The organism is Microbacterium sp. AC026, assembly GCF_979258475.1.
Window position 1 is genome coordinate 1,826,566 of sequence record NZ_OZ409857.1, and the last position, 54,872, is coordinate 1,881,437.

General features: G+C 69.0%; 57 protein-coding genes and 2 pseudogenes (2 of these 59 only partly in view). 27 read left to right on the plus strand and 32 right to left on the minus strand.

The annotated features are described in order from the left end of the window. Nucleotides 1-1,114: the 5' portion of an ABC transporter substrate-binding protein gene (locus ACZZ93_RS09035; protein WP_053098588.1), read on the minus strand. The gene continues 194 nt to the left of window position 1, outside the view; the window shows 1,114 of its 1,308 coding nt (coding positions 1-1,114); the start codon lies at nt 1,112-1,114; its stop codon lies beyond the left edge, outside the window. 181 nt (nt 1,115-1,295) lie between these two features. On the opposite strand from ACZZ93_RS09035, the gene ACZZ93_RS09040 reads away from it, so the two are divergent. The 3 genes from ACZZ93_RS09040 (at nt 1,296) to purQ (ending at nt 2,859) form a co-directional block, all read left to right on the plus strand. Continuing rightward, nucleotides 1,296-1,826, plus strand: coding sequence for an adenine phosphoribosyltransferase (locus tag ACZZ93_RS09040; protein WP_053098587.1), 531 nt, complete (start codon nt 1,296-1,298; stop codon nt 1,824-1,826). Between the two features lie 80 nt (nt 1,827-1,906). Next, nucleotides 1,907-2,155, plus strand: a complete 249-nt coding sequence (purS, locus tag ACZZ93_RS09045; protein ID WP_053098586.1) for a phosphoribosylformylglycinamidine synthase subunit PurS — start codon at nt 1,907-1,909, stop codon at nt 2,153-2,155. Next, complete coding sequence (gene purQ, locus ACZZ93_RS09050; RefSeq protein WP_463510911.1) at nt 2,152-2,859, plus strand: phosphoribosylformylglycinamidine synthase subunit PurQ; 708 nt, start codon at nt 2,152-2,154, stop codon at nt 2,857-2,859. The genes purS and purQ overlap by 4 nt, the downstream gene beginning before the upstream one ends. 232 nt (nt 2,860-3,091) lie before the next feature. Here the strand turns inward: purQ and ACZZ93_RS09055 are convergent, their stop codons facing one another. Continuing rightward, the gene (locus tag ACZZ93_RS09055; protein WP_463510912.1) at nt 3,092-3,850 is read right to left on the minus strand and encodes a hypothetical protein; all 759 of its coding nucleotides are present in this window, start codon (nt 3,848-3,850) and stop codon (nt 3,092-3,094) included. Between the two features lie 652 nt (nt 3,851-4,502). Here ACZZ93_RS09055 and ACZZ93_RS09060 point away from each other — a divergent pair. Continuing rightward, on the plus strand, nt 4,503-4,952 hold the full coding sequence (locus tag ACZZ93_RS09060; protein WP_463510913.1) for a VOC family protein: 450 nt from the start codon (nt 4,503-4,505) through the stop codon (nt 4,950-4,952). On the opposite strand, the gene ACZZ93_RS09065 is transcribed toward ACZZ93_RS09060, so the two are convergent. Next, a complete protein-coding gene (locus tag ACZZ93_RS09065) occupies nt 4,949-5,377 on the minus strand; it encodes a DUF1761 domain-containing protein (RefSeq protein ID WP_053098583.1) in 429 nt (142 codons plus the stop codon). The two genes, ACZZ93_RS09060 and ACZZ93_RS09065, sit on opposite strands and share 4 nt — an antisense overlap. Nucleotides 5,378-5,516: 139 nt before the next feature. Here ACZZ93_RS09065 and ACZZ93_RS09070 point away from each other — a divergent pair, with 139 nt between their 5' ends. From ACZZ93_RS09070 to ACZZ93_RS09090, 5 genes are all read left to right on the plus strand, one after another. After that, nucleotides 5,517-7,178 carry a glycoside hydrolase family 13 protein gene (locus ACZZ93_RS09070; RefSeq protein WP_053098582.1) on the plus strand — a complete coding sequence of 554 codons (1,662 nt, stop codon included), beginning with the start codon at nt 5,517-5,519 and terminating at the stop codon, nt 7,176-7,178. Between the two features lie 90 nt (nt 7,179-7,268). Further along, the gene (locus tag ACZZ93_RS09075) at nt 7,269-8,276 is read left to right on the plus strand and encodes a LacI family DNA-binding transcriptional regulator (protein WP_187248936.1); all 1,008 of its coding nucleotides are present in this window, start codon (nt 7,269-7,271) and stop codon (nt 8,274-8,276) included. Nucleotides 8,277-8,322: 46 nt separating this feature from the next. After that, on the plus strand, nt 8,323-9,795 hold the full coding sequence (locus ACZZ93_RS09080) for an alanine/glycine:cation symporter family protein (protein WP_187248937.1): 1,473 nt from the start codon (nt 8,323-8,325) through the stop codon (nt 9,793-9,795). 76 nt (nt 9,796-9,871) lie between these two features. Then, nucleotides 9,872-10,927 carry a formylglycine-generating enzyme family protein gene (locus ACZZ93_RS09085; RefSeq protein WP_463510914.1) on the plus strand — a complete coding sequence of 352 codons (1,056 nt, stop codon included), beginning with the start codon at nt 9,872-9,874 and terminating at the stop codon, nt 10,925-10,927. Continuing rightward, nucleotides 10,867-12,366, plus strand: a complete 1,500-nt coding sequence (locus ACZZ93_RS09090; RefSeq protein WP_463510915.1) for an arylsulfatase — start codon at nt 10,867-10,869, stop codon at nt 12,364-12,366. Before ACZZ93_RS09085 ends, ACZZ93_RS09090 begins: the two co-directional genes overlap by 61 nt. A 9-nt stretch (nt 12,367-12,375) precedes the next feature. Here the strand turns inward: ACZZ93_RS09090 and nhaA are convergent, their stop codons facing one another. The 3 genes from nhaA to ACZZ93_RS09105 form a co-directional block, all read right to left on the minus strand. Then, nucleotides 12,376-13,656, minus strand: a complete 1,281-nt coding sequence (nhaA, locus tag ACZZ93_RS09095; protein WP_463510916.1) for a Na+/H+ antiporter NhaA — start codon at nt 13,654-13,656, stop codon at nt 12,376-12,378. Between the two features lie 64 nt (nt 13,657-13,720). Further along, complete coding sequence (locus tag ACZZ93_RS09100) at nt 13,721-13,894, minus strand: hypothetical protein (protein ID WP_171821976.1); 174 nt, start codon at nt 13,892-13,894, stop codon at nt 13,721-13,723. Nucleotides 13,895-13,945: 51 nt separating this feature from the next. Beyond that, nucleotides 13,946-14,287: an ArsR/SmtB family transcription factor gene (locus tag ACZZ93_RS09105; protein ID WP_053098578.1), complete on the minus strand. Its 342-nt coding sequence runs from the start codon at nt 14,285-14,287 to the stop codon at nt 13,946-13,948. A gap of 83 nt (nt 14,288-14,370) precedes the next feature. Here ACZZ93_RS09105 and ACZZ93_RS09110 point away from each other — a divergent pair, with 83 nt between their 5' ends. Both ACZZ93_RS09110 and ACZZ93_RS09115 read left to right on the plus strand, forming a co-directional pair. Then, nucleotides 14,371-15,705 carry an NAD(P)-binding domain-containing protein gene (locus tag ACZZ93_RS09110; RefSeq protein ID WP_463510917.1) on the plus strand — a complete coding sequence of 445 codons (1,335 nt, stop codon included), beginning with the start codon at nt 14,371-14,373 and terminating at the stop codon, nt 15,703-15,705. Beyond that, the gene (locus ACZZ93_RS09115; protein WP_053098576.1) at nt 15,702-16,106 is read left to right on the plus strand and encodes an arsenate reductase ArsC; all 405 of its coding nucleotides are present in this window, start codon (nt 15,702-15,704) and stop codon (nt 16,104-16,106) included. Before ACZZ93_RS09110 ends, ACZZ93_RS09115 begins: the two co-directional genes overlap by 4 nt. 173 nt (nt 16,107-16,279) lie before the next feature. Here ACZZ93_RS09115 and ACZZ93_RS09120 read toward each other — a convergent pair whose 3' ends face one another. Genes ACZZ93_RS09120 through fdxA form a run of 3 tightly spaced genes read right to left on the minus strand, consistent with a single transcriptional unit; the run spans nt 16,280 to nt 17,767 of the window. After that, the gene (locus ACZZ93_RS09120; RefSeq protein WP_053098575.1) at nt 16,280-16,909 is read right to left on the minus strand and encodes a superoxide dismutase; all 630 of its coding nucleotides are present in this window, start codon (nt 16,907-16,909) and stop codon (nt 16,280-16,282) included. A 10-nt stretch (nt 16,910-16,919) separates the two neighbouring features. Next, a complete protein-coding gene (locus tag ACZZ93_RS09125; RefSeq protein ID WP_053098574.1) occupies nt 16,920-17,444 on the minus strand; it encodes a flavin reductase family protein in 525 nt (174 codons plus the stop codon). Beyond that, complete coding sequence (gene fdxA / locus ACZZ93_RS09130) at nt 17,441-17,767, minus strand: ferredoxin (RefSeq protein WP_053098573.1); 327 nt, start codon at nt 17,765-17,767, stop codon at nt 17,441-17,443. The genes ACZZ93_RS09125 and fdxA overlap by 4 nt, the downstream gene beginning before the upstream one ends. Nucleotides 17,768-17,846: 79 nt before the next feature. Here fdxA and soxR point away from each other — a divergent pair, with 79 nt between their 5' ends. Continuing rightward, the gene (gene soxR, locus ACZZ93_RS09135; RefSeq protein WP_053098572.1) at nt 17,847-18,323 is read left to right on the plus strand and encodes a redox-sensitive transcriptional activator SoxR; all 477 of its coding nucleotides are present in this window, start codon (nt 17,847-17,849) and stop codon (nt 18,321-18,323) included. 17 nt (nt 18,324-18,340) lie between these two features. On the opposite strand, the gene ACZZ93_RS09140 is transcribed toward soxR, so the two are convergent. The 6 genes from ACZZ93_RS09140 to ACZZ93_RS09165 all read right to left on the minus strand — a co-directional run bounded on the left by ACZZ93_RS09140 (nt 18,341) and on the right by ACZZ93_RS09165 (nt 25,843). Further along, complete coding sequence (locus ACZZ93_RS09140) at nt 18,341-20,587, minus strand: exo-beta-d-1,3/1,6-glucosidase (RefSeq protein WP_463510918.1); 2,247 nt, start codon at nt 20,585-20,587, stop codon at nt 18,341-18,343. Then, nucleotides 20,587-21,711 carry an ABC transporter permease gene (locus ACZZ93_RS09145; RefSeq protein ID WP_463510919.1) on the minus strand — a complete coding sequence of 375 codons (1,125 nt, stop codon included), beginning with the start codon at nt 21,709-21,711 and terminating at the stop codon, nt 20,587-20,589. Before ACZZ93_RS09145 ends, ACZZ93_RS09140 begins: the two co-directional genes overlap by 1 nt. Nucleotide 21,712: 1 nt before the next feature. Continuing rightward, nucleotides 21,713-22,801: an ABC transporter permease gene (locus ACZZ93_RS09150; RefSeq protein WP_053098570.1), complete on the minus strand. Its 1,089-nt coding sequence runs from the start codon at nt 22,799-22,801 to the stop codon at nt 21,713-21,715. After that, nucleotides 22,798-23,604 (minus strand): ABC transporter ATP-binding protein, encoded by an 807-nt coding sequence (locus ACZZ93_RS09155; RefSeq protein WP_463510920.1) that lies wholly within the window; start codon nt 23,602-23,604, stop codon nt 22,798-22,800. Before ACZZ93_RS09155 ends, ACZZ93_RS09150 begins: the two co-directional genes overlap by 4 nt. Continuing rightward, the gene (locus ACZZ93_RS09160; RefSeq protein WP_053098568.1) at nt 23,601-24,425 is read right to left on the minus strand and encodes an ABC transporter ATP-binding protein; all 825 of its coding nucleotides are present in this window, start codon (nt 24,423-24,425) and stop codon (nt 23,601-23,603) included. The genes ACZZ93_RS09155 and ACZZ93_RS09160 overlap by 4 nt, the downstream gene beginning before the upstream one ends. Before the next feature lie 71 nt (nt 24,426-24,496). After that, nucleotides 24,497-25,843, minus strand: coding sequence for an ABC transporter substrate-binding protein (locus ACZZ93_RS09165; RefSeq protein WP_463510921.1), 1,347 nt, complete (start codon nt 25,841-25,843; stop codon nt 24,497-24,499). 486 nt (nt 25,844-26,329) lie between these two features. On the opposite strand from ACZZ93_RS09165, the gene ACZZ93_RS09170 reads away from it, so the two are divergent. Both ACZZ93_RS09170 and ACZZ93_RS09175 read left to right on the plus strand, forming a co-directional pair. Then, entirely contained in the window at nt 26,330-26,977 is a 648-nt protein-coding gene (locus ACZZ93_RS09170) for a TetR/AcrR family transcriptional regulator (RefSeq protein WP_056276425.1), read from the plus strand. 9 nt (nt 26,978-26,986) lie between these two features. Further along, nucleotides 26,987-28,201, plus strand: a complete 1,215-nt coding sequence (locus ACZZ93_RS09175; protein WP_053098565.1) for an amidohydrolase — start codon at nt 26,987-26,989, stop codon at nt 28,199-28,201. Between the two features lie 116 nt (nt 28,202-28,317). On the opposite strand, the gene moaA is transcribed toward ACZZ93_RS09175, so the two are convergent. From moaA to ACZZ93_RS09200, 5 genes are all read right to left on the minus strand, one after another. Further along, on the minus strand, nt 28,318-29,403 hold the full coding sequence (moaA, locus tag ACZZ93_RS09180; protein WP_463510922.1) for a GTP 3',8-cyclase MoaA: 1,086 nt from the start codon (nt 29,401-29,403) through the stop codon (nt 28,318-28,320). Between the two features lie 338 nt (nt 29,404-29,741). Continuing rightward, entirely contained in the window at nt 29,742-30,650 is a 909-nt protein-coding gene (locus tag ACZZ93_RS09185; protein WP_463510923.1) for an ATP-binding cassette domain-containing protein, read from the minus strand. After that, nucleotides 30,647-31,435, minus strand: coding sequence for an ABC transporter permease (locus ACZZ93_RS09190; protein ID WP_463510924.1), 789 nt, complete (start codon nt 31,433-31,435; stop codon nt 30,647-30,649). Before ACZZ93_RS09190 ends, ACZZ93_RS09185 begins: the two co-directional genes overlap by 4 nt. Next, a complete protein-coding gene (gene modA, locus ACZZ93_RS09195) occupies nt 31,432-32,211 on the minus strand; it encodes a molybdate ABC transporter substrate-binding protein (RefSeq protein WP_463510925.1) in 780 nt (259 codons plus the stop codon). Before modA ends, ACZZ93_RS09190 begins: the two co-directional genes overlap by 4 nt. 1 nt (nt 32,212) lies before the next feature. Then, nucleotides 32,213-32,605, minus strand: a complete 393-nt coding sequence (locus tag ACZZ93_RS09200) for a TOBE domain-containing protein (protein ID WP_056276411.1) — start codon at nt 32,603-32,605, stop codon at nt 32,213-32,215. Between the two features lie 150 nt (nt 32,606-32,755). On the opposite strand from ACZZ93_RS09200, the pseudogene ACZZ93_RS09205 reads away from it, so the two are divergent. From ACZZ93_RS09205 to ACZZ93_RS09220, 4 genes and pseudogenes are all read left to right on the plus strand, one after another. Next, nucleotides 32,756-33,525, plus strand: a pseudogene (locus ACZZ93_RS09205) (HesA/MoeB/ThiF family protein). Then, nucleotides 33,522-34,769 (plus strand): molybdopterin molybdotransferase MoeA, encoded by a 1,248-nt coding sequence (locus tag ACZZ93_RS09210; RefSeq protein WP_463510926.1) that lies wholly within the window; start codon nt 33,522-33,524, stop codon nt 34,767-34,769. The pseudogene ACZZ93_RS09205 and the gene ACZZ93_RS09210 overlap by 4 nt, the downstream one beginning before the upstream one ends. Further along, a complete protein-coding gene (moaC, locus tag ACZZ93_RS09215) occupies nt 34,766-35,245 on the plus strand; it encodes a cyclic pyranopterin monophosphate synthase MoaC (RefSeq protein WP_053098558.1) in 480 nt (159 codons plus the stop codon). Before ACZZ93_RS09210 ends, moaC begins: the two co-directional genes overlap by 4 nt. Further along, nucleotides 35,242-35,679, plus strand: a complete 438-nt coding sequence (locus ACZZ93_RS09220; protein ID WP_463510927.1) for a MoaD/ThiS family protein — start codon at nt 35,242-35,244, stop codon at nt 35,677-35,679. The genes moaC and ACZZ93_RS09220 overlap by 4 nt, the downstream gene beginning before the upstream one ends. On the opposite strand, the gene ACZZ93_RS09225 is transcribed toward ACZZ93_RS09220, so the two are convergent. The 5 genes from ACZZ93_RS09225 to ACZZ93_RS09245 all read right to left on the minus strand — a co-directional run bounded on the left by ACZZ93_RS09225 (nt 35,603) and on the right by ACZZ93_RS09245 (nt 39,463). Next, nucleotides 35,603-36,043 (minus strand): molybdenum cofactor biosynthesis protein MoaE, encoded by a 441-nt coding sequence (locus ACZZ93_RS09225; protein ID WP_295100622.1) that lies wholly within the window; start codon nt 36,041-36,043, stop codon nt 35,603-35,605. The two genes, ACZZ93_RS09220 and ACZZ93_RS09225, sit on opposite strands and share 77 nt — an antisense overlap. Continuing rightward, nucleotides 36,040-36,528, minus strand: coding sequence for a MogA/MoaB family molybdenum cofactor biosynthesis protein (locus tag ACZZ93_RS09230; RefSeq protein WP_285363782.1), 489 nt, complete (start codon nt 36,526-36,528; stop codon nt 36,040-36,042). The genes ACZZ93_RS09225 and ACZZ93_RS09230 overlap by 4 nt, the downstream gene beginning before the upstream one ends. Before the next feature lie 41 nt (nt 36,529-36,569). Continuing rightward, nucleotides 36,570-38,210, minus strand: a complete 1,641-nt coding sequence (locus ACZZ93_RS09235; RefSeq protein ID WP_295100626.1) for a molybdopterin-dependent oxidoreductase — start codon at nt 38,208-38,210, stop codon at nt 36,570-36,572. A gap of 84 nt (nt 38,211-38,294) precedes the next feature. Further along, the gene (locus ACZZ93_RS09240; RefSeq protein WP_053098553.1) at nt 38,295-38,564 is read right to left on the minus strand and encodes a hypothetical protein; all 270 of its coding nucleotides are present in this window, start codon (nt 38,562-38,564) and stop codon (nt 38,295-38,297) included. A gap of 200 nt (nt 38,565-38,764) precedes the next feature. After that, on the minus strand, nt 38,765-39,463 hold the full coding sequence (locus tag ACZZ93_RS09245) for a GTP pyrophosphokinase (protein ID WP_053098552.1): 699 nt from the start codon (nt 39,461-39,463) through the stop codon (nt 38,765-38,767). A gap of 108 nt (nt 39,464-39,571) precedes the next feature. On the opposite strand from ACZZ93_RS09245, the gene ACZZ93_RS09250 reads away from it, so the two are divergent. Together ACZZ93_RS09250 and ACZZ93_RS09255 are read left to right on the plus strand one after the other, a co-directional pair. Then, the gene (locus tag ACZZ93_RS09250; protein ID WP_056276387.1) at nt 39,572-39,931 is read left to right on the plus strand and encodes a nuclear transport factor 2 family protein; all 360 of its coding nucleotides are present in this window, start codon (nt 39,572-39,574) and stop codon (nt 39,929-39,931) included. Nucleotides 39,932-40,022: 91 nt separating this feature from the next. Further along, on the plus strand, nt 40,023-42,110 hold the full coding sequence (locus ACZZ93_RS09255; protein WP_463508087.1) for an APC family permease: 2,088 nt from the start codon (nt 40,023-40,025) through the stop codon (nt 42,108-42,110). 6 nt (nt 42,111-42,116) lie between these two features. On the opposite strand, the gene ACZZ93_RS09260 is transcribed toward ACZZ93_RS09255, so the two are convergent. Continuing rightward, nucleotides 42,117-43,523, minus strand: a complete 1,407-nt coding sequence (locus ACZZ93_RS09260) for an aminotransferase-like domain-containing protein (protein ID WP_463507064.1) — start codon at nt 43,521-43,523, stop codon at nt 42,117-42,119. Between ACZZ93_RS09260 and ACZZ93_RS09265 the strand changes: the two genes are divergently transcribed. The 3 genes from ACZZ93_RS09265 to ACZZ93_RS09275 are packed head-to-tail and all read left to right on the plus strand — an operon-like array spanning nt 43,522 to nt 45,716. Beyond that, the gene (locus tag ACZZ93_RS09265) at nt 43,522-44,472 is read left to right on the plus strand and encodes a DMT family transporter (protein ID WP_463510928.1); all 951 of its coding nucleotides are present in this window, start codon (nt 43,522-43,524) and stop codon (nt 44,470-44,472) included. The genes ACZZ93_RS09260 and ACZZ93_RS09265 overlap by 2 nt on opposite strands. Further along, nucleotides 44,472-45,083, plus strand: a complete 612-nt coding sequence (locus ACZZ93_RS09270; protein WP_463510929.1) for an FMN-binding negative transcriptional regulator — start codon at nt 44,472-44,474, stop codon at nt 45,081-45,083. The genes ACZZ93_RS09265 and ACZZ93_RS09270 overlap by 1 nt, the downstream gene beginning before the upstream one ends. A gap of 9 nt (nt 45,084-45,092) precedes the next feature. Then, complete coding sequence (locus tag ACZZ93_RS09275; RefSeq protein ID WP_463498097.1) at nt 45,093-45,716, plus strand: GNAT family N-acetyltransferase; 624 nt, start codon at nt 45,093-45,095, stop codon at nt 45,714-45,716. Here ACZZ93_RS09275 and ACZZ93_RS09280 read toward each other — a convergent pair. From ACZZ93_RS09280 to ACZZ93_RS09305, 6 genes and pseudogenes are all read right to left on the minus strand, one after another. After that, entirely contained in the window at nt 45,680-46,381 is a 702-nt protein-coding gene (locus ACZZ93_RS09280) for a GntR family transcriptional regulator (protein ID WP_053098545.1), read from the minus strand. The two genes, ACZZ93_RS09275 and ACZZ93_RS09280, sit on opposite strands and share 37 nt — an antisense overlap. A 1-nt stretch (nt 46,382) precedes the next feature. After that, nucleotides 46,383-47,123, minus strand: a complete 741-nt coding sequence (locus tag ACZZ93_RS09285; protein WP_053098544.1) for a GntR family transcriptional regulator — start codon at nt 47,121-47,123, stop codon at nt 46,383-46,385. Between the two features lie 212 nt (nt 47,124-47,335). Beyond that, nucleotides 47,336-48,513, minus strand: a pseudogene (locus ACZZ93_RS09290) (SLC13 family permease). Between the two features lie 33 nt (nt 48,514-48,546). Next, a complete protein-coding gene (locus tag ACZZ93_RS09295; RefSeq protein WP_053098543.1) occupies nt 48,547-48,903 on the minus strand; it encodes a YciI family protein in 357 nt (118 codons plus the stop codon). Continuing rightward, on the minus strand, nt 48,900-50,273 hold the full coding sequence (locus tag ACZZ93_RS09300) for an RNA polymerase sigma factor (RefSeq protein WP_463510930.1): 1,374 nt from the start codon (nt 50,271-50,273) through the stop codon (nt 48,900-48,902). Before ACZZ93_RS09300 ends, ACZZ93_RS09295 begins: the two co-directional genes overlap by 4 nt. Further along, the gene (locus tag ACZZ93_RS09305; RefSeq protein WP_150115145.1) at nt 50,270-50,461 is read right to left on the minus strand and encodes a hypothetical protein; all 192 of its coding nucleotides are present in this window, start codon (nt 50,459-50,461) and stop codon (nt 50,270-50,272) included. Before ACZZ93_RS09305 ends, ACZZ93_RS09300 begins: the two co-directional genes overlap by 4 nt. A 283-nt stretch (nt 50,462-50,744) precedes the next feature. On the opposite strand from ACZZ93_RS09305, the gene ACZZ93_RS09310 reads away from it, so the two are divergent. The 4 genes in view from ACZZ93_RS09310 to kdpC are tightly spaced (at most 41 nt apart) and all read left to right on the plus strand, a layout consistent with a single transcriptional unit that may run on beyond the window. After that, nucleotides 50,745-50,834, plus strand: coding sequence for a potassium-transporting ATPase subunit F (locus tag ACZZ93_RS09310; protein ID WP_056276367.1), 90 nt, complete (start codon nt 50,745-50,747; stop codon nt 50,832-50,834). Further along, the gene (gene kdpA, locus ACZZ93_RS09315; protein ID WP_463510931.1) at nt 50,834-52,519 is read left to right on the plus strand and encodes a potassium-transporting ATPase subunit KdpA; all 1,686 of its coding nucleotides are present in this window, start codon (nt 50,834-50,836) and stop codon (nt 52,517-52,519) included. The genes ACZZ93_RS09310 and kdpA overlap by 1 nt, the downstream gene beginning before the upstream one ends. 1 nt (nt 52,520) lies before the next feature. Beyond that, nucleotides 52,521-54,659, plus strand: coding sequence for a potassium-transporting ATPase subunit KdpB (gene kdpB, locus ACZZ93_RS09320; RefSeq protein ID WP_463510932.1), 2,139 nt, complete (start codon nt 52,521-52,523; stop codon nt 54,657-54,659). A 41-nt stretch (nt 54,660-54,700) separates the two neighbouring features. Further along, nucleotides 54,701-54,872: the beginning of a potassium-transporting ATPase subunit KdpC gene (gene kdpC, locus ACZZ93_RS09325; protein WP_463510933.1), read on the plus strand. Its footprint extends 428 nt past the window's final position; only the first 172 of its 600 coding nucleotides appear in the window; its start codon is at nt 54,701-54,703; the stop codon falls past the right edge of the window.

The following is a 54,872-nucleotide window of genomic DNA, read 5'->3' on the forward strand; positions in this document are numbered from 1 at the left end:
AGAACGCGTTCGGAGTCGCCTCGGACGAGAGCGTCTCCTGCGCCTTGATCGTCGACGGGAAGTTGCCCGCGGCGGCGGACTGCTTGACCTGCTGCTCGGGCTGCGTCAGCCAGTTTGCGAGGTCGGCCGCGGCCTCCTTGTGCTGCGAGCTCTCGGGGATCGACAGGAACGCGCCGCCCCAGTTGGCTGCGCCGCCGGGGAAGACGTCGGCGAAGTCCCAGCCGGTGGAGGCGTCGCCGCCGCCGGCCTCGACCTGGCCCTGCACGACGCCGAGCATCCAGCCCGGGCAGACGAACGTGGCGAAGGTGCCGTCGACGAACGACTTGCCGCCGTTCCAGTCCCACGCGGTCTGCGCAGCGGACTGACCGCCTTCGGTCGCGGCTCCGAGCAGCTCGAAGCGCTCCTTCAGCTCGGCGTTGTCCTCGACGTTCAGCTCGCCGTCAGAGGTGTAGTACCCCTCGTCGAGCTGGTTGACCATGGCGTTCCAGACGAAACCGGAGTGGTCGTACCAGGCCTTGCCGGTCTTGGCCGTGTACTCGGCGCCGACCGCGAAGTAGTTCTCCCAGTCGCCGTTCAGCAGCTCGGCGACGGACTCGCGGTCGCTGGGCAGGCCGGCCGCCTCGAAGGCGGCGCCGTTGTAGCAGATGCCGCTCGGGCCGATGTCGGTGCCGTAGCCGATCACGCGGCCCTCGGCGTCGGTCGCCTGTCCGTACTTCCAGTCGACCCAGTCGGACTTGCGGTCTTCGATGCCGTAGTCGCGCAGGTCGACGAAGGTGTCGGAGACGTCCATGATCGCGCCGAGCCACCCCTCCTCGATCGCGACGACGTCGCTGAGACCCGAGCCGGCTGCGATCTTCGTGAACGCGTCGGTGCGGGCGTTGCCGCCGGTGTCGATGTTGGTCGCCTCGATCGTGACGTTCGGGTTCGCCTTCTCGTACTCGTCGTAGAGGTCGTCGTATCCGAAGGTGCCGAAGGTGGTGACGGTCAGTGTGACCTTCTCGTCACCGGAAGCGCTGTCGCCGGCATCGGCGGAGGCGCAGCCGGCGAGGGCCAGGGCGGAGACGGATGCGACGGCTGCTGTCGTCAGGATCCGCTTACGGGCACGTGTGTTCACAGTTCACTCCTTTGTGGTGGGTCGTGCAGTGGTGGTGCGGGTGGTGCTCGGGGTCGTGCGGGGGCTTTCCGTGATGGCTTCCCGTGAGGAATCCTGTGGGAGCGCTCCCACGCACTGTCCAGTGACTCTATGGGAGCGCTCCCACGGTGTCAAGCCCGAGCCTTTCGCGTAGCCTTGACCGGTGCCCGACACCGATCTCTCCCCCGCCCTCGTCCGCGCCGAATCCCTGATCCGCAGCATCCCCGACTATCCCGAGGCGGGGATCATCTTCCGTGACATCACCCCGCTGCTCGCCGACGCCGAGGCTCTGCAGGCGACCACCGATGCGATCATCGCGCCGTTCGCCGGACAGTTCGACGTCGTGGCGGGCATCGAGGCGCGCGGCTTCATCCTCGCCGGAGCGGCCGCGATCGCCGCAGGCGTCGGCCTCATCCCGATCCGCAAGGCCGGCAAGCTGCCCCGCCCCGCGGCATCCGTCGACTACGCCCTCGAATACGGCACCGCGACGATCGAGATGCACGACGATCTGCCCGCCGGATCCCGCGTGCTGCTCATCGACGACGTGCTCGCCACCGGGGGCACGCTCGCCGCCGGACGCGAACTGGTCGAGCGCCTGGGCAGCCACGTCGTCGGCATCTCCGTGCTGTTCGAGATCGACGGCCTCGGCGGCCGCGAGGCGATCGGCGACCTGCACACCGTCTTCCACGCCTGAGCCCCGTCACCCGGGAATCGGGCGAGTCCCGAGCCGGTAGACTGGACACGCCCGTCCGCCCGCGACTTCCGGAGCCGTTCATGCCCACCATCGTCGTCGACGTCATGCCCAAGCCCGAACTGCTCGACCCGCAGGGGAAAGCCGTGTCCGGCGCATTCTCCCGTCTGGGCGTCGAGGGCTTCTCCGATGTCCGCATCGGCAAGCGCTTCGAGCTCACCGTCGAAGGCGAGGTCACCGACGAGATCCTCGCCGAGGCCCGCCGCATCGCCGATGAGGTGCTCTCCAACTCCGTGATCGAGGACGTCGTCGGCATCGAGGTCGCCGAGTGACCACGCGCATCGGCGTCATCACCTTCCCGGGCTCTCTCGACGACCGCGACGCCCAGCGCGCCGTGCGCATCGCCGGCGCCGAGCCGGTCGCCCTCTGGCACGGTTCGCACGATCTCGAGGGCGTCGACGCCCTGGTGCTGCCCGGCGGCTTCAGCTACGGCGACTACCTGCGCGCCGGTGCGATCGCCGCGCTCTCGCCGATCATGGCGGAGGTCAAGGACGCCGCGGCCAAGGGCATGCCGATCCTCGGCATCTGCAACGGCTTCCAGATGCTGGTCGAGGCGCACCTGCTGCCCGGCGGGCTGATCCGCAACGACCACCAGCACTTCGTGCGGCGCGATCAGAAGCTGATCGTCGAGAACTCCGACACCGCGTGGACCAACCACTTCCGCACGGGCCAGGAGATCACGATCCCGCTGAAGAACGCCGACGGCGGGTACATCGCCGACGAGGAGACGCTCGACCGTCTCGAGGGCGAGAACCTCGTGGCATTCCGCTATGCGGGCGTGAACCCGAACGGCTCGCTGCGCGACATCGCCGGACTCACCAACGAGGCGGGCAACGTCGTGGGGCTCATGCCGCACCCCGAGCACGCGACCGAGGCCGGCTTCGGTCCCGACACCTCGGCCGCCATGCGCTCGGGCATCGACGGCGTCGACTTCTTCACCAGCGCGATCGCCGCCGTCGCCCGCGTCGCCGCGTAAGCGGTAAGCGCGCGCAGCCGCGGCCAGTTCCGCACCCGCTCGCGCAGCCGGGGCCAGTTCCGCACCCGCTCGCACAGCCGGGGCCAGTTCCGCACCGCGCGCACTGCCGGGGCCAGTTCCGCATCTGAAACTGGCGATTCGGGTGCAATAGTGACCCCGCACCGCGCCGCCGGTGCAAAAGTGACCCCGCACCGCGCCCGACGCCGCGGCAGTGGTGACCGCGCGCGACGGGTCAGTCGACGGGCAGCGCGAACGGGTTGTCGCCCGCGGCGGCGAGCAGGTACCAGGCCGTCGCACCGGTGTGCAGACTGGCGTAGTAGAGGTCGCCGAAGCCCGAGTCGAGGCCGTCGGTCGACGTCGCCACGATCCCCTTGCCGTCGCCGTTGGGCGCATCGCGCTGACCGAGGCGGATGCTGCTCAGCAGCGACTCCACGCGCTCGGCGTCACCGGGCGCATCGCGCAGCGTGAGAGCGAGCGCCAGGTGGCCGGATCCCTCGAACCACACCTTCGACACGTCGGCGTCGCTGATCGACGCGCCCTGATACTGCCCGTCCGTCGCGATCAGGTGGGTCAGCGTCCAGTCCAGCGAGGTGTCGTAGCGGGGGTCGCGCGTGGCGAGCGAGCTCCAGGTCTGCGCGTCGAGGGGAATGGGGCGGGTGTTGACCGTCGACCCGTCCAGCAGGGTGCCCGTGTCGACATGGCCGTCGGCGCTCTGCATCGCGGCCACGAAGGCCGACGCGACGCCCGCCCGATCGGCCCAGACGGAGTCGCCGGTGAGCTGTGCGAGCTGCGTGAAGAAGCCGGCGATATCGCTGTTGTGCTCCGTGGACTTCCATTCCAGCGACGAGCCGTTCTCGAGCTGGCCGCCGGTGTATCCGAAGGGCGCGCGCACCATGTCGGCGGTGTTGGCCTGGATCCATTCGGCGATCTGCACCGCCCCGTCGAGGTACTTCGAGTCGCCGGTCGCGTGGAAGAGACGCGCGAGCGCCATACCGGTCCAGGCCTGGTTGCCGGTGAACGTGCCGGGGCCGGTGATCTCGACCCTCCCTGACGGATGCCGTGCGGCTCGTACGAGGTGCGCACTCGGCCGTCGCCGATCGGGTCGTTCGCCTGCACGAAGAGCAGGGTGTCGCCGATGGTCCGCGCCCGACGGATGTCGTCGGGGAGCCCGCGTGCCGTGTATGCGATCACGACGAGGGCGTCGTCGTAGACGAACGACGGGGTGAAGTCCCAGGTCGGCAGGTCGGTGAAGAAGCCTCCCTGATAGCTGCGGGGAAGGCAGTGCCCCGCGCCGTCGCAGAACTCGTCGACGCGCGCATCGAGGAACTCGTAGGCGAGGGCGACCGACAGAGTCGGATCCGGTGCGGCGGTCGGGTCGTCGGCGGGGGCATCACCGGAGGCCGCGGTGGTCACGCCCGCGACCATCGCGGCGGCGATGAGTGCGGCGGCGATCATCCATGGCGCTGAACGGCGCGATGAACCCGACATGAAGACCCCCTCGGTCTGAACCGCAGTCGGCGACCGCAGGCGACCAGGAGGTCACGTGCAAAATGCTGGCATACCAGGAAGTATCGGCGGAAGTGGCGAAGGTCTAGTCTTTCGAGGCGCCCGGCGTGTCGCGCCCCGCGAGTAGCATGCGAGCCATGCCCATCACACTGGAGAACGTCGGCATCGCCGTGCGCGACCTCGAGGCGACGATCGCCTTCTTCACCGATCTCGGCCTCACCGTGCTCGGTCGGGACGAGGTCAGCGGCGAATGGGCCGACACCGCCGTCGGCCTCGACGGCAACCACGCGAAGATCGCCGTGCTGCAGACACCCGACGGCCACGGTCAGCTCGATCTGTTCGAATACATCCATCCCGACGCGATCGAGACCGAGCCGACCCTGCCGAACGAGATCGGGATGCACCGGGTGGCGTTCTCCGTCGACGACATCGACGAGTCCCTGGCCATCGCTGCCCGGCACGGATATCACCCGCTGCGAGGAGTCGCGAACTACCAGGGCGTCTACCGGCTCACCTATCTGCGCGGCCCGAGCGGGATCCTCGTCATGTTCGCGCAGGACCTCACGACGGATGCCGCGGCGAGCTAGCCGAGAGCCGGCGGCCAGACGCCGATGATCACGGCCATGACCACGATCGTGACGATCTCGTGTGCGATGTTCATGGTGGTCAACGCCGTCGGGCGGCCCTCGAAGGCGTCGTGCGTGATGAACCGCGCGGCCGTGAACCCGGCCCACAGCAGCACGCCGGTGACGACGGCGGCCCAGAAGAACGATCCGTCGTAGAAGTGCCAGGCGATCGCGGATGCTCCGGCGAGCACCCACGCCGTCGCGAAGCTCACGATCACGGTGGTGATGATCGCCATCGTCGCGCTCGCCCCCGGACGGTCCATGTCGACGTTCGCGAGCTTCGACCAGCGGGTGCCGAACACCTTCGGCGCGTACCAGATCGAGCCGACGATCATGCTCGAGGCGGTCGCGAGCAGAACGGCCCAGTAGTTGATCTCGGGAACCATGACAGCCTCCTGTGGTCGGATGCCCGAAGCATACTCCCGGGCCTGCAAGCGGCTGCGGACCGGCGCAGAATATCGGCTCCCCGAATCGATTCGATGCTCGCTCTGGCAATCATGTAAGCGTTTGCACTAATCTGTTGCCATGGCACAGCTTGAGCAGATCGCAGCCCCCGGTTCCGAGTGGTGGCGCAGCGCGGTCATCTACCAGATCTACCCCCGTTCGTTCGCCGACGCCTCGGGTGACGGCATCGGCGACCTGCCCGGCATCACCAGCCGGCTCGACTCGCTGAAGGAGCTCGGCGTCGACGCGATCTGGCTGAGCCCGTTCATGACGAGCCCGCAGCGGGACGCCGGCTACGACGTCGCCGACTACCGCGACGTCGACCCGCTGTTCGGCACCCTCGACGACTTCGACACGATGCTGAACGAGGCGCATGCCCGCGGCATCCGCGTCGTCGTCGACCTGGTCCCCAACCACTCGTCGGCGCAGCACGCCTGGTTCCAGGAGGCCCTCAAGGCTGCTCCCGGCAGCCCCGAGCGCGCGCGGTACATCTTCCGCGACGGCAAGGGCAAGAACGGCGAGCTGCCCCCGAACAACTGGGAGTCCGTCTTCGGCGGCGGCATGTGGGAGCGCGTGACCGAGGCCGACGGCACGCCGGGCCAGTGGTACCTGCACATCTTCGACCCGACGCAGCCCGACTTCGACTGGAACAACGAAGAGGTGCGCGAGGAGTTCCGCTCGATCCTGCGCTTCTGGCTCGACCGCGGCGTCGACGGCTTCCGGGTCGACGTGGCCCACGGCATGATCAAGGCCGACGGCCTGCCTGACTACACGCCCCCGGCAGACGCCGACTCGATGGGCGGCGGCGAGGCGAACGTGCCGTACTGGGGCCAGGACGGCGTGCACGACATCTACCGCGACTGGCACAAGGTGCTGGCCGAGTACGACGGCGACCGCGCGCTGTGCGGTGAGGCCTGGATGCCGACGCTCAAGCAGACCGCCCTGTGGGTGCGCCCCGACGAGATGCACCAGACCTTCAACTTCCCCTACCTCATGACCGAGTGGGACGCGAAGGCTCTGGGGTCTGTCATCCGCGAATCCCTCGACGCGTTCGGCGAGGTCGGCGCACCCAGCACCTGGGTGCTGTCGAACCACGACGTCGTGCGCCACGCGTCGCGACTCGCGCTCACGGCCGAGAACCCGCAGGGCGAGGGCATCGGCCCGAACACCCCGCACAAGCCCGACACCGCCATCGGACTCGCCCGCGCTCGCGCGGCGACGACCGTGATGCTCGCGCTTCCGGGTTCGGCATACCTCTACCAGGGCGAGGAGCTGGGCCTGCCCGAGGCGATGGAGATCCCCGACGCCTTCCGTCAGGACCCGACGTGGTTCCGCACCAACGGCGAGCGCTACGGTCGCGACGGATGCCGTGTGCCGCTGCCGTGGGAGGCGGATGCTCCGGCGTTCGGCTTCAACGAGACCGGTGCGTCGTGGCTGCCGCAGCCCGCCGACTGGGCGTCGTACTCGCGCGAGGTCGAGGAGAAGGACGAGACCTCGACCCTGTCGCTGTACAAGCAGCTGCTCGCCGGTCGCCGCGAGCACGGCTTCGGAAGCGGCTCCCTCGTGTGGGAGGATGCCGGAAAGCACGCGGTCGCGTTCCGTCGCGGTGCGGTGCACGTGGTCGCGAACCTCGGCAAGAAGCCTCTCGCGCTCCCGGCCGACGCGACGATCGTCGTCAGCAGCCAGCCGTTCGAGGGCACCGATCTGCCCGTCGACACGGCGGTCTGGTACACCACGGCGTAAGCCGCACGACGTTCAGGTCGCAGTTCGCGCCGCCCACGGCACCGCCCGACGGCACGAACTGCGACCGGAACGGCTCAGAGAGGATCCCCCATGGCGAGCATCGATGAGGTCGCCCGGCTCGCCGGAGTCTCGACCGCGACGGTCTCGCGCGCGCTGAGCGGCCGAGGCCATGTGTCGGAGTCGGCCCGCCTGCGCGTGCAGGAGGCGGCATCGGCGCTCGGCTACGTCGTGTCCTCCCGCGCGTCGAGCCTGGCATCGGGCCGCACCCGCAACATCGGGGTCGTGGTGCCCTTCCTCGACCGATGGTTCTTCAGCACCGTGCTGTCGGGGGTATCGTCCGCGCTGATGCGCGAGGGCTACGACATCACCCTCTACAACATCACCGCCGACAAGGACGTGCGCCGCCACGTGTTCGACACCTTCCTGCGACGGCAGCGAGTGGATGCCGTGATCGCGGTGTCGATCGAGCTCGACGACGACGAGACGCAGTACCTGCTCGACCTCGGCCTGCCGGTGATCGCGATCGGCGGGCCGAACCCCAAGCTCGACACCCTCACCGTCGACGACGTCGCCGTGGCCCAGCTGGCGACCGAGCACCTGATCGGTCTCGGACACCGCGACATCGCCCACATCGGCGCCAACCCCGAGTTCGACATCGACTTCCACATCCCGACGAATCGTCGCCTGGGCTTCGAGAAGGCACTGGCGAAGGCCGGCATCCCTCTGAATCCGGCCTTCCTCGAGCCCGCCGACTTCACGGTCGAGGGCGGATACCGCGCGGCGAAGCAGCTGCTCGGACGCCCCGGCCCGCGACCCACCGCCGTGTTCGCGGCATCCGACGAGATGGCGATCGGGGCGATCCTCGCCGCCCGCGACCTCGGATTCGCCGTGCCGGACGACCTCTCGATCGTCGGCATCGACGGTCACGAGCTCGGCGAGTTCTTCCGACTCAGCACCGTCGACCAGTTCCCCCTCGGGCAGGGCGAGCGTGCGGCGGATGCCGTGCTCGCGAAGCTCGCCGACGGCGAAGCCGCGGGAATACCGGCCGAGCTCCCCTACGAGCTGAACGTCCGAGGCACGACCGCGCGCTTGGTCTAGAAGCGGAATATCACCGCGGGCGCCAGCATGCCGCCATACTGATGCGATGGACGCGCTCAACGATTTCGTGCTCTCTGCCGGCGATGGGCTCTGGACGTGGGTGGTGCTGCCGATCCTCGTGGTCCTCGGCCTGTACTTCACCGCGCGATCGGGCGTGGTGCAGTTCCGGCTGATACCGGAGATGTTCCGCACCCTCACCGACCGGACACCCCGGAAGGAGAACGGCGAGCCGCAATCGGTCTCGGCGTTCCAGGCGTTCACGATCTCAGCGGCCTCCCGCGTCGGCGTCGGGAACATCGCGGGCGTCGGCACAGCGATCGCCATCGGCGGCCCCGGCGCGATCTTCTGGATGTGGACGATGGCGTTCATCGGCGGTGCGTCGAGCTTCATCGAGTCGACCCTCGGCCAGGCGTTCAAGGTCCGCGACAAGGACGGCTTCCGCGGCGGTCCCGCGTACTACATGCAGCACGGACTCAAGGCGCGCTGGATGGGCATCCTCTTCGCCGTCATCCTGATCGTCTGCTTCCCCTTCGCCTTCAGCTCCCTGCAGGCGAACACGATCAGCGCCACCGTCTCCTCGAGCTTCGGCGGCGAAGTGGGCTGGATCCCCTGGGTCGTCGGCATCATCCTGGCCGTCCTGACCGCCCTCGTCGTCTTCGGCGGCATCCGTCGCATCGCCAGCGTCACGCAGGCGGTCGTACCGGCGATGGCGCTGGGATACCTGCTGCTCGGCCTCGTGATCGTCGGTATGAACTTCGAGCGCCTCCCCGAGGTGTTCGCCTCGATCTACACCCAGGCGTTCGGGTTCAACGAGGTCGTCGGGGCCGCACTCGGAACCATCATCATGACCGGCGTCAAGCGCGGCATGTTCTCGAACGAGGCGGGTCTCGGCTCTGCGCCGAACGCGGGCGCCACCGCGGCGGTGACCCACCCGGTGAAGCAGGGACTCGTCCAGACCCTCGGGGTCTACTTCGACACGTTCCTCGTCTGCTCGATCACGGCGTTCATCATCCTGGTGTCCACGCCCGACCTCGCGAACGCGACCCGGGGCATCGGGCTCACGCAGAATGCGATCGTGAGCAACCTCGGCGAATGGTCGAACATCCTCCTGAGCATCATCATCTTCCTGCTGGCGTTCAGCTCGATTCTCGGCAATTACTACTACGGCGAATCCAACATCGAGTTCATCAGCAGCCGACCCGCCGTCCTCACCGCCTACCGCGTGCTCGTCGTCGCGATCATCTTCCTCGGATCGATCGCCTCGGCGGACATCATCTGGAACACGGCCGACGGCATCATGGGGCTCATGGCGATCGTGAACCTCGTGGCGATCGCGCTCCTGTCGGGCATCGCGTTCAAGCTGCTGCGCGACTACTCCGATCAGCGGCGTGCGGGGCTCGACCCTGTCTTCACCCGTGCGCGGATGCCCGAGGTCACGGGCATCCAGTGCTGGGAGGACGAGCTGAGCGTCACCGGTCCGATCCCCGTCCAGGGCGAGCAGCGCACCCGCCGGGGCTAGCGCGCGGCCGGTCGGCTAACCCGGCGCGGGCGACCGTAGCCGCTCCCGCTCCGGCGCGGACGCTACGCTGACGCGGGTGACGAACATTCGCGACATGGTGCTGATCCCCGGCGGAACCTTCCGGATGGGGTCCGAGGACTTCTACCCCGACGAGCGCCCGGTGCACGAGCGCGAGGTCGCCTCGTTCGAGATCGACCGCTACGAGGTGACCAACGCGCAGTACGCGGAATTCGTCTATGCCACGGGATATATCACCGTGGCCGAGCGGCCTCTCGACCCGGCTGCCTTTCCGGATGCGGATCCGAAAGACCTCGTGCCCGGTTCCATGGTCTTCACGCCGACCGCCGGCCCGACCGACCTGCGCAACTGGCGCAACTGGTGGCGCTGGCAGGCGGGCGCCTCCTGGCGGCATCCGTTCGGCCCCGACTCGTCGATCGACGATCGGCTGCAGCATCCGGTCGTGCACATCGCGTTCGAGGACGCGGTCGCCTACGCCGACTGGGTCGGGATGCGGCTGCCCACCGAGGCCGAGCACGAGTACGCCGCCCGAGGCGGGGTCGACGGTGCGCCGTTCGCCTGGGGCGACGAGATCTACCCCGGCGGCGAGGCGCAGGCGAACTCCTGGCTGGGTCGCTTCCCGTATGACAACCAGGGCGTCGGCGGCACGGCCCCGGTCGGGTCGTACGCCCCCAACGGCTACGGGCTCTACGACATGATCGCGAACGTCTGGGAGTGGACGAGCGACTTCTACACGCCGCGGCATCTGAAGCTGTCGGACAAGCCGGTGGATCCCGGCAAGCGCGCGAACCTGTTGGCAGCGGCGAGCGCGCAGGAGGGCTTCCCGAGCATCCCGCGCCGGGTGCTGAAGGGCGGATCACACCTGTGCTCCCCGACTACTGCCTGCGCTTCCGCCCGGCCGCCCGCTCGCCCCAGGCGGAGGACACCGGCATGTCGCACATCGGATTCCGCCTCACCCGCTCCGTGTGAGGCCCCCTGGGCATCGGCCCGAGCCCCTGGTTGGCTGAGCCGCACGGGCGCCTGCCCGGCCTCACCGCCGACCGAGGAGCGACAATGTCCGACAAGCCCAACATCCTCATCATCTGGGGCGATGACATCGGCATCGCCAATCTGAGCACCTATACCGACGGCCTGATGGGCTATCGGACTCCGAACATCGACCGGATCGCCGATGAGGGCGCGAAATTCACCGATTACTACGGCGAGCAGAGCTGCACCGCCGGGCGTGCGGCGTTCATCACCGGACAGAACCCCTATCGCACGGGTCTCACGAAGGTGGGGATGCCGGGGGCGAAGCTGGGGCTCCAGCCCGAGGATCCGACGATCGCGGATGCGCTCAAGCACCACGGCTATGCGACCGGCCAGTTCGGCAAGAACCATCTCGGCGACCGCGATGAGCACCTGCCGACGGCGCACGGCTTCGACGAGTTCTTCGGCAACCTCTATCACCTGAACGCCGAGGAGGAGCCGGAGCACCCGGACTACCCGACCGACGAGGAGTACCCCGGGTTCAGCGAGCGGTTCCGCCCGCGCGGCGTGATCCACTCGTGGGCGAACGACGACGGCACGCAGCGCATCGAAGACACCGGTCCGCTGACGAAGAAGCGCATGGAGACCGTCGACGAAGAGTTCCGCGATGCTGCGGCGGACTTCATCCGCGCTCAGGCCGACGACGACACCCCGTTCTTCGTGTGGTTCAACTCGACGCACATGCACTTCCGCACCCACACCAAGGAGGAGAGCAAGGGGCGGGCCGGACGCTGGCAGTCGGAGTATCACGACACGATGCTCGATCATGACGACGTGGTGGGCAGTCTGCTCGATCTGCTCGACGAGCTCGGCCTCGCCGAGAACACGATCGTCATGTACTCCACCGACAACGGCCCGCACATGAACAGCTGGCCGGATGCCGGCATGACGCCGTTCCGCAACGAGAAGAACTCGAACTGGGAGGGCGCCTACAGGGTCCCGGCGATGGTGCGCTGGCCCGGGCACGTCCCTGCCGGCACGACGCTCAACGGCATCGTGAGCCACAACGACTGGTTCGTGACGCTGCTCGCGGCGGCCGGCGACACCGACATCGCCGCGCGTCTGAAGGCGGGCACGGATCTGCACGGCACCGACTTCAGGGTCCATCTCGACGGCAACAACCAGCTCGACTACATCACGGGAGTCGCCGAGCACAGTCCGCGACGACACTTCTTCTACGTCTCGGACGACGGCGACCTCACGGCGCTGCGCTTCGAGAACTGGAAGTTCGTCTTCCTGGAGCAGCGCGCGGTCGGAACCCTGCAGGTGTGGCAGGAGCCCTACATCGAGCTGCGGTTCCCGAAGCTCTTCAATCTGCGCACCGATCCGTTCGAGCGCGCCGACATCACCTCGAACACCTACTGGGACTGGGTGCTCGACCACATCTTCCTGTTCATCCCGGCCCAGGCGTATGTGGCGAACATGCTGCACACCCTTGCCGAGTTCCCTGCTCGCCAGGAATCGGCATCGTTCACGATCACCCAGGTGATGGCGAAGCTGCAGTCGACGGTCGGCAGCTCCTGACCATCGCCCTCAGGCGTCGAGCGGCGATCGGCGGGCGAGCGCGTTGCGCCTCGCGAGCATCAGCCCGCCGATCACCGCGGCGATCAGGGAGCCGAGGAGCACGCCGATCTTGACGTGCTCGTCGGCGACCGAACTCGACCCGTAGGCGAGCTCGCCGACGAGCAGGGAGACGGTGAATCCGATTCCGGCGAGGAACGCCATGCCGGTGAGGTCGGGCCAGCGCAGCGATTCGTCGAGGCGCAGAGCGGGCACCCGGCTGAGCAGGAACGTGGTCGCGAGGATCCCGATCGGCTTGCCCAGGACGAGGCCGACGATGATGCCGATCGCGATCGGATCGGTCAGCGCCGACGCGAGCCCCGCGAGTCCGCCGATCGTGACGCCCGCCGCGAAGAAGGCGAACATGGGCACGGCGAACAGCGTCGCCACGACACCCCACCGGTCGGCGAAGTGCGGGGCGAGGCCGTCGTAGAGAGGCTCGCCGTCGGCATCCGTCCCTCGCGGCACCCGAGCGCGCTCGGTCGGGATGACAGGAACGACGAAACCGAGGAGGACTCCGGCGACGGTCGCGTGGATGCCGGCAGCATGGATGCAGACCCACACGGCGATCGCGAGAGGCATCAGGATCCACCACGCCCGCACGCCCTTCTGCACGAGCAGCGCGAATCCTGCGAGGGGCAGCAGCGCGAGAGTCAGCCAGGGGAAGCTGATCGAATCGGTGTAGAAGGTCGCGATGATCGTGATGGCGATCAGGTCGTCGATGATCGCGAGTGTGAGCAGGAAGACACGGAGAGCCGGTGGGAGGAACTTCCCGACCACGGCGATCACGGCGACCGCGAACGCGATGTCCGTGGCGGTCGGGATGGCCCAGCCGCGCAGGGCGTCGCCGTCGCCCGCGTTGATCAGGGCGAAGATGATCGCCGGCACGATCACCCCGCCGACGGCTGCGGCGATCGGCAGGGCCGCCTGACGCGGATCACGCAGTCGGCCGGTGACGAACTCCTCCTTCAGCTCGAGACCCACGACGAAGAAGAAGATCGCGAGCAGGCCGTCCGCGGCCCAGGCCCCGATGCTCAGATCGAGATGCAGCTCGGGGATGCCGAACGTGAAGTCGCGCACCGACTCGTACCACGACACGGCGGGGGTGTTGGCGAGGATCAGCGCGGCGACGGTGGCGGCGAGCAGCAACGAACCACCGAGCACCTCGCTGCGGGCGTTGTTGCGGATGCCTCGCCACAGCTCATGGGGAGCCAGGCGGAGACGGGGACGGGTGCGGACAGGAGAAGCGGACATGACGAGACCTCACGCGAGAGAAGGGGTGAACGACGCGGAAGACCGCACCCCACAGAGGCGCGGTCTAGTCGCGTGGCGGCGGGCAGCCCGCGATCTCGCCGTGCGAGAGAGTGCCCCAGACGCTGGTCCACCCGTTCGTGCCCGGGTGGAGCACGACGCGCATCCATTCCTTCATCGGAGTCGCCGAGCGCAGCTCATGCGGAGCGCGCGCCGAACCGGCGATCGAGAGGAGGGCCATGGAATCAGCCTATCGGGATGACCGCCCTCCGACCTGAGGAGCGCAGCAGGATCAGACGGCTCGCAGCGCGTCGCCGGCGGCGTCGAGAGCGCCCTCGGCGAGGGAGAAGTACGCCCACTTGCCGCGCTGCTCACGCGTGACGAGTCCGGCGTCCGCCAGCAGCTTCATGTGATGCGAGACCGTGCCCTGCGACAGACCGACCGGGTCGGTGAGGTCGCAGATGCAGGCTTCGCCACCCGCGGCCGACGAGATCAGCGAGAGCAGGCGGATGCGCGTCGGGTCGCCGAGCGCCTTGAACAGGCGGGCGATCCGTTCGGCCTCGGCGAGCGGAAGAGCGGATGCCGCGCGCGGCGTGCAGCAGCCCGTCTGCTCGATCGTCACCGGAAGCGTCATGCGCTCATCCTCTCACGTATTGACAATCTTCGATACGTGGGCGACGCTTCTCGTATTGAAGTCTTTCGATCTGAGGAGATGTCGTGTCCGAGCTTCCCATCGTCGTCATCGGCGCGGGGCCGCAGGGTCTCGCCGCGGCGGCGCATCTCGTCGAACGCCGCGAAGACGTCGTCGTCCTCGAACGCGGGCGCGGCCCTGCCGCCGCGGTCTCCGAATGGGGCCACGTGCGCCTGTTCTCGGCGTGGCCCGAGCTGACGGATGCCGCCGCGCGTCGCCTGCTCGAGCCGACCGGGTGGACCGCACTGACCGCGGGCTGTCCGACCGGGGCGCAATGGGTGAGCGACTACCTGGCGCCTCTCGCGGGGGCACTCGGTGAGCGGATCCGGTACGGCACCGCCGTCACGGGCGTCGCTCGCCAGGGTCGCGACAAGGTCGTCGAGTCCGGACGCAGGAACCAGCCGTTCGTCGTGCACACCCTCGACACGGACGGCTCCGAGTCGCGGATCCGCGCCCGGGCGGTCATCGACGCAAGCGGCACCTGGGACCTCCCCCACCCTGCGGGCGCAGACGGCTTCCCCGCCGTGGGCGAGGCCGCGGCATCCGATCTGATCTCCTATCGCATCCCCGACGACGTGTCCGAGCTCGCGGGTTCGCATGTGGTCGTCGTCGGAGCGGGACACTCCGCCACGCACGCCGTGCTGCGCCTGAGCGAACTGGCCCGCCGGTCGCCGGGGACCCGCGTCACCTGGCTGCTCCGCCGAGGGAGCGCCGCGAACGTTCTCGGGGGCGGCGCCGGAGACGAGCTGCCCGAACGCGCAGCGCTCGGCTCTCGGGTGTCGAAGGTGATCCATGACGGTGTCGTCGAGGTGGTGACAGGATTCCGAGTCGCCGAGTTCCGGCGGGACGGGAGGGGCCTGGTGATCGTCGCCGAAGACGGACGCGAGATGGCGGAGATCGCGCACGTGTTCGCGCTCACCGGATTCCGGCCGGACACCGGCATCCTGCGCGAACTCCGAATCGATCTCGACCCCGCTCTCGATGCGGTCGCCGGCATCGCCTCCGAGATCGACCCCAACATCCACTCCTGCGGCTCGGTGGGCGCGACCGGTGCCCGACAGCTCATGCAGCCGGAGGAGGGCCTCTTCATCGTCGGCGCGAAGTCCTACGGTCGAGCTCCGACCTTCCTCGCCCTCACCGGATACGAGCAGGTGCGCAGCGTCGCGGCCCACCTCGCCGGCGATCACGAGGGCGCGGCCCGCAACGAACTCACCCTGCCCGCGACCGGCGTATGCGGGGGATCAGGAGACTTCGACGACGGCGCGGGCAGCTGCTGCGCCGCGCCGGCCGTGCTGCAGATCGGCAGGACGCCGTTGACGGCCCTCGACCCCGCACGCTCGCTTACCCTGGAGACATCATGACCACCACCAAGCCCTCCGTCCTCTTCGTGTGCGTGCACAACGCCGGACGGTCGCAGATGGCCGCAGGCTTTCTGCGCGAGGTCGCCGGCGACCGCATCGAGGTGCGCTCCGCCGGATCCATGCCCGCCGACCAGATCAACCCGATCGCGGTCGAGGCGATGAGCGAGCTCGGCATCGACATCACCGCCGAGCAGCCCAAGGTGCTCACGACCGAGGCCGTGCAGGCTTCCGATGTCGTGATCACGATGGGATGCGGCGACGCCTGCCCGTTCTTCCCCGGCAAGCGCTACGAGGACTGGGAGCTCGACGACCCGGCCGGGCAGGGCATCGACTCCGTGCGCCCGATCCGCGACGACATCCGCCGTCGCATCGAGGCGCTCGCGGGCGAACTGCTCGCCTGACTCTCACTCAATCGGGAGGAGATCTGCGATCCGGAGGGCGGATGCCGCGGCATCCTCCTCCGGATCGCGGATCTCCTCCCGATGCGGCGGGCTGGCTGCAACGCGGCGGGCTGGCGGCAATGCGGCGCAGATCTCCTCCCGACGCGCTGGCGCCGGGAGGAGATCCGTGAGATTCAGCGGGCGACGATGAGGCCCGCGGTCTTCTCCTGCACGGCCTGGAACCGGCGCTGCACGTCGGACCAGTTGACGAGCTCCCAGAACGCCTTGACGTAGTCGGCGCGCACGTTGAGGTAGTCGAGGTAGTAGGCGTGCTCCCAGACGTCGAGCTGCAGCAGCGGCGTGACGCCGAGCGGGGCATTGCCCTGCTGGTCGAACAGCTGGAAGATGACCGGACGCGCACCGACGCTGTCCCACGCGAGCACAGCCCAGCCCGAACCCTGCACACCGAGCGCGGTGGCGGTGAAGTGCGCGCGGAAGGCGTCGATCGAGCCGAACGCGTCGGTCAGCGCGGCCTCCAGCTCACCCTCGGGGTTGCCGCCGCCGTCGGGCGACAGGTTCTCCCAGAACACCGAGTGGTTGATGTGACCGCCGAGGTTGAACGCGAGGTCCTTCTCGAGCTTGTTCACGGCGGCGAAGTCGCCGGACTCGCGGGCCGCGCCGAGCTGCTCGAGCGCCGTGTTGGCACCGGTGACGTAGGCCTGGTGGTGCTTCGAGTGGTGCAGCTCCATGATCTTGCCGGAGATGTGCGGGGCGAGCGCCGAGTAGTCGTACGGCAGCTCGGGAAGGGTGTACGGAGTGGGCATGCTGTTCCTTTCAGTCGTTCTGATCGGTGGGGAGTGAGTGGAATCGGCGGTCGAGGTAGACGAGCGGTCGGCCCGCCCGCCCGAGCAGCACCTCGTCGATCTCGGCGACCACGACGGTCGATGAGCCGACCGCGACCGTCGACATCGTGTGACCGCGCATCGCGGCGCGCGCCTCGGCGAGGTACGGCTCACCGGTCGGAAGGGTGCCCCACCCCTGCTCGGGGGTGAAGCGGTCGGCGCCGCTCACCGCGAAGCTCTGCGCCAGAGCCGAGTGCTCGTCGTCGATCAGGTGCACGACGAAAGACTCGGCGTTGAGGATCGAGCCCGCGCTGCCGGTGGCCCTGGTGACCGAGAACACGATCGCCGCGGGGTCGACCGCGACGGATGCGACGCTCGACGCCGTGAGACCGACGGGACCGGCAGGGGTCATCGCCGTGATGATCGCGACCCCCGCCGGATGCGCGCGGAACGCGGCCTTGAGCCCTTCACCGACCTCGGACGGAACCGGCGCGGCGGGGTGCTGCTGACTGCTCATTCGGGTGCCTCCTGGGGCGGAAGTGCGGCGATGATCGGGTGGTCGCGCTCGATGATGCCGAGCTTCGCGGCGCCACCGGGCGACCCGAGCTCATCGAAGAACTCCACGTTGGCCTTGTAATAGTCCTGCCACTCGTCGGGCAGGTCGTCTTCGTAGTAGATCGCCTCGACCGGGCAGACGGGTTCGCACGCGCCGCAGTCGACGCATTCGTCGGGGTGGATGTACAGCGAGCGTTCGCCCTCATAGATGCAGTCAACAGGGCATTCGTCGATGCACGCACGGTCCTTGACATCGACGCAGGGCAGGGCGATCACGTAGGTCATCGGGTGGCGGTCTCCGTTCGGGTCACGTTTGCCACCGTAAGACCTCAAGTACACTTGAGGTCAAATCGAGGAGGCCGCGATGAGCACCGATCCGGACCGGATTGCGCACGGACCCGACGAGCCGCTGACGATCGGCGAGATGAGCAGGCGCACCGGCGTCGCCCCGTCCGCCCTGCATTTCTACGAGAGCCTCGGTCTCATCGCGTCGACGCGCACCGCCGGCAATCAGCGCCGCTACGCCCGACACATGCTGCGCCGGGTCTCGCTCATCACCGTGGCGAAGCGCCTCGGCATCCCGCTGTCGGATGTGCAGGACGCGTTCGCCGACGTCCCGCTCACGCAGACCCCGAGTCACGCCGACTGGCAGCGGGCGTCACGGCGCTGGAAGCGCGAACTCGAGAAGCGCCGCGAGGGCATCGAGCGACTCGAACGAGAGCTGACGGGATGCATCGGCTGCGGATGCCTGTCGATGAAGGCGTGCGGTCTGCTCAACCCCGACGATGCCCTGGGAAGTCAGGGCGCGGGGCCGCAGCGCCTCCGCGACGAGGACGCCTGAGCGCCCTCGTCGCAGACTCATGCCACGGTGAACGCAGCGCTCCGCAGGGCTTCTTCGCGCGAGCTCGGACCGACCAGCAGTTCGAACGCGCCGGATTCGACGCGACGGTTGCCGGCCGCATCCACGATCGAGCACTCGGCGACCGGCACCTCGAGCCGCACGCGCGCCGACTCTCCGGGCGCGACGTCGACCTGGCGGTAGGTCTTGAGCTCCTTGTCGGCCCAGCTCACGCTCGTGACGGAGTCGCGGACGTAGACCTGAACCGTCTCGCGCACCGGGCGCGAACCGGTGTTCGTCACCGTCACCTCGGCGACGATCGTGTCGGCGAGACCGAGCCGGTCGGTGTCGAGCGAGAGCTCGCCGTACGAGACCGTCGAGTACGACAGCCCCTCGCCGAACGCCCACGCGGGAGACTGCGTGAGGTCCGCGTAGCGGTCGCCGTGCTGGCCGCGGATCTGGTTGTAGTACGTCGGCTGCTGCCCGACGTGGCGCGCGAACGAGATCGGCAGGCGCCCCGACGGCTCGACCGCACCAGAGATGATCTCGGCGAGCGCGCGGCCGCCCTGCATGCCGGGGTTCGCCGCCCAGATCACGGCGGCGGCCTTCGATGCGGATGCCGGCAGCACGAGCGGCTTCGAGGCCAGGAGCACCACGACGACGGGCTTCCCCGTCGCGATGAGCGCGTCGAGCAGCGCGTTCTGTCCGCCGATCAGCTCGAGCGTCGCCGTCGAGCGGCCCTCGCCCACGAGCTCGATACGGTCGCCGACGACGGCGACCACGACATCGGACGCCTCAGCCGCAGCGACGGCCTCGGCGATCATGGTGTCGTCGGGTGCGCTCGGGACGACGACCGAGGGGCGGGGCTGTCCGTCGGGGAACTTCGTGCCCCGCGGATCGTCTTCGAGCGTGAGAATCTCGGCGCCGCGCGCGTGCGTCACCGACCATCCGTCGATACCGGCGAGACCGTCGAGCACGGTGGTGATCATCTCGCGCGGCTGTCCGTCGAGCCATCCGGCCTGACCCGATCCGCCCGCCCAGTCGCCGAGCTGCGTCTGGGCGTCGTCGGCGAGGGGCCCGACGACCGCGACCGTCAGCGGCGCGGACGCGTCGAGCGGCAGCACGCCGTCGTTCTCGAGCAGCACGATCGAACGGCGGGCCGTCTCGAGGTTGAGCTCGGCGTGGGCGGCGCTGCCGACCACGGCATCCAGATCGGCCTGCGGAAGTCGCGGGTCTTCGAACAGCCCCAGCTCGAACTTGAGCGTGAGGATGCGCGCCACGGCGTCATCGAAGGCGTCCTCCGCGAGCAGGCCGTTCGACACCGCCTCGAGAGCTCCGGCGAAGAAGCCCGGAGTGTTCATCACCATGTCGTTGCCCGCGCTCACCGCGGCGGCCGAGGCGTGCGCGTAGTCGGGCTGCACATGCTGCTCCCAGACCATGCGTCCGACGTTGTCCCAGTCGGTGATGAGCGTGCCGGTGTAACCCCACTCGCCGCGCAGCACATCGCTGAGCAGCCAGTCGTTCACCGTGATCGGCACCCCGTCGGTGGTCTGGTAGCCGAGCATGAACGTGCGGCATCCTTCACGGGCCACCCGCTCGAACGGCGGCAGGAACCACGACCGCAGCTTGCGCCGCGAGATGTCGGCCTCGCTGGCGTCGCGCCCGCCCTGCGTCTCGGAGTAGCCGGCGAAGTGCTTCGCCGTCGCGAGGATCGCGGTGGGGTCGTCGAGGCCCTCGCCCTGGTATCCGCGCACCATGGCGGAGGCGAGCTCGCCGATGAGGAACGGGTCTTCGCCGAACGTCTCGTCGATGCGGCCCCAGCGCAGGTCGCGCGCGATGCAGAGCACCGGCGAGAAGGTCCAGTGGATGCCGGTCGCCGCGACCTCGACCGCGGTGGCCCTCGCCACCTTCTCGACCAGCTCGGCGTCCCACGTGGCCGCCATGCCGAGCTGCGTCGGATAGATCGTCGCTCCCGGCCAGAAGGAGTGGCCGTGGATGCAGTCCTCGGCGACGAGCAGCGGGATGCGCAGTCGCGTCTGGGCGGTCAGCTCGTTCGCCCGGATGATGCGCTCGGGCGAGGTGTGCAGGATCGAGCCGACGTGCTTGCCCAGCACGTGATCGTCGAGGTCGTCGCGAGCGTCGAGCTGCAGCATCTGCCCGATCTTCTCCTCGACCGTCATGCGGTCGAGGAGGTTGGCGACGCGCGCGGCGATCGGCAGTTCTGGGTCGAGGTAGGGCAGGGATTCGGTCAGGGTCTGAGAGGTCATCACTCGGCGTTCTGTGTCTTCTTGTCGGTCTTCGTATGGGTCGTCGTCGCTGTCGCCGCGCTCTGCACGGTACCCGAGTCGGTCGTCGGCGCGCTGCGCACCGCCGTCACCGGATCGTTCACGTCGAGCCCCTTCTTCTTCATCGCGCGGGCACGCTCACCGGCCGACCGCAGCCTCGGGTTGACGTATTCGTCGATGCCGAAGTTGATGAGCGACAGGGCGACGCCGATGATCGCGATGCAGAGTCCTGCGGGCACGTACCACCACCACAGCCGAGGGAAGGCGCCGTTCTGCTGCGCCCAGAACAGGATGGTGCCCCAGTTGAGGTTGCTCACCGGGATCACCCCGATGAAGGCGAGGGTCGTCAGACCGAGGATGGCGGCGGTGACGGTGCCGACGAAGCTCGACGCGATCAACGCCATGAGGTTCGGCAGCATCTCGACGGTGATGATGCGGTGCAGCGGTTCGCCGTTGGCGCGCGCCGCCTGGATGAAGTCGCGGTTGCGCAGTGACATGGTCTGCGCGCGCAGCACGCGCGCGCCCCATGCCCAGCCCGTGAGGCCCAGCACTGCGGCGATCACGATCAGCGGCGGGTTCTCGAACTGCGACGCCACGATGATGATCAGCGGGATGCCCGGGATCACCAGGAACACGTTCGTGAGCGCCGACAGCGACTCGCTCTTCCACCCGCGCACATATCCGGCGATGACGCCGATCGTGATCGCGATGACGGTGGCGATGATCGCCGACAGGAATCCGACCACGACGACGCCGCGCGTGCCGAAGATGAGCTGGCTGAGCACGTCCTCGCCCATGTGGGTGGTGCCGAGCCAGTGGTCGAACGAGGGCGACTGCCGCAGCGCGGTGCGGTCCTTCTGCGTGGCTCCGTAGGGCGCGAGAAGCGGGGCGAAGATCGCGATCAGCACGAACACCCCGAGGATGATCAGGCCGGCGATCGACTTGGGGTTGCGGAACATCGCGAACGATTGTGCGAGCTGCGACCAGAACGTCTTGCGGCTCGGCTGGTCGCCGCGGGCCGTGCGGAACGTGGCAGTCTCCGGCATCCCGGTGGGGATCGTGGTGCCGTCGGGCGCGGTCGTGTCGGTCGAGGTGGGAACGCTCATGTCAGGCCTCCGTCTGGCGCGTGCGCGGGTCGAGGTATGCGTAGACGATGTCCGCCAGGATGTTGGCGACCAGCACCGACAGCGTGATCACGAGGAACACGCCCTGCATGAGGGCGAAGTCCTTCGCGTTCGTGGCGTCGAGCAGCAGCTTGCCGACGCCCGGGTAGCTGAAGACCATCTCCATGACGATCGTGCCGCCGACGATGAACCCGATCGAGAGGGCGAAGCTCTGGATCTGCGGCAGCACCGCGTTGCGAGCGGCATACGCCCACAGCACCCGCCTGTTCGGCATGCCCTTGGCCTGGGCGACGGTGATGTAGTCCTCGTCGAGCACCGTGAGCATCATGTTGCGCATGCCCAGCATCCATCCGCCGAGCGAGGCGATGATGATCGTGACCGCCGGCAGGGTGCCGTGCACGATGACCTGGCCGATGAAGTCGAGGCTCCATTCGGGTGACTGCCCCTTGTCATAGGCGTGTGACGACGGGAACCACTTGAGGGTCGACGAGAAGATCGCGATCGCGATGAGACCGAGCCAGAAGTACGGGATCGTGTTGAAGAACGTCGTGATCGGGATGAGGGCGTCGAGCCTGCTGCCGCGCTTCCAGCCGACGATCGCGCCGCCGACCGTGCCGAGCGCGAACGAGATGATCGTGGCGAGACCGACGAGGCCGAGCGTCCACGGGAGAGCGGATGCCAGCACCTCGCTCACCGGACGCAGGCCGTGCAGTGTCGAGATGCCGAGGTCGCCGCGGAACAGCATCGCCCAGTACTCGATGTACTGCTGCCACATCGACTTGTCGGTGTCGATGCCGAGCAGCGCCCGCAGCGAGTCCGCCGCCTCGGGACTGATGTTGCGGTTGCGCGCGAGGTACGAGCTGACCGCGTCGCCCTTCATGAACCGCGGGAGGAAGAAGTTGATCGTGATGGCCGCCCACAGCGTGAACAGGTAGAAGCCGGCCCGACCGGCGAAGAACCGCCAGGGCACGACGGCTCGCCCCTTCTGCGCGACGGTCGCGGTGGTGCCGACCTCGAGCGCGTCGCGGTTCTCCTGGTCGATCTGACCCAGATCGGGGGATGCGGTGGTCACAGTGCACCTCCGTGCGAGCCTGTCGTCGCGAAGTGCTTGTCGGGGTCGGGCGACGCCGCCCGCAGCTCGCGCGTGTAGGGGTCCTGCGGGGTGAGGATCACGTCGTCGGCGTCGCCGTACTCGACGACCCGACCCTGGTTCAGCACCATGATCTTGTCGCTGAAGTGACGGGCGGTGGCGAGATCGTGGGTGATGTAGAGCACGCCGAGGCCCTCCTCGCGCTGCAGATCGGCGAGCAGGTTCAGCACTCCGAGACGGATCGACACGTCGAGCATCGACACCGGCTCATCGGCGACGAGCAGCGACGGCCGCGAGGCGAGCGCACGGGCGATGGCGACGCGCTGACGCTGGCCGCCCGACAGCTCATGAGGGCGGCGATCGATCACGGCATCCGCGTCGAGGCGCACGCGCTCGAGCAGTCGGCGCACCTCGGCCTCGGTGTCCTTCTTGGGGACGACGTCGTCGAGACGGATCGGGCGCTCGAGGTGATAGCGGATCGAGTGGTACGGGTTGAGCGAGGCGAACGGGTCCTGGAACACCATCCGCAGCTGCTGGCGGTACTTCCGCAGCCCCCTGCCGCGCCGCGGAATGGGTGCGCCGTCGAGCCGCACCTCGCCGGCCGTGGGCGTCTCGAGCTGGGTGAGGATCTTCGCGATGGTCGACTTGCCGCTGCCCGACTGGCCGACGAGACCGATGGTCTGGCCGGAGTTCAGGGTGAAGCTGACGTCGTCGAGCGCCTTGAGCTGGCCGGCTCCGCGGACGTTGTAGATCTTGCTGACGTGGGCGAACTCGAGAGTGGTCATCGGGTCAGCACTCCTCTCGCACCGGTGAGTCGGGGGAACGACGACAGCAGGGTCTTCGTGTAGTCGTTCTGCGGGTCGGTCCAGATCTGCTCGGCGGAGGCCAGCTCGACGATCTCGCCCTCGCGCATGATGGCGATGCGGTCGCTGATCTCGAGCAGCAGCGGAAGGTCGTGGGTGATGAAGATCACCGAGAAGCCGAACTCGTGCCTCAGCTGCGAGATCTGCTTGAGGATCTCGCGCTGCACGAGCACGTCGAGCGCCGTGGTCGGCTCGTCCATGACCATCAGCTGCGGGCGCAGCGCCAGGGCCATCGCGATCATGACGCGCTGGCGCATGCCGCCGGAGAGCTCGTGCGGGAACGACCGGGTGCGCTGACGCCCGACCTTGACGATCTCGAGCAGCTCCTCGGCCTCGGCCCTGCGCTGCCGTCGCGTCATGTCGGGACGATGGATCTCGAACACGTCCTCGAGCTGCGAGCCGATCGTCGCCACCGGATTCAGTGCGTTCATCGCACCCTGGAACACCATCGAGACCTTGTCCCAGCGGAACTTCTGCATCGCCTCGACGTCGAGCGCGTTGATGTCGACGTCGACACCGGATGCATCGTGGAAGGTCACGCTGCCGCCCGCGATCACCGCAGGGGCCCGGAGCAGTCGCTGCACGCCGTAGGCGAGCGTGGTCTTGCCGCATCCGCTCTCCCCGGCGAGACCGAGGATCTCGCCTCTCTGCAGTTCGAGCGTGACGTTCTTCACCGCCTCGACGGGAGGGTCGACGTCGTACACGACCGAGAAGTCGCGCACGCTGAGCAGTGGTTCTGACATGAGGGGTCCTTCGTCGGTCGGGAGGTCGGTGGGAGGGGCGGATGCTGCTGCATCCGCCCCTCCGGGACTGCTTACTCGGCCGGCTTCAGCTTCGTGAGGATCTGCACGATGTTCTGCTGCGTCGGGTCGCCCGAGGCGTACGGGTCGTCCTCCGAGGGCCACCCGACGTAGTTGCGGGTGTTGTACTCGCCGAGAAGCGGGTGCGCGCCCAGCGGGATCGCCGGGACCTGCTCGACGAAGATCTGCTCGAGCGTGGTGATCGCCGCAGTGCGCTCCTCATCGGACGACGCGTTCGCGTAGGTGTTGAGCGCCTCGGTGGCCGTGGGGTCTTCGAAGCGTCCGAAGTTGAACCCGGCGATGCCCTCGGGCGAGATCCAGCGCGGGTCCATCGTCGACGTGTACAGGCCGTAGGCCGTGCCGCTGTCTTCCAGCCAGTGGATGATGGCCGAGAACGAGCCGTCGTCGCGGGGGCCCGCCCAGCCGCCCCAGTCGGGCATGTCGATCTTGACCTCGGCGCCGATGGCCTCGGTGACGTCTTCGGCGATGAGCTCCTGCGCGGTGTTCCAGTCGCTCCAGCCCGAGGGCACCGAGAGCGTGAACGAGACGGGCGTGCCGTCGGGGTCGATCAGCGCGTCGTCCTTCCACGTGTATCCGGCGCTCTCGAGCAGGTCGCGCGCCTTCTCGGCGTCGACCGAGTACTCCTCGCCCTGGAACTCGGGCTGGATCTCGTCCTCGAGGATCGACGACAGACCGGTCACCGACCAGACCGGCTCGCTCGCGCCCTCACGGGCGATGTCGACGTAGGCGTCGCGGTCGATGACCCAGGCGAGCGCCTGGCGGAACGCCACATCGTCGAACGGCTTCTGCTGCAGGTTCATGAACAGCGTCGCCGAACCCGTGGTCGGCGCGACGAAGAACTTGTTGTGCTCGGGGTCGGCGTCGAGGAACTGCTCCTGGATCTGCGGGATGAACGCCTGCGCCCAATCGGCCTCGCCCTGCGCGAGAGCCGTCGTCAGAGCGGTGTTGTCGCCGTACGAGACGTAGTGCAGCTCGGGAACCGCGAGATCGCCGCCCCAGTAGTCGTCGCGGGCCTCGAGCGTGACCGACTCGGTCGACCAGTTCGACAGGGCGTAGGGGCCGGTGCCGACCAGGTCGTCGCCCTTGACGGGGTCGGTGGCCGGCTCGTCGAGGTTCTCCCAGATGTGCTTCGGCACGATCGGCACGTGCAGGACGCGCGCCTGGTTCACGTACTTCGATTCGCCGAAGTTCAGGGTGACGGCGTCGCCCTCGACGGTCGCCCCCTCGAACTTGAGGCCGGCGGTGTCGAGCTCGGGGGTCGACACGAGCTCATAGGTGAAGACGATGTCGTCGGCGGTGAACGGCTCGCCGTCGCTCCAGGTGACGTCCTTGCGGGGCACGACGGTGAGGGCCGTGTAGTCGTCGTTCCACTCGATGCTCTCGGCGAGCCAGGGGTGACCTCGCGGTCGCCGGTCTGGTTGACGAGACCGAGGGTCTCGAAGATGACCTTGCCGTAGCCGTACTTCGACGCCGACGAGTCGCCGACGTAGGGGTTGTTCGACTCGGTGGTGATCGCACCGTCGGGCTTGGCGATCGTCAGTGCTGCGCCGCCGGATCCGGCGTCACCGTCGTTGGATCCGCCGGCTGCGCAGCCGGCGAGGGCCGAGACGCCGAGGGCGGAGATCGCCGCGACGGCGATCATGGACTTTCTGAGCTTCATTGCTTCTCCTTGGGCACGGGTCGTTGTGCTGTGTGGCTGTCGGTGCCCGGGCATCCGACTGCATTCGCTTACTGGCGAGAAAGTAAGCTGGTGCGAGGTTACTCGTTGGTAAGTAGAGTTGGCAAGTACGATCCAGTGCAGGATTCCGTGCAGAAGAGGATGGACCATGTCGAAGGATGCTGTCGCCCACACGTCCGTCCGGCCTGCCACCCGCGAGAAGCGCGAGCAGATCCTCAAAGCCGCCGTCGAGATCTTCGGCAACAAGGGATCGACCAACGGCACCCTCGCCGATGTCGCCGAGCAGGTGGGCATCACCCACGCCGGCGTGCTGCACCATTTCGGGTCGAAGCAGAAGCTGCTGCTCGAGGTGCTCGCCTACCGCGACCAGGCCGACGTCGCCGAGCTCGCCGAGAAGCACATCCCCGGCGGACCCGAGCTCTTCCTGCACCTCGTGCGCACCGCCATCGCCAACGAGCGGCGCCCCGGGATCGTGCAGGCGTACACCGTGCTCTCATCGGAGTCCGTGACCGACAACCACCCCGGCCGCGAGTACTTCGAAGAGCGATACACGACGCTGCGACGCGAGGTGACGGAGGCCTTCCACGCCCTGTGCGCGCAGGAGGGGGTGACCGAGCCCTCGACGATCACGACGGCCGCCGCCAGCATCCTCGCCGTGATGGACGGCCTGCAGCTGCAATGGCTGCTGCATCGCGACGTGTTCGACCTCGGCGAGGCGAGCGAGTTCGCGATCCGGTCGATCGTCAACGGCGTACTGCATCCAGGACCGGCACTGGAGTCGTACCGCCGCGACTAGGCTCGGGCCATGACGATCGACCTCGAAGCGCTCTACACCGACCTGCACCAGCATCCCGAGCTCTCGTTCCAGGAGACGCGCACAGCCGGCATCGCCGCGGGCCACCTGCGGGATCTCGGCCTCGAGGTGCACGAGGGAATCGGCGTCACCGGCGTGGTCGGCATCCTGCGCAACGGCGACGGCCCGGTCGTGTGGGCGCGCGCCGACATGGACGCGCTGCCCGTCGGCGAGGAGACCGGGCTGGCGTACGCGAGCACCGCGACCGGCATCGACCCGGCCGGCAACACCGTGCCCGTCATGCACGCCTGCGGCCACGACATGCACGTCACCGCGATGATCGGCGCCGTCGAGAAGCTCGTCGCCGAGAAGGCCGACTGGTCGGGAACCGTGGTCGTGCTCATCCAGCCCGCCGAGGAGTACGGCGCCGGATCCCGTGCCATGCTCGACGCCGGACTGCGCGATCTCGTGCCGCATCCCGACGTCGTGCTCGGCCAGCACGTCACTCCCCTGCCCGCCGGAACCATCGGCGTGCGCCCCGGTACGCAGATGGCGGCATCCGACGGACTCACCGTCGTGCTGCACGGACGCGGCGGCCACGGCTCACGCCCGCACTCCACGATCGACCCGGTCGTCATGGCCGCGGCGACCGTCATGCGACTGCAGACCATCGCATCGCGCGAGGTCGACCCACGCGATGTCGCGGTGGTGACGGTCGGCTCGATCCATGCGGGTCTGAAGAACAACATCATCCCGGCCGAGGCCAAGCTCGAGCTCAGCCTGCGCTATCCGAACGACGAGATGCGCGACAAGGTGCTCGCGAGCGTCGAGCGCATCGTGCGGGCCGAGGCGGCGGCATCCGGAGCCGAGCGCGAGCCCGAGATCCGCACCGACCACACCCTGCCGCCGACGATCAACGACGCCGATGCCACCGCGCGCGTCACCTCCGCCTTGCAGCGCGCGCTCGGCGAGGCGTCGGTCGTCGACCCCGGGATGTTCACCGGCAGCGAGGACGTGTCGTGGTTCGCCCGCGACACCGGCGCGCCGCTGGTCTTCTGGTTCTGGGGCGGCATCGATGCGGCGAAGTTCGCGGCATCCGCCGCCGCCGGCACGCTCGACAAGGACATCCCGACCAACCACTCGCCGTTCTTCGCGCCTGAGATCCACCCGACGATCGAGGTCGGCGTCACCGCACTGTCGGCCGCCGCGCGGGAGTTCCTCGACTGACGCGCGTTCTCGCCGTTCACAATTCAGCATGAACAGCCGGAACTGCGCCGGATACGCACTCTGGACGCGCGGAACGCACGTTCTCTGCTGAATTGTGAACGCGAAGCGGGGCTGACTCAGCCGCCGATAGCGTTCATGCCTCGGGCGGGCTGCAGGAATGACGGGTCGTTGATCGCGTGCCCCGGCAGCTTGCCGTGCACGCACGAACGCAGCATGGCGCCGATCGCATCGGCCCGCTGAGCGGGAGCAGCCTGCGCGTCCGGCCGCAGCACGCCGATCAGGTCGTACTCCGCGTTCGAGAACAGGCAGTTTCGCAGTTGTCCGTCGGCGGTCAGTCGAAGTCGGTCGCACGCGCCGCAGAAGGGGGCGGTGACCGAGGCGATGACGCCGACCTCGTGCGGTCCGCCGTCGATGCGCCACTTCTCCGCCGGCGCACCGCCGCGGCCGGGAACCGGCTCCAGATCCCACCGCGCGCTGAGCTTCTCGAGGATCTCCTCGCGCGTCACCATCGAGGCGCGATCCCAGGTGTGCCCGGCGTCGAGCGGCATCTGCTCGATGAAGCGCAGCTGCGCACCGACCTCCATCGCGAACGCGACCAGGTCGGGCAGCTCGTCGTCGTTCACGCCGCGCATCGCGACCGTGTTGAGTTTGAGCGGGCGGAGGTCGGACGCCGCCGCTGCCGCGATGCCCTCGAACACGTCGTCGATGCGGTCTCGACGCGTGAGGTCGGCGAAGCGCTGACGATCGACCGTGTCGATGCTGATGTTGAGTCGCGTGAGGCCGGCGTCGATCAGGTCGGGCAGGTGCTTCGCGAGCGTGATGCCGTTCGTCGTCATGGCGACCTCGACCGGCCCCTGATCTCCCTCGATCGCCGAGACACGGCGCACGACGTCGACGATGTCGGCACGCAGCAGCGGCTCACCGCCGGTGAGCCGGAAGGTGCGGATGCCGAGCGATGCGGCGACCTGCGCCACTTCGACGATCTCGTCGGTCGACAGGATGCTGGTGCGCGCGAGCCATTCGTTTCCCTGCTCGGGCATGCAGTAGGTGCAGCGCAGCGAACAGCGGTCGGTCAGCGAGATGCGCAGGTCGCGGTGCACGCGACCGTGGGTGTCGACGAGTCCCTGCGACGCGGGCGCGGGGTCTGTGGCGACCACGGGATGCGGCGAGCGCACACCGATCACGACCGGCACGGCCGTCATCGCAGTTTCCCTCTCCCCGACATGTTCCGAGACTACCCGCGCCCCGCGTCGCGCGGCCCATGCGGGCGCGACGACCGGCATATTGCCAGGTCCTCTCGGGACGCGCGGCGCTCGCCCAGGCCACCTGGCTGGAGATTCAGCCGGGAGTTCACCAGTCATCGGGCGAGCTCAGCGCACGGCTGCAGCTCACGGAACTGCGACGAACCGCACCAGCGCCGGGTCCACCAGCAGCCGAATCCGATCGCCGACCGCCACGCCTCCGGCAGCATCCAGCGACAGGTCGATCGCGCCTGCATCGGTGTGCACGCGCACGCCTCCCAGCGTGGGCTCGATGCGCGTCACCGCAGCCGGCCACGACTCCGGGCCTGCCTCGGCGACCCGCACGTCGCCCGGGCGGAAGACCGCGGCGAGCGCAACGCCGTCCGTCGCGGCGAGAGCGCACGAGGCCGAATCCGCGCTGGCCAGCAGCACCTCGCCGCTGCGCCATGCTCCCCACTCGCGACCCCGACCAGGCGATTGACCCCGGCGATCGACGCGACGAAACCGGATGCCGGGGCGGCGAGCACCTCGCGCACCGGGCCCTCCTGCGTCACGCGACCAGCCTCGACGACGATCAGCCGGTCGGCGAGCGCGACGGCATCCGCGGCATCGTGCGTGACCGCGACGGTCGTGGTCGAGATGAGCTGGTCGCGCAGCATCCGCCTGATGTCGCCTGCCGTCTCGGGGTCGAGGGCGACGAGCGGTTCATCGAGCAGCACGACGCGAGGGGATGCGGCGAGCGCGCGAGCGACCGCGACCCGTTGCTGCTCGCCTCCGGACAGCTCGTGCGGCATCCGCTCTCCGGAGCCGGGGAGACCGACGCGTGCGAGCCAATCGTCGGCCCCCGCCCGCGCCGCGCGCGCGTCAGTGCCCGCCGCCCGTGGCCCGAACGCCACGTTCTCGCGCGCCGAGAGATGAGGGAACAGCCGCGGCTTCTGCCCGAGCAGCACGACCCCGCGGCGCATCGGCTCGGTCCTCACCCGCGGCTTCGCGACCCGGTCGACGACCCGGCCCTCGACGGCGATCTCGCCCCCGCCCAGCGGCTCGAGTCCGGCGAGCGCCTGCAGCAGCGTCGACTTGCCCGCTCCGCTGGGTCCCATCACGGCGACCGTCTCGCGGGTCTCCACCTGCAGCGAGACATCGACGGTGAAGTGCTCTCGCGGCACGACCACGCGGGCGCGCAGCCCGGCGACAGCAGGCGCGCTCATCGCGCCGCCCCCGGCCGCCAGCCGCGCACGAGCAGCAGCACGAGGATCGCCGTGGCGAGCAGCAGCAGCGCGAGGGCGACCGCGGCCCCCTGGGTGACGCCCGCGCCGTTGAAGGCCGTGTAGATCGCCAGGGGCATGGTCTGCGTGACGCCGGGGCGGTTGCCCGCGAAGAGTGCCGTCGCGCCGAACTCGCCGATGGCCCGGGCGAAGCACAGCACCACGCCCGCGACGATCCCGGGCGCCGCGAGCGGCACCGTGATGCGGCGCAGGATCGTCCAGCGGCCGGCTCCGAGCGCGGCGGCTGTCCGCTCGTACTCGACACCGGAGGTGCGCACAGCCCCTTCGACCGCCAGCACGAGGAACGGCAGCGCCACGAAGGTCTGCGCAAGCACGACGGCCGGCGTGCTGAAGGAGATCCCGAGACCGCCGAACCACCCCGCCCGCCCGAACAGGTAGAGCAGGGCGACACCGCCGACCATCGGCGGCAGCACGAGCGGTACCGTGACCGCGGCCCGCAGCACGGCGGCCAGGCGGGGCCCGGAGCGGGCGATCGTCAACGCCAGCGGCACACCGATCACGATGCACAGCAGAGTGGCGACGAGGCCGGTGCCGAGCGACAGGAGCAGAGCCGAGCGCGCGGCCTCCGACGTCACGTCGGTGATGAAGGTCGACCACTCGACACGGGCGACGAGCGCCGCGAGCGGGAGGATGAGGAACGCGAGACCGATCAGGGCCGGGATGGCCAGGGCTCGCGGCGCGTATCCGTGTGAAGCGGCCGCAGTCACGGCGCTCCGAAGCCGAAGTCGGCCAGGATGCTCTGGCCATCATCCGACAGTACGAACGCGACGAACGCGTCGGCGGCCGCAGAGTTCGATGCCTCCGACAGCGTCGCGATCGGATAGTGGTTGACGACGTCGTCGGCACCGTCGGGCACGATCACCTCGACATCATCGGGACCGACGACGTCGGTGGCGTAGACGAGGCCCGCATCCGCCTCACCGGCTGCGACCTTGGTGAGCACCGCGGTGACGTTCTGCTCGAGGCTCGCGGCATCGACCACGACGCCGGCGTTCGAGAGCAGCGTCGCCGAGGCGGCGCCGCACGGCACCTCGGGGGCGCACAGCACGGTGGTGACGTCGGCCAGATCGGCGAGGGTCTCGACGCGACCCGGATTGCCCGAGGGAACGGCGATCACGAGCGTGTTGGAGGCGAACAGGGTCGGGTCGACCGCGGCATCCTCGAGCTTGTCCATGTTCGCCTCGTCGGCTGAGGCGAAGACGTCGGCCGGAGCGCCCTCGCGCAGCTGGGTGACCAGCGTCGACGATCCGTCGTAGACGCCGCTGAACGTCACATCGGGGTTCTCGTCGGTGAAGGCCGCACCGATCTCGTCGAAGGCGCCCGACAGCGACGCGGCGGCGTACACCGTGAGCTCGCCGCTGACGGCACTCTCCGGTGCATCTCCCGAGCTGGCAGGGGCCGGGGCTTCGGCGGTGCACCCTGTGAGGGCGAGAGCGGCGGCGGCCAGGACGACCGCGACGGTGCGACGCAGGGCGCGATTCATGTCAGCCCTTCGGCACTTCGACGACGACGTTGGTCGCCTTGACGGATGCGGTGGCGAGCGAGCCGACCTCCAGGTTCAGCTCGCGGGCGGCCTCGGCCGACATGAGCGAGACGACGCGGTGGGGTCCGGACTGCAGATCTACCTGTGCCATGACTCCGTCGATCTGCACGCGCGTCACGATGCCGACGAAGCGGTTGCGGGCGCTCGAGAGAGCATGATCCGACGCCTGCGCCTCCTCGGCGAGCTCCACAGCGCGGGCGGCGAGAGCGTCACCGGGGATCTCGGCCGGGACGGCATCCGTCGTCGGCAGCAGGCCCTGATCGATCCAGCGCCGCACCGTGTCATCGCTCACTCCGAGCAGCTGTGCTGCGCGGGCGATCCGAAAGCTCTGCATGGGTGGACACTACCGCAGACGCGGATGCTGAAACCAAAAATCACCGCATTCGCGGAAGCAACACGCTCGATCGGCATCCGTTCGCTGCGAACTCCGGACGAATCCCCTCGCCCCCGCCGCAATCGCGCACCCCGGGCATAGCCTGGTGCCATGCAGCCGCTCGTCGCTCCCGCGCCCGCCCTCGACCCGGCCGAACTCGTCCGCACCGCCAGGCACGCGGTGCTCACGGGCATCGGAGAGGAGGGGCAGCGCCGTCTCGCCGCGGCCCACGTCACCGTGGTCGGCGCCGGCGGCATCGGCTCCCCCGTGCTCCTCGCACTGGCCGCGGCAGGAATCGGCAGCATCACGGTGATCGACGACGACGTCGTGGAGCTGACCAATCTGCAGCGCCAGCTCGCCCACCGTGTCGAGGACATCGGCCGCCCCAAGACCGTTTCGGCGGCGCGCGCGATCAGCGCACTGTCACCGGGGGCGGAGGTCGTGACGGCCTCCGAGCGACTCGACTCCGAGAACGCCGAGCGCCTGTTCGCCGGGGCCGACATCGTGGTCGACACGAGCGACTCCTTCGCGACCCGCCGCGACGTCGCCGCGGCGACCGAGAGCCTCGGCATCCCGCTCGTGTGGGGTGCCGTGCAGGAGTGGCACGCGCAGGCCACCGTGTTCTGGTCGAGTCCCCCGAAGGCCACACGCCCGTGGTGCTCACCGATCTCTTCCCGCTCGGCACCGAGGGCGAGCCGCCCAGCTGCGCGCAGGTCGGCGTGCTCGGGGCCCTGTGCGTGCAGGTGGGCGGGATGCTGGCGGGCGAGGTCGTGAAGCTCATCACCGGCGCGGGCGAGCCGCTGCTCGGCCGGCTCGCGATGATCGACTCCCTCACCTCGAGACAGCACGAGATCGCCATCCGTTCGGCGGTGTCGGCATGAGCGCCGCGGGCGGCGGTCGCCGATCCGTCGAGGATCAGCTCGCGCGGGTGCTGGATGCCGTACGCGCACTGCCCGCCGAGACACGGGCGATCCGGGACGCGGCCCAGCGCACGCTCGCAGAGCCTGCGACGGCGGCGCACGACATCCCGCTCTTCGACAACTCCGCGATGGACGGCTTCGCCGTGCGTGCAGCGGATGTCGCCTCGGCATCCGACGAGAGCCCTGTCGTGCTCCGCGTCGTCGCAGATCTGCCCGCCGGGGTGTCGGACGACCCGGCACTCGGAGTCGGCGAGGCGGCACGCATCATGACCGGCTCACCCGCCCCGACTGCGGCGGACGCGATCGTGCCTTTCGAGGACACCGTCGGCGGTCTCGCCGATTCGCTCGGCGAGGTGCGGGTGCTGCGCGCACCGTCGACCGTAGGAGCGTTCATCCGCCGTCGCGGCGCCGACCTGCGCGCCGGTGACGCAGTGGTGCTCGCCGGCGAGCGCCTCGGAGCGTTCCAGCTGTCCGCCGCCGTCGCCGCCGGGGTCGAGAGCGTGACGGTGACACGCGCACCCCGGGTAGCCGTCGTATCGACCGGCAGCGAGCTGCTCGAGCCGGGCGAGCCCGCAGCGCGCGGCCGCATCCCCGATTCCAACGGTCCGCTGCTCGAGCTCCTCGTCGCCGATGCCGACGCCGAGGTCGTGCTCGTCGCCCGCGTCGCGGATGACGCCGATGCCGTGCGCGCCGTCACGGCGACCGCCGTAGAACGCGGCGCTGACGTGATCGTGTTCACCGGCGGCGTGAGCGCCGGTGCATACGAACCCGTGCGCGGCGCGTTCGACGGACAGGGCGAGGTCGAGTTCGCGAGCGTCGCGATGCAGCCGGGCAAGCCGCAGGCGTTCGGCGTGCTCGACGCCGGCACTCTGGTGTTCGGTCTTCCCGGAAACCCCGTGAGCGTGGCGGTGTCGTTCGAGGTGTTCGTGCGCCCCGCGCTGCTGGCGCTGCAGGGCCGCTCCGAGATCCACCGCCCGCGCGCATCCTTCACCGCGGATGCCGCGTGGACCACCCCGCCAGGACGCCGTCAGTACCTGCCCGCCGTCGTCGACCTCGTGAAGAGGACCGTGCGCCCGGCGACCTCGGGCGGCTCGGGATCGCACCTGGCCGGCGGACTCGCCCGCGCCCACGCGTTCGCCGTCGTGCCCGCTGAGGTCGAGGCCGTCGCCGTGGGCGATGCGATCGATGTCATGCTGGTCGGATGAGCTTCACGCATCTCGATTCGGCCGGCCACGCCCACATGGTCGATGTGACCGGCAAGCAGCCGACGGTCCGCACCGCCACCGCGCGCGGATTCGTGCGCTGCGGCGCCGAGGTCATCGCGGCCCTGCGCGACGGCACCGCACCCAAGGGCGACGTGCTCGCGGTCGCCCGCATCGCCGGCATCCAGGCCGCCAAGTCGACACCCGCTCTGCTGCCCCTCGCCCACGTGATCGGCGTGCACCGCGCGTCGGTCGAGCTCGACATCGTCGACGACGGCGTGCACGTCGAGGCGACCGTGGGCACCGCCGACCGCACGGGCGTCGAGATGGAGGCCCTCACAGCGGTCTCGGTGAGCGCCCTCGCGATCGTCGACATGATCAAGGGCCTCGACCGCTCGGTCGTGATCGAAGACGTGCGCATCGTCGCGAAGTCGGGCGGGCGCTCGGGAGACTGGGTGCGCGAGGGAGAGACGCTGTGACCACCCGCGTCCGCTATTTCGCTGCGGCCGCCGAGGCCGCGGGCACCGACGCCGAGGACCGCGGCGAGCACTCGCTCGAGCAGCTGCGCGCCGCCGTCGTCGTCGACCATCCGGCGCTCGCCGACATCCTTCCGCGGTGCGCGGTCATGGTCGACGGTGTGCGCAGCGATGACGACCGTCCGCTCGACGACGCCCAGCTGATCGACGTGCTCCCCCGTTCGCCGGGGGATAGGCCGCAGGCGAAGCGATGCCCGCTGGGCGTGCGCTTCGTGCGGCGATCTGCGCGTCAGAAGGACGCGGATGCCGAAAACGGCCTTCAGAAGCGCGAATGGCCGCGTGAAGCAGCCGCAACTCGACTCAGCCGCCGATGCCCTTCCACGAGGTCGAGCCGTCCGACTCGACCTGGCGCTTCCACACCGGCAGCGACGTCTTGATGTCCTCGATGACCGCGCGGCACACCTCGAAGGCCTCAGCACGATGCTCTGCCGCGACCGCGATGACCACGGCCGCATCCCCGACGTCGAGGCGACCGATTCGGTGGCTCACGGCGACCACGACCCTGGCGTCGCCGACGGCATGCGCTGCCGCCTCCTCGGCGATGCGTCGCAGCGTCGGCTCCGCATCGGGGTGCGAGCTGTATTCGAGCCCGACCACCGGGGTCGTCGCATCGGGGTCGTTGTCGCGCACGCGCCCGATGAAGGTCGTGACCCCGCCCAGGGCCGGGTCGTCCACCGCAGCGAGATGCGCGTCGACGTCGAGCTTCTCCTCCGAGATCGCTGCGATCCGCACCTCGTTCACGAGTGATCACCGCCCTCGACCTGGTCGACGACGTGTCTGGCGACGGTGAGCACGACGGGAACACCGGATGCCACGGCCCGGGGCGACCCGGGAAGATTCACCACGAGCGATCCGGCCGGGTCGACGATGCCCGCCACGCCACGAGAGAGCACGGACAGCGGGGTGTCGGCGAGGCCGCTGCGGCGCAGCTCCTCGGCGATGCCGGGCACCTCGCGGGTGATCACCCGACGGGTGCCCTCCGGCGTCTCATCGCGCGGACTGACGCCGGTCCCCCCGGTCGTCACGATCAGCCTCACGCCGCGGGCCACCGCTCGGCGCAGCGCATCCGCGACCGAGGTGGCGCCGTCGGCGATGACCTCGGCATCCGGGCAGTGCCACCCGGCATCCCGCAGCAGCCCGACCGCGATCGGCCCTCCCCTGTCTTCGCGTTCACCCGCGAAGGATCGATCCGAGACAGTGATCACGCAGGCGGGGAGCGACGTCATGGCTCCCACACTAGGGCGAGACCCGGGGTCACGCACCGGCATCAGGCGACGCGGATCAGCGACCGCTGCCACCCCGACGAACCGTTCGGCGCGATCGGCGCCCGCTCTTCGATCTGCAGGTCGCCGTTCTTGTTGATGGCTCGCACGGCCACGTAGTGCGTGCCCGGCGTGGCATCCCACTCCATGAACCACTGCACCCAGGTGTCCTCGTTGATCGGTGCCGACAGCGTCGCCGGCATCCAGTCGCCCTCGTCTATGCGCACCTCGACCCGCTCGATGCCGACCGACTGCGCCCACGCGACGCCCGCGATCGGGATGCGGCCGGCCTTAACCGCCTCGCCGACCTTGGGAGTGTCGACGCGCGAGGCGAACTTGATCGGCGCCTCGGCGCTGTATCCACGCGGGGTCCAGTAGGCCTCGTCCTTGTCGAACGTCGTCACCTTGAGCTCGGTCAGCCACTTCGTCGCCGAGACGTAGCCGTAGAGACCGGGAACGACCATGCGCACCGGGAACCCGTGCTCGAGCGGCAGCGGCTCGCCGTTCATGCCCACCGCGAGGATCGCATCGAGGTTGTCGTCGGTCAGCGCCGACAGCGGCGTGCTCGCGGTGTATCCGTCGACGCTCTTCGACAGCACCATGTCGGCACCGGACTTCACCCCTGCCTTCTTGAGAACATCGCGCAGCGGGACGCCGAGCCACTTCGCATTGCCGACGAGGTCGCCGCCCACCTCGTTCGAGACGCAGGTGAGGGTGATCGCATACTCGTCGAGCCCCATGTCGAGGATGTCCTGGAAGCTCATCTCGACGCGCTGATCGACCATGCCGTCGATCACGAGACGCCAGGTGCTGGGGTCGATCGTGGGCACGGTCAGCGCGGTGTCGACGCGGTAGAAGTCCTTGTTCGGGGTGAACAGCTTGCTCAGGCCCGGGATGTCGAGCTCGGCGCCCTTCGGCACCGTGACCGTCGACTTCGGCGCCGGGAGCTTCAGCGCCTCCCGGATCGACGCCACGGAGGCGACCGTCATGCTCACCGTGCGCGACGCGATGCCGACGACGACCGCCGAGACGCTCGCGATCCCGGCGAGGATGAAGAACTGCCGACGCCCCAGATCCTTCGGCGGCTGCGCGGCATCCTGGCCCACCGTCCCGGTGCCGGTCGCGGCGAGACCCTCGCCCTTGCGGTCGGCCATCACGGCGGGAACCGCCGAGGCCCTCCACGTCTTCAGACGGCGGATCAGGAGCACCATCAGGATCGACCCTGCGATGGTGCCGAGCACGGGAGGCAGGAAGGCGAGGGGCGTGACTCCCGCCCGCGTCACGATCGCCGCGGTGGAGAGCGCGCCCGCGACCACCAGGGCGATCACGCCGAGCGGGGGACGGAGCAGCTGAAGGATTCCGGCGATCGCCGACGCGATCACCACCGCGAGACCGAGACCGACCAGCAGCGCGATCTTGTCGTACTCGCCGAAGGTCGCGATCGCGAATTCCTTGAAGGGCTGCGGCACGATGTCGATCACGAAACCGCCGACCGCGAGTATCGGGCTCGCTGAGCGCGCGAAGATCAGCGCGAACAGCTCTGCGGTGGCCAGGAAGACGGCACCGCTGATCACACCCGAGAGTGCTGCCCAGAGGATGAATCGTCTGCCCTTGCTGCGCTGTGGGTCTTTGCTGCGCTGTGCCATGATCTGCTCCTTCGCACCGCCGACGGTGTGGTCAGCGGTTGTTCGGAGCGAAGGCGCGAACGGATGGTCGCGAGCGCCGGCGCGTCAGAGACGCCGCGCGGTGATGGTGTCGCGGTCCTGCAGCTGGCGCAGAGTGCGCAGGCACCGGGAGCACAGGATCTCGACGCGACGCGGGTGGTTCTCCCCGCAGACGCAGTCGACCGTGACGCGCCACTTGGCCTTGCGTCCGCAGGCGGCATAGGCCTCGTCGTCGCCGTGGTCGCACTCGCACAGCTGGCGTCCTCGGTCGAGACCGGGGAGCTCGACGAGGGTGCGCTCGAGGTCGGCGACCGGGGGCTGCTGCGTTTTCACCACCTGCCGATGTTCCCAGGGGTGCGCGGCTGCGCGCAACACGGTAGCGCGGGCACCACACCGCGGTCCTCGCGTGCGCCGCCGTGCGCGATTCAGCACGAAAGCCGCGCGAACGGCCAGAACACCCCCAGAACCGGCCCATTCGATGCGCTCATGCTGAATTGTGAACGAACCGCCTGCGCACCCATCGCGCGGGCGTCGGGTCAGACCTGCACGACGTGCGGCGGGGGCGGCGGCGCGAGCTGGCGCTGCGGCACTCCGTGCGCCTCGCGATGCAGACGCTCCATGCGGCTGTCGAGCTCAGCGGCGGCCTCGGCCGCATCGGTCAGGCTGTCGACGAGGTGCGAGGGCACCTGGTTCGAGAACTTGTAATAGATCTTGTGCTCGAGGCTGGCCCAGAAGTCCATCGCGATGGTCCGGAACTGCACCTCGACCGGCACCGCGAGCGCCCCGGTCGACAGGAACACCGGCACCTCGATGATCGCGTGCAGGCTCTTGTAGCCGTTCTCCTTCGGCGTGGCGATGTAGTCCTTGACGGTGCGCACGGTGACGTCGTCCTGCGCGGTGAGCAGGTCGAACAGGCGGTACACGTCGGCGACGAAGCTGCACGTCACGCGCACGCCGGCGATGTCGGTGATCTCGGAGCGGATGCGCTCGAAGTCCGGCTCGACGATGCCCTTGCGGGCGATCTTCTCGACGATGCTGTCGGGGGTCTTCAACCGGCTCTTGACGTGCTCGATCGGGTTGTACGCGTGGTGATGGGTGAACTCGTCACGCAGGATCGAGATCTTCGTCTCCACCTCCCGCATCCCGAACTCGTACTCGCGCAGGAAGCGCTGGAACTCATCGCGGAGCTCCCGAGTCTGCTGGATCGCATCGTCGGTGAGCTGAAGGGACGTCATGCATCCGACGTTACGCGTTCGTGATCGGCGCAGGCTGTGCATCGCCGATGAGAAATTCGGTCCGGCGCGGTCTTGACGATGTCGGAGGCCGGGTCTACAACGGACGACATGGCTACCGCAGGCGAGAAGTGGACAGAGGCGTACGTCGAGGCGTGGCGATCGAACGACCCGCAGCAGATCGCGGCGCTCTTCAGCGAAGACGCGATCTACCTCACGAGCCCCGACGCCGAGCCGCGGGTCGGTCGGGCCGACATCGTCGCCGGCTGGCTCGAGGACCTCGACGATCCGGGCACGTGGTCGTTCGAGTGGTGGATCGTCCGCGAGGATGACGACTTCGTGGCGATCGAGGGGCGCACGCAGTACCCGTCTGAAAGGGACTATCTCAATCTCTGGATCGTCCGACTGGATGCCGAGGGCCGGGCGACCGCGTTCACCGAGTGGTACATGCCGCGCCCTCATTCCGAGTGACCGCCTCGGCCGCGTAAGGATTCCGTTAGGGACACCGGGGCACCCGTAGGGATTCCGTGAGGAACGCGTGAGGAAGCCGTTCGCGGGCGTAATGTCGCCCGACGTGTCAGATGAAACCCGGGACAACCTCGACGCTCCTCCTCGCGTGAAGCGCATCCTCATCGGCGACCCGCTGACGAGCGCACAGGTCGACGATCAGCTGCTCCCGAAGAAGATGGCGTTGCCGATCTTCGCGTCGGACGCCCTGAGCTCGGTCGCCTACGCGCCGCAGGAGCTCGTGATGATCCTCCTCATCGGCGGACTGACGTTCCTGTCGTTCACGCCGCTCGTCGCGGTCGCGGTCGTCGTGCTGCTGATCGTCGTCGTGCTCAGCTACCGGCAGCTCATCAAGGCCTACCCCTCGGGCGGCGGCGACTACGAGGTCGCCTCGAAGAACCTCGGCGAGATCCCCGGCGTCATCGTCGCGGCCGCGCTGCTGGTCGACTACGTGCTGACGGTCGCCGTGTCGGTGGCATCCGGCGTCGACAACATCATCTCGGCGGTGCCGGGCCTCGATCCGCTGCGCGTCGAGCTGGCGGTCGGATTCGTGATCCTCATCATCCTGGTGAACCTGCGAGGAGTGCGCGAGGCCTCGCTCGTCTTCGCGATCCCGACCTACGTGTTCATCGCCTCCGTCGGCTTCATGATCGTGACCGGGCTGTTCCGCACCTTCCTCGGCGATGCGCCGGTCGCCTCGAGCGCCGAGTTCGCCGTGCACTCCGAAGACCTCGGCCAGGCCGCGGTGATCCTTCTCATCCTGCGGGCGTTCTCGAGCGGATGCTCGGCCCTCACCGGCGTCGAGGCGGTGTCGAACGGCGTGCCCGCCTTCCGCACCCCGAAGGTCCGCAACGCCCAGACCACGCTCGTGCTGATGGGTTCCATCGCCGCGTGCCTGTTCGCCGGGCTCACCGCCCTGGCCCTGATCACCGGCGTGCACTACGCCGAGAACCCGTGCGACCTGATCGGCTTCGACTGCTCGAACCCGCAGCCGAGCCTGATGGCGCAGATCGCGTCTGCGACGTTCGGCGGCGGCAGCATCCTGTTCTTCATCATCCAGGCGGCGACCGCCTGCGTGCTGCTGCTGGCTGCCAACACCGCCTTCAACGGATTCCCGCTGCTCGGCTCGGTGCTCGCCCGTGACGGCTATGCCCCCAAGTCGCTGAACACCCGCGGCGACCGCCTCGTGTTCTCGAACGGCATGATCGTGCTGGGGATCGCGGCGATCATTGTGCTCGTGGTGTTCCAGGCGAAGCTCACCACGCTGATCCAGCTCTACATCATCGGCGTCTTCGTGTCGTTCTCGCTCGGGCAGATCGGCATGGTCCGGCACTGGCGCCGCGTGCTGCGCGGGCCGCTCGAGACGACTCCCGGATCGGGCGTCGACGGCGCCTCGGCATCCGACCGCCGCTCGGCGAAGATCGGGCTGGTCATCAACTCGGTGGGCGCCGCGATGACGGTGGCGGTGCTGCTGATCGTGACGATCACGAAGTTCACGCACGGCGCCTACCTGGTGTTCTTCGCGATCCCGGTACTGGCGTTCCTGATGATGGGTGTGAAGCGGTACTACCGCGACGTCGAGCACGAGATCGCGATCGACGACACGACGAAGTTCGGCGCGACGGGCGACCTGGCGATCGTGCTCGTCAACCGTCTGCAGAAGCCCGTCATCAAGGCCATCGACTATGCGGTCGCCGCGAAGCACGGCAAGACGCTGGCGGTGCACGTCGCCGTGGCATCCGACGATGCCGCGCAGCTGCAGAAGGAATGGGCCGACCACCTCGTGCCGATCCCCCTGGTGATCGTCGAGTCGCCGTTCCGGTCCTTCGCTCAGCCGGTGACCCAGTTCATCACGCAGTACCGCGAGAAGCACGGCTCGTCGGTGGTCACGGTCTACCTGCCGCAGTACATCGTGGGGCACTGGTGGGAGACATTCCTCCACAACCGGCGCTCGCGTCGTCTCGCCAACCAGCTGATGCTCGTGCACGGGGTGTCGATCACGCTCGTGCCGTGGCTGCTCGACTCGTCAGAGCTGATCTATGGACGGCGCTCGCGTCCCCTGCCCGGGCAGGAGCGTGCGGGGCGTCCGGTCGTCGTCAGCGGGCGTCGCGCGCACCGGCCCGAAGGTCCGCCCGAGAGCTGACGCTGCTCAGGATGCGGCGAGCACACCCCCGAGGATTCTCGCCGCCTCCGTGAATCGCGACGGGTCGGCGTGGGCGTAGTTGAGGCGCACATACGACCCGGAGGGCTCGGCGGGGAACCACTCGGCCCCGGGAGAGATGATGAGGCCGCGCGCCTCGCATGCGCGAACGACGGCCACGACATCGGTGCCCTCCAGAAGCCGCGCCCAGAGGTTGAGGCCGCCGGTCGGCACCGTCTCGACGATCGCCGTCGGAGCGTGCTCGGCGAGGCTCGAGAGCAGCAGATCCCGTCGCGCCCGCAACTGTTCTCTGAATCCGCGGAGGTGAGTCCGCCAGGCCGGTTGGGTCACGACGTCGAGCGCTGCGGCCTGCAGCACCCCGCTCACGTACATCGACTCGGCGGCGCGGTCGGCGAGGATGCGTTCGCGAGCCGGGCCGCGGGCGATCAGCGCTGCGATCCGCAGCGACGGTGAGACGCTCTTTGTCAGCGAGCGGAGATAGACGACATGGCCGTCATCGTCCATCGCCGCGATCGGCCGCGGATCGCCATCGATGGCAAGATCGTGCGCCCAGTCGTCTTCGATGAGGAAGGCCCCGTGTCGACGCACGCTTTCGAGCACGGCGAGGCCCGTCGCCGCCGGCCACCTGGCGCCGGTCGGGTTCGCGAATGTGGGTTGCGCGTAGAACGCGCGAGCCCCGGTCTCGGCGAAGGCTCGCTCGACGGCATCCGGATCCGGACCGTGGGGGCCCGACGGGATCGGCACCAGAACCACCCCTGCCTGCTCAGCAGCGAGCAGCGCACCCCAGTAGGTGGGGGACTCGATCAGCAGCGGCTGGCCGGCGCCGACCACAGCTCGGAAGATCGAACTCAGCCCGCTCTGACTGCCCGCGATCACGAGAGCATCCCTCGCGGACGCCGGAGCGACGTCTGCCGGTGCGGATGCCGCGAGCTCGGCGGCGAACCATGCCTGGAGTTCGGGCAGCCCGGCGGCGGGTGAACGGGTGAGCGCCGAGGAGGTTCGCGCCGCGCGGGTGATCGCCTGGCGGACGAGCCGTTCGGGAAGCAGCTCGACGGCGGGGTACCCCGAGTGCATGCCGATCGCATCGGGGGCGACGGTGCGCTGCGTCGAGGTGAGACCGGCGAGTCTGGCGGGAGGCGCCCCGAGGGCGGATGTCTGCCATCCGTAGTCCGCAGCGCGGGGCGGTCGCTGCGCCCGCACGAACGTGCCCGCCCCCGGTCTCGACTCGACAAGCCCCAGTCGCGCCAGGTGTGCCATGGCCTTCTGCACCGTCACGGGGCTCGCACCGTACTCCGCGACGAGGGCGCGATTCGACGGCACGCGGGCGCCCGGCGGAGCCGACGCGATCCACCGGCGGAGGCCGGCCACGATTCGGTCACTGCTATCCTGACTCATGAAACAACAGAGTAGCGTTATCGTCCGCCCACGTGCGCCGCTATCCTCGAGTCCCGGGCTCTGGTGGGGACTCCTCGGCGTCACCGCCTTCTCGTTCACCCTCCCCTTCACCCGCATCGCGGTCGGCGGCCTCTCGCCTCTGTTCATCGGATCCGGTCGCGCGGTCATCGCCGCAGCGCTCGCTGCCATCGCTCTGGCGGCCACCCGGCAGCATCCGCCGACCAGGGTGCAATGGTGGCGACTCGCGATCGTGGCCGGTGGTGTCGTCGCGGGGTTCCCCCTCTTGACGTCGTTCGCCATGACCGCCGCACCGGCGAGCCACGGCGCCGTGGTGATCGGCCTGCTCCCCGCAGCGACGGCCGTCATCGTCGTGCTCCGCACGCGCGAACGGCCGGGACGTGCGTTCTGGTGGTTCGCCGCACTCGGCGCCATCACGGCGGTGGTCTTCGCGTCACTGCAGAACGGGGATCTCGGCGAACTCCACTGGGCCGATCTGCTGCTGTTCGCCGCGGTGCTCGCTGCGGCTGTCGGCTATGCGGAGGGCGGCCTGCTGGCTCGGGAGCTCGGAGCCTGGCAGACCGTGTCGTGGGCGCTCGTGCTCGCCGCGCCGCTGATGCTCGTGCTGACCCTGGCCTCGGCGGTCGCCGACCCGCCGACGGCATCGCCGGTGCAGTGGCTCGCCTTCGCCTACCTCGGCGTGGTGAGCATGTTCCTCGGATTCTTCGCCTGGTACCGCGGGCTCGCGATCGGGCCCATGGCCCCGGTGAGCCAGATCCAACTGGTCCAACCCGTGATGAGCATCGCGTGGGCCGCGCTGCTTCTTCATGAGCAGATCGGATGGCCCACCGCGCTCGGCGGCCTGGCCGTCATCGTGTGCGCCGCGCTCGCGGTGCGCACCCGACTGATCCATCCCCGACCCACCACCCGCCCCCTGAACGAGGAGTCCTGATGCGCCACACACCCCGTTACCTGATGACCGACCCGCTCGAGGTGAAGCGCCTGATCCGCGGCAACCCGTGGGCGACCTTCGTGTCCCCCGCGAGCACAGGGCTGGTCGCTTCGCATTACCCCGCCCTGCTGATCGAAGACGAACACGAGATCGTGATCGCGAGCCACTTCGGTCGCCCCGACGAGCAGCTGCATGAACTGGGCGCGCACGAGGTGCTCGTGATCATCCAGGGCCCCCACGACTACGTGTCGCCCAGCCTCTATGCGCCCGGCGACCTCGTGCCCACCTGGAACCACGTGACCGCTCATCTCTACGGCACTCCCGAGATCCTCACCGAGGAGGAGAACTACGCCATGCTCGCGCAGCTGACCGACCACTTCGAGAAGGGAACGCCGCACGGGCGCAGCCTGTCGGAGGACGAGGCCGGCACCCGGCGAGCGGCGAAGGGAACCGTCGGGCTGAGGATGCGTGTCGGCCGGTTCGACGCGCGCGCCAAGCTGAGCCAGAACAAGTCTCCCGAGGTGCGAGACACCATCACCGGGCGGTTCGACGAGACGAACGCGGCACTCGCGGCCGAGATGCGTCGAGTGTCCGGCCAGGCCCCTCAATAGGCTGGGGCGATGACCGATTCGCCGCACACCGACGTCTGGCCCGTCCGCACCGAGCGGCTGCAGATCCGGCCGATGACGGCACTCGACGTCGACGCCATGTGGGAGTGGCGTCGACGGCCGGAGGTGAACCGGTGGCTCGGACTCGCGCCGGCCACACTCGAGGAGTTCCGCGAGCGGTATCTCGACCCCGGCCGGCTCACGTCGATGTACCTCGTCGAGCTGATCACGGAGAACGACGGGCCCACGCCGATCGGCGACATCATGATCAGGATCGGTGACGGCTGGGCGCAGCTCGAGGTCGCCGATCAGGCGAGGGGCGTCGAGGCCGAGCTCGGCTGGGTGCTCGACCCCGCGCACACCGGTCGCGGCTATGCGACCGAGGCCATCCGCGCCGTGATCGACGTCTGCTTCGGTCCGCTGGGGCTGCGCCGGGTGCACGCCGGATGCTTCGCCGACAACGAGCCCTCGTGGAGTCTGATGGAGCGGCTCGGCATGCGCCGGGAGGAGTTCAGCCGCAAGACCGCTCTGCACCGGTCGGGCGAGTGGCTCGACGGGCTCAACTACGGCATCCTCGCGGAGGAGTGGACACCGACGCGTCAGAGTTCTGTGACCCCGTCGACCACGAACGTGTAGAGGTCTCTCACCAGATCAGTCGCTTCGAGGCGGTCGCGATCGCGCGCTGCGGCGACGAGCGCGTCGACGACCGATCGGAGCATGGCGGGGTTGCGGGGCCGGCTGAGCGAGCGGATGCCGAGCACCAGCGCCGTGCGCTTCGACGCGTGCAGGGCGCTGAGGTGTCGGTTGCGCGAGAACACCGCGAGCAGGTCGAGCAGTTCCCACAGCCCCTCCGCTCCGATGACCTGATCGCTCTCGTCCGACGCCCAGAGTTCGCGGACGGTCGCCGCCCGCTCGGCGAGATCGGCGATCTGCGCCTCGGTCGCCTCCGCGATGCCGAGGTCGGCCGCCGCGATCGACAGGCCGGAGCACTCAGCGGCGACAGCGACGAACCACGCGGGGGTCGGCGTCACGACGACCGACGCCCTGTTCAGACGGTGCTCGATCAGATGCATCGCTTCAAGGGTGCCGAGGGCTGATCGCACGGTCGCCGCGGCGACGGTGAGCCGTTGTGCGAGGGCGGTGACCGATAAGGGATCGCCGGGCGCCAGTTCGCCCGACTCGATCGAGTGCGCGAGCGAGTCGACGACGGCATCCGCGCGGGAGGTGATGACGGGCGGTGGCTGCTCGACCCCTCCCAGCAGTCGCGTGGAGTTCAGCCTGTCGATCCGCCGGTCGGGCATGTCAGTCCTCGGGTAAGAGGACGGCGGGCGTCGAGCCGGCGGAGACGGAGGCGGATGCCGCGGCGAGCGCCGCCGCCGCGCGGAGAGGTTCGATCGTCGATCTCAGGAACAGCGGTTCGATGAGGTCGCGTACCCCGACGCCGTCGCGCCGATCGAGCAGGGCACGCAGCTGATCGAGGGCCGCGCGCATGTAGTCGACGAGTTCGTCGGGCACGCGTTGCGCGGGCACTGTTCGGGTGAGGTGCAGCACCAGCTGACCGTCGAGGATGTCGATCATCGTCTGGTTGTGGGCGTTGAGCACGATCTCGCCCCACAGCGCGTACCAGAGGCTGAGCCCCTCGCGACTCGAGGTTCCTGCGAGCTCGGCGACCAGGAGTCCGTCGATCCTCTCGTGCAGAGAGGCGACCTGCTCGTCGGTGTAGGTCGGCACTGCTCTGACGGCGCAGTATCCGATCATGGCGACGGCGGTCTCGACACGTTCCGCCTGTGCCTCGAGGTCGACCGGCGCGACGCGTGTGAACCGGTTGGTGCTGACCTCGATGAGTCCGAGGTCGGCGAGACGGTTGAGAGCCTCGCGGATGGGCGTGCGGGAGACGCCGTATTCGGCCTGCAAGTCCTGGTCGCGAATCTCTTCGAGGGGTTGCATGCGCCCAGAGATGATCTCTTCGGCGAGCGTGGCGAAGACCTGGTCGCGGATCAGCTGCCGCGGCCGGATCGGCAGAGATGCGCTGATGTCGCCCACGGGCACACTTTATGCCGGTGTCATGCCAACGCACCATACATCAGGCACTGAAGTTTCACCGGATCCGACGGCATGTGCGTAGCGTTGTGGAGTAGGGCAGCGACCCTCACCCGGCACACACTCCCCATGTCGTGCCGCGGACCTCCCCCAGATCCCGTGACGCGAGTCGCTGCCCTTTTCCCTCCCCTGCGGCCGGGATCGGGATGCCGGTCTCAGCCTGCGACCAAGGCGAGCACGAGCGTGGCGACCAGCACCGTCGGCACGGCGACGATCGCTCCCCAGAGCATCAGGCTGCCCCAGCGGATCTCGACACCCAGCGACACCACCCTGTGATGCCAGAGAAGGGTGGCGAGCGATGCCCACGGGGTGATCAGGGGGCCGAGGTTCACGCCGATCAGCAGCGCCATGAGCGCGACCGGATCGCCAGCTGTGGGTTCGAGGATCAGGTAGGCGGGCAGGTTGTTGACCCCGTTCGCGGCGAGCGCGCCCGCCGCAGAGAGACGCAGCAGTTCTGCGGGCGCGTGGCCACTGGTCGCGAGAACCGACAGGAAGTCGAGGATGCCGTTCGCGTGCGCGGTCTCGACCACGACGAACAGGGCCGCCGCCAGGCCGATCGCCTGCCATGGCACGAGCGAGAGTCGCAGCACATGGCGACGCCGGATGCCGAACACGACGATGAGCACGAGCGCTGCGACCGTCGCGGGGATCCACACGTCATGGGTCAGTGCGAGCAGCGGCATCAGGAGCAGCAGGATGGCGGACGCCGCCCAGAAGAGCATCCGGTCGGAAGGGGCACCGCCTGTCGGAGTGCGATATTCGCCGAAGAGCGTGCGTCGGTGTCGCAGCGTGAGGGTCACGACGGGCACGAGCACCCCGACGAGGGTCGGCGCCCAGCTCAGTGCGAGGAACGCGAGCGGGTCGTCACCGATCGACCGTGCCGCGAGCAGGTTGGTGAGGTTCGACACGGGCAGGGCGAGGGACGCTGTGTTCGCCAGCCACACGGTGACGAGGGCGAACGGCAGCGGGGGATGCCGACGCTCTGCGCGAGCACGACCACGACCGGCGTCACGATCACCGCCGTGGTGTCGAGCGACAGGAACACCGTGCTGATAACGGCGAGTACCACGACGGACAACCAGAGCAGGATGACGCGCCCCTGCCCCCAGCGCGCGAGGCGCTGCGCGACGACGTCGAACACCGCAGCATCCCGCGCCAGCTCGGCGACGATGGTGATCGCGATGACGAACCCGAGCACGGGCGCGATGCGTGCACCGAGCGCCCCGGCATCCGCTGACGGCAGGACGCCCGTGACGATGCAGACGAGTGCCACGGCGATGAGCGCCAGGACGATGATCGTCCCCGCTCCCAGCCGCCGTCGCGTCGCACTCACTCGCTGAGTGTAGATCCGGGAGGGGTGTGGTCCTCAGTCCTCGTCCCAGGGGAGCTTCACCACCGGCAGGATGTAGACCCTCCCCATGACGGCGGTGGGATGCTTCGCCATGAAGCTCGCCGCCTCGTCGATCGACTCGGCGGTGACGATGTCGTAGCCGGCGAACCATTCCTTGAACTCCGGGAACGGGCCGTCGGTGACGAGCACCTTGCCGTCTCGCACCGCCACCGACTTGGCTTGGTCCGCCCCGGCGACGGGTGCGCCCTCGCCCAGGCTGCCGGCCGCCCTGCCCTCATCCGCCCAGTCTTCGAGAAGGCGCTGATCCTCTCCCTGCGGCATCGTGCCGCCGGTCGGGTCGGTCATGTGGATCACGAGGTACTTGTTGCTCATCTGCTCTCTCCATTCGTCGTGCGCCCGGGCTCCCCGGGTGCGAGGGGCGCCGCGAGCTCGTCGCGGCGTCGGGTCAGGTGGATGATCTCCGCGGTGTTGTCGGCGAGGGCGATCGCGCGCTCGTAGGCAGCCCGAGCATCGTCCGGCCGGTCCGCAGCGCGCAGCAGCTCTGCACGCGTCACGTGGAAGGCATGGAACTGATCCAGCGCATCGCGCAGCGTCTCCACGATCAGCAGTGCTCGTTCGGGCGAGTCCCTCTCTGCGACGGCGACCGCCCTGCTGAGGGTCACGACCGGGCTGGAATCGATCCGCTCGAGCTGCTCGTAGAGTCCGACGATGCGCGCCCAATCGGTGTGCTCGGCATCCGTCGCCCGCACATGCACCGCGTTGATCTCGGCCAGCAGTCGGTGACGACCGGGGGCCGCGGTGGGTGGCTCGTCGAGCAGTGCGAGGCCTCGACCGATGAGCTCGTGGTCCCACGAGCCACGGTCCTGTTCATCCAGGCGCACCAGCTCGCCGCCGTCGGTGACGCGTGCCGCGGCGCGCGCCTCGCTGAGCAGCATCAACGCCAGCAGACCCGTGACCTCCTCGTCGGCGGGCAGCAGCTCGCGGAGCAGTCCGGCGAGCCGGATCGCCTCGCCCGTCAGTTCGCGACGCAGTGCGGGCACTCCGGCCCCGGACGCGAAATACCCTTCGTTGAAGATCAGATAGAGCACTGCGAGCACTCCGTCGATCCGGAGGCGGAGGTCGTCGGCAGCCGGCATCCGATACGGGATCCGGTCGGTCTTGATCTTCGCCTTGGCTCGGGTGATGCGCTGCCGCACCGCAGATTCCTGGATGAGGAAGGCCCGGGCGATCTCCTCGACGGTGAGCCCGCCCACGATCCGCAGGGTCAGGGCGACGCGCGCTTCGAGTGACAGCGCCGGATGGCAGCAGGTGAAGAGCAGACGGAGGCGATCGTCATCGATGACGCCCGTCGGCTCCGGCGGTTCGGGATCGTGCAGCATGAGAGCCTCCCGATGCTTGGCATCGCGGAACGACTCACGACGCAGTCGATCGATGGCCTTGCGGTAGGCCGTGGTGGTGATCCAGCCGGCGGGATTGGGCGGCACTCCCTCGTCCGGCCATCGCTCAGCGGCCGAGGCGAAGGCCTCAGCCGCCATCTCCTCGGCGAGGTCGAGATCACCGCATCGTCGGGTGAGACCTCCCACGATGCGCGCCCACTCGTCGCGATAGACCTGCGCGACGTGCTCTGCGACGTCGGTGTTCACCGAGAACCCTCGATCCGACCTCGTCGCCGCGTCACCTGTGGTCTCTCCGTCCGCTCGATCGAGCAGGTTCCGCTCCGATCCTGCCGTCAGGACGATCATCCCGGTTCCCCGCTTCCGCCGGAAGAGATGCGCGCCCAGAGGCGGCGAGCGCGCACACGGAGGGAAGGGCGCCGGATCAGACCAGGATGCTCGAGCGCCGTCCGACGTCGCACGATCTGCTCCTCGGCGTGCTCAGCCTCGAGCCGGTAGACGAGGTTCGCCACCATCGGGTCGTTGTACACAGTCACCACCGCACCTCTCGCGTCTGAGGCCCCCCGATCGGGGACCTCCTACCCGAACCACGAACGACGAACGACGGATGCGACAACGAGATTCGAGAAAGTCGGATCGACCCCGAGATGTGAGCAAGTCGCATGCATCCCGCACGGCCCCGTAGGCAAAGCGTGAGGATCGCCATATGCCGGTCCGCACGGGAGTTGTATCGAGTCTCGTGCTCGACATCATCTACATCGCGCTGACTCTCGCGCTGTTCGCCCTCGTCTCTCTTGTCGCGAAGGGGGTGGAACGACTGTGATCGTCTTTGAGATCATCGCCGCCGCCCTCGCCGTGGCCGCCGTCGTCTACCTCGTGGTGGCTCTCGTCGCCCCGGAGAAGTTCTGATGGGCGCCGGCGCCGACCTCTGGTTCGGCATCCTGCAGGCCGCGGTCCTCATCATCGCCCTCGTGCTGCTGTATCGCCCGGTGGGCGACTACATGGCGCACGTCTTCAGCACCCCGCGCGACCTGAAAGCCGAGCGCGGCCTGTACCGACTGATCGGCGTCGACCCGGCATCCGAGCAGACCTGGCGGGCCTATGCCCGCAGCGTGCTCGCGTTCTCGGTCGTCGGCCTGCTGCTCGTCTACGGGCTGCAGCGACTGCAGGGCTTCCTGCCCGAGTCGCTGGGACTCCCCGCGGTTCCCGAGGGCCTCGCCTTCAACACCGCGGCCTCGTTCGTCGCGAACACCAACTGGCAGTCGTACTCGCCCGAGCAGACCATGGGCTACACGGTGCAGCTCGCGGGCCTGACGGTGCAGAACTTCGTCTCGGCCGCCGTCGGTCTGGCCGTCGCGGTCGCGCTGATCCGCGGCCTCTCGCGCCGCGGCTCGACCACGATCGGCAACTTCTGGGTCGACCTGATCCGCGGGCTCGGACGCATCCTGCTGCCGATCGCTCTGATCGCCGCCATCGCCCTGATCGCGGGCGGCGTGGTGCAGAACTTCGCCGGCTTCACCGACGTGACCACGGTCTCGGGCGGCACGCAGACCATTCCCGGCGGACCCGTCGCCTCACAGGAGGCCATCAAGCTGCTCGGCACGAACGGCGGCGGCTTCTTCAACGCCAACTCGGCGCATCCGTTCGAGAACCCGACCGGCTGGACCAGTCTGCTGCAGATCCTGCTGATCCTCGTGATCCCGTTCTCACTCCCCCGCACGTTCGGTCGCATGATCGGCGACAACCGCCAGGGCTACGCGATCGCCGCCGTGATGGGAACGATCTTCCTGATCTCGACCTTCGCGCTCTCGGCCCTCGAGCTGGCCGGCCGCGGCAGCGCTCCGGAACTCGCGGGTGCGGCGATGGAGGGCAAGGAGGTGCGCTTCGGCATCCTCGGCTCGACCCTCTTCGGCAGCGCCAGCACCCTGACCTCGACCGGCGCCGTCAACTCGATGCACGACTCGTACACGGCGCTCGGCGGCATGATGCCGATGCTCAACATGATGCTCGGCGAGGTCGCCCCCGGCGGCGTCGGATCGGGTCTCTACGGGATGCTCGTGCTCGCGATCATCGCGGTGTTCGTCGGTGGGCTGCTGGTGGGCCGCACCCCCGAATACCTCGGCAAGCGCATCGGCCCGAAGGAGATCAAGCTCGCGAGCCTCTACATCCTCGTGACGCCGACGCTCGTGCTGATCGGCACCGCACTGAGCTTCGCGATCCCCGGCATCCGGGCGGACGTCGAGGCGACCAGCATCCTCAACCCCGGCGTGCACGGCGTGAGCGAGGTGCTCTACGCCTTCACCTCGGCGTCGAACAACAACGGCTCCGCCTTCGCCGGCCTCACCGCGAACACCCCGTGGTTCAACACCGCACTGGGCATCGCGATGCTGCTCGGCCGGTTCCTTCCGATCGTGCTCGTGCTGGCCCTGGCCGGATCCTTCGCCGCACAGCAGCGCGTGCCCGAGAACACCGGAACCCTGCCCACGCACCGACCGCAGTTCGTCGGCCTCCTCACCGCCGTCACGGTCATCATCACGGCACTCACCTACTTCCCCGTGCTCGCACTGGGCCCCCTCGCTGAAGGACTCGTCTGACATGACCCTCACCACCACGCCCTCGGAACAGCAGGATGCTCCGGCATCCGCCCCGACCGCACCGCCCCGCTCATTCGGCTGGGCACAGCTGACGCAGGCCCTGCCCGGCGCCCTGCGCAAGCTCAACCCCGCGTCGCTCGTGCGCAACCCCGTGATGCTCCTCGTCTGGGTCGGTGCCGCATTCACGACCGTGCTCGCGATCGCCGAGCCGTTCCTCGGCGGCCCGGCCGACTCCGGCGGAACACCCGTGCCCGCACCCTTCACCTGGGGCATCGCGATCTGGCTGTGGCTGACCGTGCTGTTCGCCAACGTCGCCGAGTCCGTGGCCGAGGGACGCGGCAAGGCCCAGGCCGCGAGCCTGCGCAAGACCCGCACCAGCACGATGGCCCGCAAGGTCGTCCGCTATGACTCGGCGACGGATGCCACGGCCGAGCGCACCGAGGCGGTCGACGTCTCATCGGCCGAGCTGCAGCGCGACGACATCGTGATCGTCACGGCGGGCGAGCTGATCCCCGGCGATGGCGACATCGTGGCGGGCATCGCGACCGTCGACGAATCGGCCATCACCGGCGAGAGCGCGCCGGTCATCCGCGAATCCGGCGGTGACCGCAGCGCCGTCACCGGAGGCACCCGCGTGCTGTCGGATCGCATCGTCGTGCGCATCACCTCGAAGCCCGGCGAGACGTTCGTCGACCGCATGATCGCGCTCGTCGAGGGCGCCAGCCGTCAGCGCACACCCAACGAGATCGCGCTCAACATCCTGCTCGCGAGTCTGTCGATCGTGTTCGTCGTGGTCGTGCTCGCCCTCAACCCGATCGCGTCGTATGCCGCATCGCCCGTCAGCATCCCGGTGCTGATCGCCCTGCTCGTGTGCCTGATCCCGACCACGATCGGCGCCCTGCTCTCGGCCATCGGCATCGCCGGCATGGACCGTCTCGTGCAGCGCAACGTGCTCGCGATGTCGGGCCGCGCGGTCGAGGCGGCAGGAGACGTCACCACCCTGCTTCTCGACAAGACCGGCACCATCACCTACGGCAACCGCCAGGCCCACGAGGTGCTGCGGCTCGGTGGCGTCGACCCCGACGAGCTGCTGCGTGTCGCTGCCCTCTCATCCCTCGCCGACCCCACGCCCGAGGGTGCCTCGATCGTCGAGCTGGCGCTGAGCCGCGGCATCCGGGTCGACGAGCCCGCGGACGTCGTAGTCGTGCCGTTCACCGCGCAGACCCGCATGTCGGGACTGGACCTCGCCGACGGGACGCAGATCCGCAAGGGCGCAGGCTCGGCGATCGACGCCTGGCTCGGCCTTGACACGGATGCCGAACTCGCCGGCCTCGTCGACGGCGTCGCCTCGAGCGGCGGCACCCCGCTGGTGGTCGCCGTGAAGCGTCCGGCGGGATCCGGCGAGGTGCTCGGCGTCGTGCACCTCAAGGACATCGTGAAAGACGGCCTGCGCGAGCGGTTCGAGGAGCTGCGCAGCATGGGCATCCGCACGGTCATGATCACGGGCGACAACCCGCTGACCGCCGCGGCCATCGCGAAGGAGGCGGGCGTCGACGACTTCCTCGCCGAGGCGACACCCGAGCAGAAGCTCGAGCTGATCAAACGCGAGCAGGAGGGCGGCCGGCTCGTCGCCATGACCGGTGACGGCACGAACGACGCCCCCGCTCTCGCCCAGGCCGACGTCGGCGTCGCGATGAACACCGGCACGTCGGCGGCCAAGGAGGCCGGCAACATGGTCGACCTCGACTCGGATCCGACCAAGCTCATCGACATCGTGCGCATCGGCAAGCAGCTGCTCATCACGCGCGGAGCCCTCACGACGTTCTCGCTCGCGAACGACATCGCCAAGTACTTCGCCATCATCCCGGCGATGTTCATGGGGGTGTTCCCGGGTCTCGCGGCGCTCAACATCATGCAGCTGCATTCGCCGGCGTCCGCGGTCACCAGCGCGATCATCTTCAACGCGATCGTGATCGTCTTCCTCATCCCGCTCGCGCTCCGAGGGGTGAAGTACCGGCCGGCGAGCGCCTCGCAGATCCTGCAGCGCAACCTGCTCGTCTACGGCCTCGGCGGAGTGATCGCACCGTTCATCGGCATCAAGCTGATCGACCTCGTCATCACCCTCATTCCCGGCTTCTGACCGGCGTCCGTCTTCGTCCTTCTCGCATCGAAAGGCACTCCATGTCCTCCTCCCGCACCATCGCCCGCACCACCGGCGTCGCCATCCGCGCGATGCTCGTGCTCACCCTCGTGCTCGGCGTCGGCTACACGCTCGTCGTCACCGGCATCGGTCAGCTGCTGCTGCCGTTCCAGGCGAACGGCTCGCCGCTGGGCGACGACAAGGGCAGCTCGC

Coding starts and splice junctions, on each gene's coding strand:
- purS (WP_053098586.1), top strand. CDS start 1,907: ATGCCCACCATCGTCGTCGACGTCATGCCCAAGCCCGAACTGCTCGAC.
- ACZZ93_RS09055 (WP_463510912.1), bottom strand. CDS start 3,850: ATGGCGCTCGCGCGTCTCTTCCACGCGACCGGCGACTCGAAGTACCTC.
- ACZZ93_RS09060 (WP_463510913.1), top strand. CDS start 4,503: ATGCCCATCACACTGGAGAACGTCGGCATCGCCGTGCGCGACCTCGAG.
- ACZZ93_RS09065 (WP_053098583.1), bottom strand. CDS start 5,377: ATGGTTCCCGAGATCAACTACTGGGCCGTTCTGCTCGCGACCGCCTCG.
- ACZZ93_RS09070 (WP_053098582.1), top strand. CDS start 5,517: ATGGCACAGCTTGAGCAGATCGCAGCCCCCGGTTCCGAGTGGTGGCGC.
- ACZZ93_RS09075 (WP_187248936.1), top strand. CDS start 7,269: ATGGCGAGCATCGATGAGGTCGCCCGGCTCGCCGGAGTCTCGACCGCG.
- ACZZ93_RS09080 (WP_187248937.1), top strand. CDS start 8,323: ATGGACGCGCTCAACGATTTCGTGCTCTCTGCCGGCGATGGGCTCTGG.
- ACZZ93_RS09090 (WP_463510915.1), top strand. CDS start 10,867: ATGTCCGACAAGCCCAACATCCTCATCATCTGGGGCGATGACATCGGC.
- nhaA (WP_463510916.1), bottom strand. CDS start 13,656: ATGTCCGCTTCTCCTGTCCGCACCCGTCCCCGTCTCCGCCTGGCTCCC.
- ACZZ93_RS09100 (WP_171821976.1), bottom strand. CDS start 13,894: ATGGCCCTCCTCTCGATCGCCGGTTCGGCGCGCGCTCCGCATGAGCTG.
- ACZZ93_RS09105 (WP_053098578.1), bottom strand. CDS start 14,287: ATGACGCTTCCGGTGACGATCGAGCAGACGGGCTGCTGCACGCCGCGC.
- ACZZ93_RS09115 (WP_053098576.1), top strand. CDS start 15,702: ATGACCACCACCAAGCCCTCCGTCCTCTTCGTGTGCGTGCACAACGCC.
- ACZZ93_RS09120 (WP_053098575.1), bottom strand. CDS start 16,909: ATGCCCACTCCGTACACCCTTCCCGAGCTGCCGTACGACTACTCGGCG.
- ACZZ93_RS09125 (WP_053098574.1), bottom strand. CDS start 17,444: ATGAGCAGTCAGCAGCACCCCGCCGCGCCGGTTCCGTCCGAGGTCGGT.
- fdxA (WP_053098573.1), bottom strand. CDS start 17,767: ATGACCTACGTGATCGCCCTGCCCTGCGTCGATGTCAAGGACCGTGCG.
- soxR (WP_053098572.1), top strand. CDS start 17,847: ATGAGCACCGATCCGGACCGGATTGCGCACGGACCCGACGAGCCGCTG.
- ACZZ93_RS09140 (WP_463510918.1), bottom strand. CDS start 20,587: ATGACCTCTCAGACCCTGACCGAATCCCTGCCCTACCTCGACCCAGAA.
- ACZZ93_RS09145 (WP_463510919.1), bottom strand. CDS start 21,711: ATGAGCGTTCCCACCTCGACCGACACGACCGCGCCCGACGGCACCACG.
- ACZZ93_RS09155 (WP_463510920.1), bottom strand. CDS start 23,604: ATGACCACTCTCGAGTTCGCCCACGTCAGCAAGATCTACAACGTCCGC.
- ACZZ93_RS09160 (WP_053098568.1), bottom strand. CDS start 24,425: ATGTCAGAACCACTGCTCAGCGTGCGCGACTTCTCGGTCGTGTACGAC.
- ACZZ93_RS09170 (WP_056276425.1), top strand. CDS start 26,330: ATGTCGAAGGATGCTGTCGCCCACACGTCCGTCCGGCCTGCCACCCGC.
- ACZZ93_RS09175 (WP_053098565.1), top strand. CDS start 26,987: ATGACGATCGACCTCGAAGCGCTCTACACCGACCTGCACCAGCATCCC.
- moaA (WP_463510922.1), bottom strand. CDS start 29,403: ATGACGGCCGTGCCGGTCGTGATCGGTGTGCGCTCGCCGCATCCCGTG.
- ACZZ93_RS09185 (WP_463510923.1), bottom strand. CDS start 30,650: ATGAGCGCGCCTGCTGTCGCCGGGCTGCGCGCCCGCGTGGTCGTGCCG.
- modA (WP_463510925.1), bottom strand. CDS start 32,211: ATGAATCGCGCCCTGCGTCGCACCGTCGCGGTCGTCCTGGCCGCCGCC.
- ACZZ93_RS09200 (WP_056276411.1), bottom strand. CDS start 32,605: ATGCAGAGCTTTCGGATCGCCCGCGCAGCACAGCTGCTCGGAGTGAGC.
- ACZZ93_RS09210 (WP_463510926.1), top strand. CDS start 33,522: ATGAGCGCCGCGGGCGGCGGTCGCCGATCCGTCGAGGATCAGCTCGCG.
- moaC (WP_053098558.1), top strand. CDS start 34,766: ATGAGCTTCACGCATCTCGATTCGGCCGGCCACGCCCACATGGTCGAT.
- ACZZ93_RS09230 (WP_285363782.1), bottom strand. CDS start 36,528: ATGACGTCGCTCCCCGCCTGCGTGATCACTGTCTCGGATCGATCCTTC.
- ACZZ93_RS09235 (WP_295100626.1), bottom strand. CDS start 38,210: ATGGCACAGCGCAGCAAAGACCCACAGCGCAGCAAGGGCAGACGATTC.
- ACZZ93_RS09245 (WP_053098552.1), bottom strand. CDS start 39,463: ATGACGTCCCTTCAGCTCACCGACGATGCGATCCAGCAGACTCGGGAG.
- ACZZ93_RS09250 (WP_056276387.1), top strand. CDS start 39,572: ATGGCTACCGCAGGCGAGAAGTGGACAGAGGCGTACGTCGAGGCGTGG.
- ACZZ93_RS09255 (WP_463508087.1), top strand. CDS start 40,023: ATGTCGCCCGACGTGTCAGATGAAACCCGGGACAACCTCGACGCTCCT.
- ACZZ93_RS09265 (WP_463510928.1), top strand. CDS start 43,522: ATGAAACAACAGAGTAGCGTTATCGTCCGCCCACGTGCGCCGCTATCC.
- ACZZ93_RS09260 (WP_463507064.1), bottom strand. CDS start 43,523: ATGAGTCAGGATAGCAGTGACCGAATCGTGGCCGGCCTCCGCCGGTGG.
- ACZZ93_RS09270 (WP_463510929.1), top strand. CDS start 44,472: ATGCGCCACACACCCCGTTACCTGATGACCGACCCGCTCGAGGTGAAG.
- ACZZ93_RS09275 (WP_463498097.1), top strand. CDS start 45,093: ATGACCGATTCGCCGCACACCGACGTCTGGCCCGTCCGCACCGAGCGG.
- ACZZ93_RS09280 (WP_053098545.1), bottom strand. CDS start 46,381: ATGCCCGACCGGCGGATCGACAGGCTGAACTCCACGCGACTGCTGGGA.
- ACZZ93_RS09295 (WP_053098543.1), bottom strand. CDS start 48,903: ATGAGCAACAAGTACCTCGTGATCCACATGACCGACCCGACCGGCGGC.
- ACZZ93_RS09300 (WP_463510930.1), bottom strand. CDS start 50,273: ATGATCGTCCTGACGGCAGGATCGGAGCGGAACCTGCTCGATCGAGCG.
- kdpA (WP_463510931.1), top strand. CDS start 50,834: ATGGGCGCCGGCGCCGACCTCTGGTTCGGCATCCTGCAGGCCGCGGTC.
- kdpB (WP_463510932.1), top strand. CDS start 52,521: ATGACCCTCACCACCACGCCCTCGGAACAGCAGGATGCTCCGGCATCC.